At 44.3% G+C, this 57,671-nt stretch carries 56 protein-coding genes, 3 tRNA genes and 5 pseudogenes (2 of these 64 only partly in view); 14 read left to right on the top strand and 50 right to left on the bottom strand.

The features are described from left to right. From ACWGXJ_RS08960 to ACWGXJ_RS08945, 4 genes and pseudogenes are all read right to left on the bottom strand, one after another. Positions 1-1,251 (bottom strand): annotated as a pseudogene (locus ACWGXJ_RS08960) (ribulokinase) (it extends 446 nt beyond the left edge of the window). A gap of 112 nt (positions 1,252-1,363) precedes the next feature. Then, positions 1,364-1,492 (bottom strand): annotated as a pseudogene (locus ACWGXJ_RS08955) (class II aldolase/adducin family protein); the annotation flags it as partial. A 400-nt stretch (positions 1,493-1,892) separates the two neighbouring features. Beyond that, the gene (locus ACWGXJ_RS08950) at positions 1,893-2,999 is read right to left on the bottom strand and encodes a substrate-binding domain-containing protein (RefSeq protein ID WP_452566588.1); all 1,107 of its coding nucleotides are present in this window, start codon (positions 2,997-2,999) and stop codon (positions 1,893-1,895) included. A 198-nt stretch (positions 3,000-3,197) separates the two neighbouring features. Next, positions 3,198-4,349 (bottom strand): sn-glycerol-1-phosphate dehydrogenase, encoded by a 1,152-nt coding sequence (locus tag ACWGXJ_RS08945; RefSeq protein WP_452566587.1) that lies wholly within the window; start codon positions 4,347-4,349, stop codon positions 3,198-3,200. A gap of 168 nt (positions 4,350-4,517) precedes the next feature. Between ACWGXJ_RS08945 and ACWGXJ_RS08940 the strand changes: the two genes are divergently transcribed. Beyond that, positions 4,518-4,721, top strand: coding sequence for a hypothetical protein (locus tag ACWGXJ_RS08940; protein ID WP_061828633.1), 204 nt, complete (start codon positions 4,518-4,520; stop codon positions 4,719-4,721). Between the two features lie 131 nt (positions 4,722-4,852). Here the strand turns inward: ACWGXJ_RS08940 and fabV are convergent, their stop codons facing one another. Both fabV and ACWGXJ_RS08930 read right to left on the bottom strand, forming a co-directional pair. After that, positions 4,853-6,016, bottom strand: a complete 1,164-nt coding sequence (fabV, locus tag ACWGXJ_RS08935; RefSeq protein WP_254327818.1) for an enoyl-ACP reductase FabV — start codon at positions 6,014-6,016, stop codon at positions 4,853-4,855. A 168-nt stretch (positions 6,017-6,184) separates the two neighbouring features. Further along, positions 6,185-6,541: a winged helix-turn-helix transcriptional regulator gene (locus ACWGXJ_RS08930; RefSeq protein ID WP_307349401.1), complete on the bottom strand. Its 357-nt coding sequence runs from the start codon at positions 6,539-6,541 to the stop codon at positions 6,185-6,187. A 197-nt stretch (positions 6,542-6,738) separates the two neighbouring features. On the opposite strand from ACWGXJ_RS08930, the gene ACWGXJ_RS08925 reads away from it, so the two are divergent. Further along, positions 6,739-7,269, top strand: coding sequence for an NAD(P)H-dependent oxidoreductase (locus ACWGXJ_RS08925; RefSeq protein WP_165176719.1), 531 nt, complete (start codon positions 6,739-6,741; stop codon positions 7,267-7,269). Positions 7,270-7,362: 93 nt separating this feature from the next. Here the strand turns inward: ACWGXJ_RS08925 and ACWGXJ_RS08920 are convergent. Then, positions 7,363-7,447 (bottom strand) — tRNA-Leu (locus ACWGXJ_RS08920). 377 nt (positions 7,448-7,824) lie between these two features. Here ACWGXJ_RS08920 and ACWGXJ_RS08915 point away from each other — a divergent pair. Continuing rightward, positions 7,825-8,268, top strand: a complete 444-nt coding sequence (locus ACWGXJ_RS08915; protein WP_452566586.1) for an N-acetyltransferase — start codon at positions 7,825-7,827, stop codon at positions 8,266-8,268. A gap of 11 nt (positions 8,269-8,279) precedes the next feature. On the opposite strand, the gene ACWGXJ_RS08910 is transcribed toward ACWGXJ_RS08915, so the two are convergent. Continuing rightward, positions 8,280-8,798, bottom strand: coding sequence for a GNAT family N-acetyltransferase (locus ACWGXJ_RS08910; RefSeq protein ID WP_452566585.1), 519 nt, complete (start codon positions 8,796-8,798; stop codon positions 8,280-8,282). 70 nt (positions 8,799-8,868) lie between these two features. After that, complete coding sequence (locus tag ACWGXJ_RS08905; RefSeq protein WP_254349539.1) at positions 8,869-9,384, bottom strand: hypothetical protein; 516 nt, start codon at positions 9,382-9,384, stop codon at positions 8,869-8,871. A gap of 789 nt (positions 9,385-10,173) precedes the next feature. Between ACWGXJ_RS08905 and ACWGXJ_RS08900 the strand changes: the two genes are divergently transcribed. After that, positions 10,174-10,674, top strand: coding sequence for a hypothetical protein (locus ACWGXJ_RS08900; RefSeq protein WP_452566584.1), 501 nt, complete (start codon positions 10,174-10,176; stop codon positions 10,672-10,674). A 143-nt stretch (positions 10,675-10,817) separates the two neighbouring features. Here ACWGXJ_RS08900 and nspC read toward each other — a convergent pair whose 3' ends face one another. The 7 genes and pseudogenes from nspC to ACWGXJ_RS08865 all read right to left on the bottom strand — a co-directional run bounded on the left by nspC (position 10,818) and on the right by ACWGXJ_RS08865 (position 18,574). Further along, on the bottom strand, positions 10,818-11,957 hold the full coding sequence (gene nspC / locus ACWGXJ_RS08895; protein WP_023987969.1) for a carboxynorspermidine decarboxylase: 1,140 nt from the start codon (positions 11,955-11,957) through the stop codon (positions 10,818-10,820). Positions 11,958-11,965: 8 nt separating this feature from the next. Continuing rightward, complete coding sequence (locus ACWGXJ_RS08890; protein ID WP_013309649.1) at positions 11,966-13,165, bottom strand: saccharopine dehydrogenase family protein; 1,200 nt, start codon at positions 13,163-13,165, stop codon at positions 11,966-11,968. Between the two features lie 315 nt (positions 13,166-13,480). Next, positions 13,481-13,741, bottom strand: a complete 261-nt coding sequence (locus tag ACWGXJ_RS08885; RefSeq protein WP_250261824.1) for a bacteriocin immunity protein — start codon at positions 13,739-13,741, stop codon at positions 13,481-13,483. 157 nt (positions 13,742-13,898) lie between these two features. Further along, the gene (htpG, locus tag ACWGXJ_RS08880; protein WP_254349394.1) at positions 13,899-15,779 is read right to left on the bottom strand and encodes a molecular chaperone HtpG; all 1,881 of its coding nucleotides are present in this window, start codon (positions 15,777-15,779) and stop codon (positions 13,899-13,901) included. Positions 15,780-15,959: 180 nt separating this feature from the next. Continuing rightward, positions 15,960-16,583, bottom strand: coding sequence for an SMI1/KNR4 family protein (locus ACWGXJ_RS08875; protein WP_061828644.1), 624 nt, complete (start codon positions 16,581-16,583; stop codon positions 15,960-15,962). 155 nt (positions 16,584-16,738) lie between these two features. Beyond that, positions 16,739-18,049 (bottom strand): annotated as a pseudogene (locus ACWGXJ_RS08870) (hypothetical protein). A 51-nt stretch (positions 18,050-18,100) separates the two neighbouring features. Beyond that, positions 18,101-18,574: a DUF7716 domain-containing protein gene (locus tag ACWGXJ_RS08865; RefSeq protein WP_452566583.1), complete on the bottom strand. Its 474-nt coding sequence runs from the start codon at positions 18,572-18,574 to the stop codon at positions 18,101-18,103. 132 nt (positions 18,575-18,706) lie between these two features. Between ACWGXJ_RS08865 and ACWGXJ_RS08860 the strand changes: the two genes are divergently transcribed. Next, positions 18,707-19,837 carry a phosphodiester glycosidase family protein gene (locus tag ACWGXJ_RS08860; protein ID WP_254349392.1) on the top strand — a complete coding sequence of 377 codons (1,131 nt, stop codon included), beginning with the start codon at positions 18,707-18,709 and terminating at the stop codon, positions 19,835-19,837. Between the two features lie 129 nt (positions 19,838-19,966). Here the strand turns inward: ACWGXJ_RS08860 and ACWGXJ_RS08855 are convergent, their stop codons facing one another. The 3 genes from ACWGXJ_RS08855 to ACWGXJ_RS08845 form a co-directional block, all read right to left on the bottom strand. After that, the gene (locus ACWGXJ_RS08855) at positions 19,967-20,416 is read right to left on the bottom strand and encodes a DUF6386 family protein (protein WP_061828647.1); all 450 of its coding nucleotides are present in this window, start codon (positions 20,414-20,416) and stop codon (positions 19,967-19,969) included. 220 nt (positions 20,417-20,636) lie between these two features. Next, positions 20,637-20,735 (bottom strand): hypothetical protein, encoded by a 99-nt coding sequence (locus ACWGXJ_RS08850; RefSeq protein ID WP_014599622.1) that lies wholly within the window; start codon positions 20,733-20,735, stop codon positions 20,637-20,639. A 100-nt stretch (positions 20,736-20,835) separates the two neighbouring features. Further along, the gene (locus ACWGXJ_RS08845) at positions 20,836-21,123 is read right to left on the bottom strand and encodes a hypothetical protein (RefSeq protein WP_446674429.1); all 288 of its coding nucleotides are present in this window, start codon (positions 21,121-21,123) and stop codon (positions 20,836-20,838) included. Positions 21,124-21,454: 331 nt separating this feature from the next. Between ACWGXJ_RS08845 and ACWGXJ_RS08840 the strand changes: the two genes are divergently transcribed. Further along, positions 21,455-21,793 (top strand): helix-turn-helix domain-containing protein, encoded by a 339-nt coding sequence (locus ACWGXJ_RS08840; protein ID WP_452566582.1) that lies wholly within the window; start codon positions 21,455-21,457, stop codon positions 21,791-21,793. Positions 21,794-21,998: 205 nt separating this feature from the next. On the opposite strand, the gene ACWGXJ_RS08835 is transcribed toward ACWGXJ_RS08840, so the two are convergent. The 6 genes and pseudogenes from ACWGXJ_RS08835 to ACWGXJ_RS08810 all read right to left on the bottom strand — a co-directional run bounded on the left by ACWGXJ_RS08835 (position 21,999) and on the right by ACWGXJ_RS08810 (position 26,246). Next, on the bottom strand, positions 21,999-22,484 hold the full coding sequence (locus ACWGXJ_RS08835; protein ID WP_165145329.1) for a DUF1036 domain-containing protein: 486 nt from the start codon (positions 22,482-22,484) through the stop codon (positions 21,999-22,001). Positions 22,485-22,784: 300 nt separating this feature from the next. Then, on the bottom strand, positions 22,785-23,924 hold the full coding sequence (locus ACWGXJ_RS08830) for a 5-methyltetrahydropteroyltriglutamate--homocysteine S-methyltransferase (RefSeq protein ID WP_452566581.1): 1,140 nt from the start codon (positions 23,922-23,924) through the stop codon (positions 22,785-22,787). 123 nt (positions 23,925-24,047) lie between these two features. Further along, positions 24,048-24,950: a LysR family transcriptional regulator gene (locus ACWGXJ_RS08825; RefSeq protein ID WP_250261831.1), complete on the bottom strand. Its 903-nt coding sequence runs from the start codon at positions 24,948-24,950 to the stop codon at positions 24,048-24,050. Between the two features lie 178 nt (positions 24,951-25,128). Beyond that, positions 25,129-25,350: pseudogene (locus ACWGXJ_RS08820) on the bottom strand (family 1 glycosylhydrolase); the annotation flags it as partial. A 177-nt stretch (positions 25,351-25,527) separates the two neighbouring features. Beyond that, positions 25,528-25,863, bottom strand: a complete 336-nt coding sequence (locus ACWGXJ_RS08815; protein WP_061828652.1) for a carboxymuconolactone decarboxylase family protein — start codon at positions 25,861-25,863, stop codon at positions 25,528-25,530. Further along, entirely contained in the window at positions 25,860-26,246 is a 387-nt protein-coding gene (locus ACWGXJ_RS08810; protein WP_452566580.1) for a tautomerase family protein, read from the bottom strand. Before ACWGXJ_RS08810 ends, ACWGXJ_RS08815 begins: the two co-directional genes overlap by 4 nt. Before the next feature lie 111 nt (positions 26,247-26,357). Here ACWGXJ_RS08810 and ACWGXJ_RS08805 point away from each other — a divergent pair, with 111 nt between their 5' ends. Continuing rightward, positions 26,358-27,233 (top strand): LysR family transcriptional regulator, encoded by an 876-nt coding sequence (locus ACWGXJ_RS08805; protein ID WP_061828656.1) that lies wholly within the window; start codon positions 26,358-26,360, stop codon positions 27,231-27,233. 163 nt (positions 27,234-27,396) lie between these two features. On the opposite strand, the gene ACWGXJ_RS08800 is transcribed toward ACWGXJ_RS08805, so the two are convergent. From ACWGXJ_RS08800 to ACWGXJ_RS08785, 4 genes are all read right to left on the bottom strand, one after another. Beyond that, on the bottom strand, positions 27,397-29,325 hold the full coding sequence (locus ACWGXJ_RS08800; RefSeq protein WP_061828658.1) for a PTS fructose transporter subunit IIABC: 1,929 nt from the start codon (positions 29,323-29,325) through the stop codon (positions 27,397-27,399). Between the two features lie 67 nt (positions 29,326-29,392). Then, on the bottom strand, positions 29,393-30,304 hold the full coding sequence (gene pfkB, locus ACWGXJ_RS08795; protein ID WP_025719683.1) for a 1-phosphofructokinase: 912 nt from the start codon (positions 30,302-30,304) through the stop codon (positions 29,393-29,395). A 2-nt stretch (positions 30,305-30,306) separates the two neighbouring features. Next, on the bottom strand, positions 30,307-31,053 hold the full coding sequence (locus ACWGXJ_RS08790) for a DeoR/GlpR family DNA-binding transcription regulator (protein ID WP_061828662.1): 747 nt from the start codon (positions 31,051-31,053) through the stop codon (positions 30,307-30,309). A gap of 353 nt (positions 31,054-31,406) precedes the next feature. Next, positions 31,407-32,078, bottom strand: a complete 672-nt coding sequence (locus ACWGXJ_RS08785) for an O-methyltransferase (protein WP_250261836.1) — start codon at positions 32,076-32,078, stop codon at positions 31,407-31,409. Positions 32,079-32,204: 126 nt separating this feature from the next. On the opposite strand from ACWGXJ_RS08785, the gene ACWGXJ_RS08780 reads away from it, so the two are divergent. Then, complete coding sequence (locus tag ACWGXJ_RS08780) at positions 32,205-33,092, top strand: LysR family transcriptional regulator (protein WP_452566579.1); 888 nt, start codon at positions 32,205-32,207, stop codon at positions 33,090-33,092. 89 nt (positions 33,093-33,181) lie between these two features. On the opposite strand, the pseudogene ACWGXJ_RS08775 reads toward ACWGXJ_RS08780, so the two are convergent. Further along, positions 33,182-33,457 (bottom strand): annotated as a pseudogene (locus ACWGXJ_RS08775) (ankyrin repeat domain-containing protein); the annotation flags it as partial. On the opposite strand from ACWGXJ_RS08775, the gene ACWGXJ_RS08770 reads away from it, so the two are divergent. After that, positions 33,428-33,853 carry a DUF4183 domain-containing protein gene (locus ACWGXJ_RS08770; protein ID WP_452566578.1) on the top strand — a complete coding sequence of 142 codons (426 nt, stop codon included), beginning with the start codon at positions 33,428-33,430 and terminating at the stop codon, positions 33,851-33,853. The pseudogene ACWGXJ_RS08775 and the gene ACWGXJ_RS08770 overlap by 30 nt on opposite strands. Positions 33,854-33,944: 91 nt before the next feature. Further along, entirely contained in the window at positions 33,945-35,081 is a 1,137-nt protein-coding gene (locus ACWGXJ_RS08765) for a DcrB/PsbP domain-containing protein (RefSeq protein ID WP_322159208.1), read from the top strand. Positions 35,082-35,312: 231 nt separating this feature from the next. Here ACWGXJ_RS08765 and ACWGXJ_RS08760 read toward each other — a convergent pair whose 3' ends face one another. From ACWGXJ_RS08760 to ACWGXJ_RS08750, 3 genes are all read right to left on the bottom strand, one after another. Next, positions 35,313-35,861, bottom strand: coding sequence for an ABC transporter substrate-binding protein (locus ACWGXJ_RS08760; protein WP_452566577.1), 549 nt, complete (start codon positions 35,859-35,861; stop codon positions 35,313-35,315). A gap of 70 nt (positions 35,862-35,931) precedes the next feature. Next, positions 35,932-37,191: a helix-turn-helix domain-containing protein gene (locus ACWGXJ_RS08755; RefSeq protein ID WP_452566576.1), complete on the bottom strand. Its 1,260-nt coding sequence runs from the start codon at positions 37,189-37,191 to the stop codon at positions 35,932-35,934. A gap of 236 nt (positions 37,192-37,427) precedes the next feature. Then, positions 37,428-38,306: a radical SAM/SPASM domain-containing protein gene (locus ACWGXJ_RS08750; RefSeq protein ID WP_452566575.1), complete on the bottom strand. Its 879-nt coding sequence runs from the start codon at positions 38,304-38,306 to the stop codon at positions 37,428-37,430. A 223-nt stretch (positions 38,307-38,529) separates the two neighbouring features. Between ACWGXJ_RS08750 and ACWGXJ_RS08745 the strand changes: the two genes are divergently transcribed. From ACWGXJ_RS08745 to ACWGXJ_RS08735, 3 genes are read left to right on the top strand one after another with little or no spacing between them, the layout of a single operon-like run. Continuing rightward, complete coding sequence (locus ACWGXJ_RS08745) at positions 38,530-39,285, top strand: helix-turn-helix domain-containing protein (protein WP_165175957.1); 756 nt, start codon at positions 38,530-38,532, stop codon at positions 39,283-39,285. 17 nt (positions 39,286-39,302) lie between these two features. Further along, positions 39,303-39,953, top strand: coding sequence for a GNAT family N-acetyltransferase (locus ACWGXJ_RS08740; RefSeq protein ID WP_250261842.1), 651 nt, complete (start codon positions 39,303-39,305; stop codon positions 39,951-39,953). Continuing rightward, positions 39,950-40,975 carry an alpha/beta hydrolase family protein gene (locus ACWGXJ_RS08735; protein ID WP_452566574.1) on the top strand — a complete coding sequence of 342 codons (1,026 nt, stop codon included), beginning with the start codon at positions 39,950-39,952 and terminating at the stop codon, positions 40,973-40,975. Before ACWGXJ_RS08740 ends, ACWGXJ_RS08735 begins: the two co-directional genes overlap by 4 nt. Positions 40,976-41,034: 59 nt before the next feature. Here ACWGXJ_RS08735 and ACWGXJ_RS08730 read toward each other — a convergent pair. From ACWGXJ_RS08730 to nrdR, 3 genes are all read right to left on the bottom strand, one after another. Then, a tRNA-Lys gene (locus tag ACWGXJ_RS08730) sits at positions 41,035-41,107 on the bottom strand. 13 nt (positions 41,108-41,120) lie between these two features. Further along, positions 41,121-41,196: transfer RNA gene (locus ACWGXJ_RS08725), tRNA-Ala, on the bottom strand. A gap of 129 nt (positions 41,197-41,325) precedes the next feature. After that, complete coding sequence (nrdR, locus tag ACWGXJ_RS08720; protein ID WP_013309614.1) at positions 41,326-41,793, bottom strand: transcriptional regulator NrdR; 468 nt, start codon at positions 41,791-41,793, stop codon at positions 41,326-41,328. A 105-nt stretch (positions 41,794-41,898) separates the two neighbouring features. On the opposite strand from nrdR, the gene ACWGXJ_RS08715 reads away from it, so the two are divergent. Beyond that, positions 41,899-42,123 (top strand): alpha/beta-type small acid-soluble spore protein, encoded by a 225-nt coding sequence (locus ACWGXJ_RS08715; protein WP_013309613.1) that lies wholly within the window; start codon positions 41,899-41,901, stop codon positions 42,121-42,123. A 118-nt stretch (positions 42,124-42,241) separates the two neighbouring features. On the opposite strand, the gene ACWGXJ_RS08710 is transcribed toward ACWGXJ_RS08715, so the two are convergent. From ACWGXJ_RS08710 to icd, 14 genes are all read right to left on the bottom strand, one after another. Further along, positions 42,242-42,805 (bottom strand): lytic transglycosylase domain-containing protein, encoded by a 564-nt coding sequence (locus ACWGXJ_RS08710; protein ID WP_023987928.1) that lies wholly within the window; start codon positions 42,803-42,805, stop codon positions 42,242-42,244. Then, complete coding sequence (gene coaE / locus ACWGXJ_RS08705; protein ID WP_061828670.1) at positions 42,802-43,398, bottom strand: dephospho-CoA kinase; 597 nt, start codon at positions 43,396-43,398, stop codon at positions 42,802-42,804. The genes ACWGXJ_RS08710 and coaE overlap by 4 nt, the downstream gene beginning before the upstream one ends. Before the next feature lie 11 nt (positions 43,399-43,409). Continuing rightward, positions 43,410-44,201: an MntP/YtaF family protein gene (locus ACWGXJ_RS08700; protein WP_452566573.1), complete on the bottom strand. Its 792-nt coding sequence runs from the start codon at positions 44,199-44,201 to the stop codon at positions 43,410-43,412. 111 nt (positions 44,202-44,312) lie between these two features. Next, positions 44,313-45,143, bottom strand: coding sequence for a DNA-formamidopyrimidine glycosylase (gene mutM / locus ACWGXJ_RS08695; protein WP_452566572.1), 831 nt, complete (start codon positions 45,141-45,143; stop codon positions 44,313-44,315). Positions 45,144-45,214: 71 nt separating this feature from the next. Continuing rightward, positions 45,215-47,869 (bottom strand): DNA polymerase I, encoded by a 2,655-nt coding sequence (gene polA / locus ACWGXJ_RS08690; protein ID WP_452566571.1) that lies wholly within the window; start codon positions 47,867-47,869, stop codon positions 45,215-45,217. Positions 47,870-48,046: 177 nt separating this feature from the next. Then, positions 48,047-48,706 (bottom strand): phosphate signaling complex protein PhoU, encoded by a 660-nt coding sequence (gene phoU / locus ACWGXJ_RS08685; protein WP_025721993.1) that lies wholly within the window; start codon positions 48,704-48,706, stop codon positions 48,047-48,049. 39 nt (positions 48,707-48,745) lie between these two features. Continuing rightward, positions 48,746-49,504 (bottom strand): phosphate ABC transporter ATP-binding protein PstB, encoded by a 759-nt coding sequence (gene pstB, locus ACWGXJ_RS08680; protein ID WP_061828674.1) that lies wholly within the window; start codon positions 49,502-49,504, stop codon positions 48,746-48,748. Positions 49,505-49,631: 127 nt separating this feature from the next. Further along, on the bottom strand, positions 49,632-50,756 hold the full coding sequence (locus ACWGXJ_RS08675) for a methyl-accepting chemotaxis protein (RefSeq protein ID WP_446674411.1): 1,125 nt from the start codon (positions 50,754-50,756) through the stop codon (positions 49,632-49,634). Between the two features lie 159 nt (positions 50,757-50,915). After that, positions 50,916-51,647 (bottom strand): response regulator transcription factor, encoded by a 732-nt coding sequence (locus ACWGXJ_RS08670; RefSeq protein ID WP_013309604.1) that lies wholly within the window; start codon positions 51,645-51,647, stop codon positions 50,916-50,918. Positions 51,648-51,775: 128 nt separating this feature from the next. Next, positions 51,776-53,578, bottom strand: coding sequence for a two-component system histidine kinase PnpS (pnpS, locus tag ACWGXJ_RS08665; RefSeq protein WP_440722914.1), 1,803 nt, complete (start codon positions 53,576-53,578; stop codon positions 51,776-51,778). A 121-nt stretch (positions 53,579-53,699) separates the two neighbouring features. Beyond that, complete coding sequence (locus ACWGXJ_RS08660) at positions 53,700-54,569, bottom strand: SDR family oxidoreductase (RefSeq protein ID WP_165175973.1); 870 nt, start codon at positions 54,567-54,569, stop codon at positions 53,700-53,702. 217 nt (positions 54,570-54,786) lie between these two features. After that, the gene (locus ACWGXJ_RS08655) at positions 54,787-55,203 is read right to left on the bottom strand and encodes a hypothetical protein (RefSeq protein WP_250261849.1); all 417 of its coding nucleotides are present in this window, start codon (positions 55,201-55,203) and stop codon (positions 54,787-54,789) included. Positions 55,204-55,520: 317 nt separating this feature from the next. Continuing rightward, the gene (mdh, locus tag ACWGXJ_RS08650) at positions 55,521-56,462 is read right to left on the bottom strand and encodes a malate dehydrogenase (protein ID WP_061828678.1); all 942 of its coding nucleotides are present in this window, start codon (positions 56,460-56,462) and stop codon (positions 55,521-55,523) included. Between the two features lie 16 nt (positions 56,463-56,478). Beyond that, positions 56,479-57,671, bottom strand: the 3' portion of a protein-coding gene (gene icd / locus ACWGXJ_RS08645; RefSeq protein ID WP_069291602.1) for an NADP-dependent isocitrate dehydrogenase. Its footprint extends 103 nt past the window's final position; 1,193 of the gene's 1,296 nt are visible here — the last part of the coding sequence; its start codon lies off the right edge, out of view — the gene reads right to left on this strand; the stop codon is at positions 56,479-56,481.

Raw genomic sequence — 57,671 nt, 5'->3', positions numbered from 1 at the left:
CCAGCAATGTACGATACACTTCCTCTGGCTTCGTCAGCAACGTATACCCGACAATCAGCCCCGTCAGGTTGGTGTCAACCAACACAGAACGGTTACCGTTCCACCAGTCCAGCGCCAGCAACCCGGTTTCACCCGGTTTATATTCAGCCGCTTTACGCTCCAGCCATACATGGACGTTCACACCTTCCGCAGCTGCCTGCTCCTTCACTTCGCCAGGAACAGCATGATCCACAAACCATGCGAAAATGTCTCCTACCGCCGATTGTCCAGCCTCATACCCTTAATAGCCCGGAATAATTCCGTTCTCTACAACGCCACACATCCCCTCTACTTCTTTTTCTTCCTCACCGAGGAGCATATGGCAAATGGAAGTTCCCATCGCCATCACCAGCTTGCCTGGTGTGACGACGCCTACTGCCGGAACAGCCGCATGTGCATCCACATTGCCTACCGCTACTGCCGTTCCCGGATTCAGTCCGAGTTTTGCAGCCATATCCTCTGTTAATCCACCTGCACGGGCACCCAAATCATAAATCTCACCGCGCAGCTTTGTATCCGTTAAATTTTCTAAACGCGGATCGAGCGCTTTGAAAAATTCACGATCCGGATAACCCTCACGATGATGGTAAATAGACTTGTAGCCAGCTGTACACTGACTCCGTTTCAGTTCCCCACTAAGCTGGGAAATTACCCAGTCGGTCGCTTCTACAAGAGGTCTGTTTGATTATAAATGTCCGGTGCCTCGTTCAGAATTTGCCAAATTTTTGCGATCATCCATCCGGAAGAAATTTTCCCTCCATAGCGGGGCAGAAAGGCCTCTCCTCGCTGCGAGGCAATGGCATTTAAACGATCCGCTTCATCCTGTGCTGCATGATGCTTCCACAGTTTCACCCAACTATGCGGGTTATCTTTTAGGTTCTCGTCAAAGCACAACGGTTGTCCTTGCGCGTCGATCGGCAGCATCGTGCATGCTGTAAAATCAATTCCGATCCCGATGATATCGTCTTGAGAAATGCCAGTCTCCTTCATAACGGCAGGTATAGAAATAGTCAGCACTTCAATATAACCAGCCCGATGTTCCAGTGCCCAATCCATTTCCAATTTGCGTCCGCTACCAGGCAGCACTTCATCCATAACTCCATGACGGTAAGGTGTTACATGTGTAGCAATTTCAGCTCCGTCAGACAGGTCAACAATGACCGCACGGCCGGACTCCGTTCCATAATCGACACCAATTGTATACTTGCTCATTTGTGTGCCTCCTCCTTTTTCGTTTGACCATAATATGCGTTCGCCCATGCTTGCGCAGAAAATGCTTACCCAGCAGCACCAGATCCACTAAGGTGAATTCTGGATTCCGAACGAAAGAACGGTACAATGCCAGATGATGTGTAGGCGTATCTGACGAAGGCCGAAGGTCAACCTCGACAATATCGCCTTGTAGAATCAGTACAACCAGTTGCTCCGCTTTCAGTTCTTCATAGGCCACGCCTTGGAAGAGCCAAATTGGCCTCCCATACTTCCTTTTTCAATTGTTCTAATATGTATAAGACACACCTTTTACTATCATTTCTGAAATCTGCAATGGAGGAGGTGACTGAAACTAACTTCAAATGGAAAATTACAGGAAGGTCTTAACGACCCTTTATCCTTGGTTCCGCTTTCATTATATGATTGTACGTACAACTTAGCCAGTCTTTTTTTATGTATTTTCTCGATAGATTTATGTACTCATTTTCAGAAAAATATAACAAAAACAGCCTATTTCTGCAATCCAGAAAACAGACTGTTCGGTACGACGAGAAACATGCCATCAAATATTAAGCGTTAAAGCTATATACTTATTAACTTGTCCTTACATGTTAAGAAATAAAACCGACTGATCTTCCAGCCTAGTGTTCCCCAGGCATGACCTGAACAGGCCCCGTAGATTCACGAACGATGAGCTCAGGCGGTAGAATTAACTGACGATCTTCTTCATGGTACCCCTTCTCTTCAATCATCGACAGCATGGTATCGGCAGCACGTAATCCCAATTCTTCCTTTGGATGCCGAATTGTCGTTAGCTTGATTTCCGTTGCTGTCGCCAAAAATGAATCATCAAACCCAACCAACGATAGATCATTGGGAATCTTCAGGCCCACCGAACGTACAATATCCAGGAGTCGAACAGCCAGCTCATCATTGTAGGTCACCCATCCAGTAGGACGCTCTCCCGCCTCCATCGCCAATAGCCTCGACGCACGTTGTAGCGGAATCTCATTTTTTTCTTCTGTCCGGTAAGTCGTTACTGCGTTCGGGTGTAGTGTCACACCATATTTGCGGTGAGCGGCCACAAATCCCTTCATACGAAGAATCCCTTGCATATCATCGGTTTTGAAAAATCCGGCCAAACGTCGGTGCCCCAGCTTAATCAGATGCTCTGCCGCCAAAAAACCACCCTTTTCATCATCTACTCGCAGACATGGCGCATCCATTTCCTCATAACGCGCATTGATCATCAAATAAGGGATTTGGCGATTTTCCACGGTTAAATAATAGTTCAGATTGGGATTACGCTCTCCACTTTTGGTCGGTTCGATAATAATTCCGCTCAGCGGTTGACTCAACAGCATTTCCAGGCACTGACTTTCTTGCTCAGGGTCATTACCTGTGCTTGACAGCAGCATTTTATAGCCCTGACGACTCAATTTGGATTCGATTCCCTGTACAATGGATGGGAAAATATAATCCGATATATAGGTTGTAATGACTCCAATCGTCTTTGGATCTTCGGGCTGCTTGCTGTCCCGTGTAGCGACAAAAGTTCCCTTGCCCTGCATCCGAAACAGCCAGCCTTCCTGCACCAGCTCACCCAGCGCCTGACGCACCGTTTGCCGACTAACGGCAAATTGTTCAGACATTTCATGCTCAGATGGAAGCTGGCTTTGTGGTTCCAGTTTAGATGAATGAATCCAGGACAAAATTTCCTGTTTAACTTGTATATATTTGGGCGCCATAATTTCCTCCGTACTTGCAATATCGTGTACCTGTTCATATTCCACGATTATAGCATACCGTTCATTTGTACATACAAATGTTACAGGAACAGGATATCGTCGTATTGCTGCCGGAGGTGTAAACCCATTCGCTTATCCCTTCCTTGCCACACATGAGTGGCTGAATATCTAAAGGAGAATTTATGTAGAGGTTGCACATTACGAACGAAGCAATTGATGTTCATTCATATACTTAAGTCCAGTATAGCGATCACGCAAGGTATGAGCCGTGCGCAATGCACGAGCGAGCTGTTCCTCCGTAACCCCGAGCTCGGCAATGGTAGATGGGCCTCCGACCTGAGCCAGCCATGCACGCATCTGCTCCGACGTAGGCAATTCCCGATACACCTTAAATGCCTCTACATCCTGACTGGCTGCTAAATCCCTGTACAGGTCAGACAGCAATGCGGATGCTACGCCTACTTTGGCACCATGCAAAACTTGCTTGCGTCCCTCTGCAATAAAATCCATTTCAATTCGGTGGGAAATATGGTGCTCTCCCCCTGACGCTGGACGAGAATGATCTATCATCAGCATCGAAATACCGGATGCAATCAGCGCATTCATCAATACCTCAACCCCAGCCTTGCTGCCTGCCGCAATCTCATCGACATGCTCTACACAGTCACACAGAGCCTCCTCGGTGATGCAATTAGCCACAGGTGAATACGGCTCGTTTCCCAAATCTCTGGAAACATGCCAGTCCGCTAGTGAGGTGAACTTACCGAGCATATCGCCAAAACCGGCCGCAGTCATCGTCTGTGGCGCGTTTGCCAGCACGGACAAATCAGCAAAGATCGCCTCTGGCGGAACTGCTTGGAATGTCTGCTTGCTGCCGTCCACAATTAGTGGTGCGCCTGCGGAGGTAAAACCATCCACCGAAGCAGCCGTCGGTACTGACAAGAACGGACGATTCATTTTATAACATACGAAGCGAACCAGATCATGAATCGTGCCGGAGCCTACAGCAAGTACAGCCTGACTCTTATCCGCCACACCCAGCAGCACCTTCATAATGTAGGCTTCATCAGCAATCACATCCCCTACAGCATTCGGAGGTAAGCGGACTACATCAACTGTCAAACCTGCCTCACGGATCAGCTCAGCCACTTTTGTTCCTGCCGCCACCGAAGTATGCTCATCTTCTACCAGAGTTACATGACGATAATCCTGTTGGTTCAGATAAGGGGCAACAGAGTCCAGTGCTCCATCCCGTACCTCAATAAACAATTCAACCTTTCGGTGAGGATGATCAGCGTTACTAGCCTGCGCCTCTTCGTTCCACAGCTTGATCTGTTCATTCATATTCATTTCATCAGCCTCCTGAAAAAGGAATAATTTGCACAAGAATGCTCCATAATGATTAATAGATTCCGTTTGAAAACGATTACTATTTAATTGTACGCACAAGTATGTGTCCAAGTCCAGCGAAAAAGTACAAGTTGCTTTTTAATTTACACATTCGAAAGGAACATGTTTATGAAATTTGGAACGGATATTGCCTGCGCACTTGGGTTATTGGCAGGTACAACGTTTGGCAGTGGTATTGCTTTTTTGTTCGGCTGGCAAGCTTATCGGGCCCTGACTTCTGTTGCAGTCTTTGGCGTTGTGGGAATTGTCATTACCATTGCCGTTTTTCGCTTGCTGCACCGTAAGTCACTTTCCACATCTAATTCTCGATAAATCCCGTTAGTGAAACGAGTGCAACTTGTTTTTTTGCCAATATACATAAAAAACGGGCACTCTTAAGCAATTGCATCGCTTGAGAGTACCCGTTTTTGTTTTACAAATATCACTTATGAAAGTGTATCAACCTATGGATTAACGTCTAATTCATAATCAATTTCATCAAACCCGAATCCAAATAATTGGAGGAAATCCAGACGGTATTGTTCGAGATCACCCAATTCAGATACGTTTTCTGTAGTGATTTCGGACCAAGCTGCTTTGACAGCCTGCTGCACATCGTCTCTCATTTCCCAGTTATCCAGCCGAATGCGTCCTTCTTCATCCGTTTCCACAGTGGACCCACTGTATAGCGTTTCGAACAGACGTTGCGCCTGCTCAATACATCCCTCGTGCAGTCCCTTTTCCTTCATGACCTTAAACAGCAAAGAAATATACAAAGGTACGACTGGAATAGCCGAACTGGATTGTGTAACCAAAGCTTTATTCACAGAAACGTAAGCTTTTCCATGATGACGCTCCAGTTGCTTTGTTAAAGTATGTGCTGTAGCTTCCAAATCATTTTTAGCTTGGCCAATGGTTCCTTTACGATAGATAGCCTCCGTAATTTCGGGACCAATATACGAGTAAGCCAGTGTGGTTACCCCTTCAGCCAGCAGATCAGCTTCTTCCAACGCTTTTAGCCACAAGGACCAATCTTCGCCACCCATTACCGTGATGGTGTTCTCAATTTCCTCCTGCGTAGCCGGTTCTAGCGTAATTTCTGATACGACACCTGTATTCGTATTCACTGTTTTATTAGAAAAAGACTGTCCGATAGGCTTGAGAACGGAATTAAAGGTCTCACCTGTATCGGGATGTGTCCGTCGCGGTGAAGCGACACTATATACAATCAGGTCTACCTTGCCCAGCTTTTCCTTTACCAGCTTCAACGTCTCCTGCTTAATTTCATGAGAAAAAGCATCTCCATTAATGCTTTCTGCTATGTAGCCAGCTGCTCTGGCCGCTCTTTCAAAGGCTACCGTATTATACCAGCCTGCTGAAGCCGTGCGCCCCTCTGATGCGGGACGTTCATAGGATACCCCTATGGTGTCCGCTCCCAGACCGAAGCTCGCAGCAATACGAGAAGCCAGCCCGTATCCAGTAGATGCTCCGATCACAAGCACCTTTTTAGCTCCTTGTATTGATGTGCTGTCTTTGATGTAGTTGATCTGACGGTTAACATGAGCCGCGCATCCTGCAGGATGTGCAGTCGTACATATGAAACCACGGATTTTCGGTTTAATAATCATTGCAAGGGTCCCCCTACTTTAGCATTCATTTAATATGGATGGAATGGTTGTCCAGTCATAACTATATAGCAAATCAGCTTGCGGCTCAACATATAACCTAGCACTTGAAGGCAACCGAAGAAAACTACCGTAAACATCATAGTCTACAACGCTTTCTTACTCCACTATTCATTTTGAATCATTTTCTAACAACATCACATCTTCACCCTGCTGTTGTCTTATTTTGATATTAGCTCTCCCCCAAGAACACATTAAGTCAATAATTTCATTTGCTGTAATTCCATATTCCGTTATATAATACTCCACTTTTGGAGGCATTTGATTATACACATGTCTACCTATGATACCATCCTTTTCAAGTTCGCGAAGTTGCTGTATAAGAACCTTTTGAGAAATGCCTGAAATACTACGCTGTAATTCACTTGTCCTTTTTCTACCAGACATTAATAAACATATGATTAATGATTTCCATTTACCCCCGATGATCTCAAGTGTTGCTTCTATGCCTAAATTATATTGTTTCATAGTACCACCTCTTCAACGCTAAAAATAACAACGTTTATCTAATTAATTCTATAATCGCATATCTTCACTTTAAGTCCAATGCATACTTTCAAGTAACTATCTTACTTTATTGTGTGTATTTACTTTTTTTGAAGCATACAGAATAATAATAGAGCATCTACAAAGGCAAATATGTTACGTAAGAAAGGTGATTTATGATGAAAACTCTTGTGATTTTAGCTCATCCCAATATCGAAGATTCTAGAGTAAATAACAGATGGAAACGAGAATTACTTCAATATACCAATGAAATTACAATTCATGAGATCTATAAAGAGTATCCAAACTGGAGCATTGATGTTTTGAAAGAACAACAGCTACTTGAAGCATACGATAATGTCATATTTCAATTCCCTTTGTATTGGTATAGTTACCCTCCTTTATTAAAAAAGTGGTTCGATGATGTATTTACCCATGGATGGGCTTATGGTTCAAAGGGTGATAAGTTAAAAGGAAAGAAGCTAGGGATAGCCATGTCGATTGGCGATAAAAAAGAAAATTACTTACCTACTGGTTCCGTTTCTTTTACGGTAGATGAAGTTATAGCACCTTTTAAGGCAAGCGCAGTGCATGTTGGCGCCATAACATTACCCTATTTCGCTGTCTTCGGAGCCTCGTTTCAAGCAAGCGACGAAGACATTGATCAGAGTGCAAAAGACTATATTAAATATATATTTCAGTATAAATAAAATAGTTATAATGGTACGCGCATTTTAACCATATAAAAACAGGCTCTTGGTGGCATTCAGCCAATCCAAGAACCTGTAAATGTTAGGCTATGATGCGGTCGAGAGGACTCGAACCTCCACGGGGGGTTAGCCCACACGGACCTGAACCGTGCGCGTCTGCCAATTCCGCCACGACCGCATATTATGTATTCACACCGATGTTTTTCAATCACGGTAATTTAGATTATATCTTCCATAGAACATAAAATCAAGCTATTTTTATATTATATTTTCTATGAATCATTTCCGTAAATATAAGAAAATCACTGGATATCACAAACCAGATATGGTAAAATGGGTCCATCAGGAAAGGAGGTGCGTCAACATCAATAATCATATGTTGAGCGTATCCCTTACCCGGTCCGTTATTCTCTAATTTACAGAGTTGACGGAGGCGCGGGATACGGATCAAAGCTTTAAATAAGCGCCACGGGTAGAAAGACCGTCCTCGGACGGTCTTTTTTATTTCAGCATCATCTATAAGATTACATACTGCACTGTGAAAGAGGAGATACAATGTCGATTAGACCCGCAAGTGTGGAAGAGCTCAACGAGTTGGCAGCCATCTGGCTAGATGCTTCCATAGAAGCCCATCATTTTATTGCTCCGCAGTATTGGTCATCACAAGTTACCGAGATGGAAAACAGGTACCTTCCTCTCGCTCAAAACTACGTTATCATACAAGATGATCACAGCATTGGCGGCTTCGTTTCCATGTTGGATGGATACTTAGCAGCTCTGTTTATTCGTGTTGATTCTCAAAGAAAAGGCTATGGCAAGTTACTACTAGATTGGGTGAAGAAGCAACATAATGAGATTCAATTAAAGGTATACCAGTCGAACACGAAAGCATTTAACTTCTATACTAAAAATGGATTTACCATTCAAGCGGAATCTGTTGATACCGAAACTGACGAGAAAGAATTTGTAATGGTATGGACAAAACATGAACGATATTGAAGCACCATTAGCTATACAATCTTCTTATTTAACCCATAGACCTCGGTATATAAAATCTCTTTAAACGGAGCAAAATCCTGTTCAGCCAGCGTACCTGGATAGCTCATTATTTGAAGCCGCAGATCAGCCTGTCCTTCTCTTAAAGGAGGCTGTACATAGTCAAAATGGTTCAGATGAAATCCCAAACGTTCATAAAAACCAATTCTTCTCCGAGTCCACTCATCCACTGGTGGCTCAACCTCCAGTACTACCGGTTTACCGGACTGTGAAATAAACTTGCTCATAAGCTCTTTACCTAACCCGCCACCTCGTATAGCCGAATCTACGGCAATATGCTCTACAAACCGAAAATCTGTAAACTCCCATCCCGCCAAAAAAGCAATTGTTTGCCCTTGTTCGTCCTTTTGGGTAAGTAAACGATAACATGGATGATGAAGCAGAGCCCTCTGTGACTCAAATGTCCTGCATTCCGTTTCAGGAAAAGAAGCCTCCATAATCGCATATACTTGAGAGAATTCAAGTTCATTCATTTATACTTTCAACTCCTCTAACGTTAACTTGTTGGTCTACTAATGTCATTTACATTAGGGCTCTAACCCTTTAGACCTTGTTTAATTCCATAAGCGTCAGCAATATGTGTTCCAACAGCTCTGGAATGTCTTCCATCTGATCTTCGTTAATTTGTCTGGAAAATCGGAGTTCAATCCTGTTTTGGTATGTAGATGTCTTCTCTCCGTAAATCTGACTAAGCGTTTGTACCGGTCGAAGATCGGGCTTCCAAATTTCGGTCAGTATATTTTCAATCCGGCTGCATTGTGACTCAATTTCACGAATTTCCATGTAAAAACTCAGCAACAAGACACATCCCGGAATTTGATCTTTGATTTCCAAAATTTCCGCAGCCAAGTTGTTTAAATCTGCCTTCAGTTGAATCTCTGCTGTCACACTCGGGTGTTCTCTCAGTCTGAATTGGACAGCAAATTCACGTGACATCACAGACATTTCCAATCTGTCGATTCGCTGCGTAATGTCAATACGTGAATCTAGATTATCCAGATCGTATACTGTATTTTCCATGGCCACTTTTAAATTATCAAAAACCGTCGGATCGAACATTTTTTTCACCTCTACTTATCATCCATTCATTAAGTCCACATTTAAATATATTACCAATTTATTCATTATATCATACGTGTCTCGCTCTAAGAATTCAACGTATAAAAAGGAACCTCTAGTTTCTACTTCTGATGCATTGAAAAATATGCTCTGGCTACAAAATGTTCTATTACATTTATTTTTTGATAAATATTCCTTTTTTATATTCCATTTATCTGGCAAATAATATACAATAGTTCAGAAAATATTACTTTACTAATATATTCATATAAATGAATATAATCAAAAAAAGATCTGCTACAATTGGGCAATAAAATACGTTGCTTCTCATCTCAAATAAAGAGCCACGTCCCTGTCTCCAGGTGCGCGGCTCTTTTGTAGTTCAGATTATCCATTATCCATTCGTGACACTCAGTTCATCAAATTCTGTCTATTTTACGATAAACGCGAGCTAAATCCCGAGTAGGAGAACTTGTCGGATCACCTTGCCTTATCCACTTTTCTACCTCTTGTTCCATTTCACTCATCAAGTCTATATTTAATAGTTCTCAATTAAATAGGTATATCTACTTCATGTGTCTAACCCATAAAAAAACTCCTTAGGCTTTACTTAGAAAGGACAAAAAATGAAACTTTGTAACAAAATGTTCTAATATATTCATTTTATTGATAAATACCCCTTTTTATTATTCCAATTTCCTGGTAAATGATATACAATTAGTTCGGACATAATTACTAATATATTCATATAAATGAATATAAATCCCAAAAAAGAAAGGACTCTTATTCATGAAAAAAACGTTGTTAGCTTCATTAGGTCTTACACTTATGCTGAGTACTACTGCCAGTATCGCTTTAGCCGAAGAAGCAAATTCTGTACCCGCAGCAAAGGAATCAACACTTGCCTCTGCACTTGAATATAATGAACAGGAGCCAAATGATTGGTTTGAGCAAGCTAACTATTATTTTATTGGTGATGCTGTCATTGGAACCCTTGGTAAAGAGGGGGTGCCCGGAGTCTGGGAAGCCATTGACGTATTTAAATTTAAGGCTTTTGAAGCTCAAAAAGTTCATTTTACAATTCAGGGAGACAGATATTCTGATTCCTGGTTGGAAATGACTGTTTACGATAGTACTGGTAATAAAATTAAACGTTCAAGAGACGGTAACTATTTTTTAGATGTAGAACTTGAAAAAGGTAAGGAATACTACCTAATCGTCGATGCGCCAGGACTTCAACCTTACACAGGAAATACATTCTTTTATAAAGTTTCTTCTGAAGCTATTTAAAATTATGTAACTTACTTAGTAGTTTAAAAAATCAATAAAACATAACTACGCCAAAAAAGCCTCGACCCTTTCTTAAGGGGCGAGGCTTTTGTAGTTCAGTCATTCTATTCGGTGCACCCAGTTCTTTTACCCCTGTGTAAGTCTTACGACAAACGTGAGCTAAAGTCCTCGTAGGAGAACTGACGGATTACCTTGATGCCTTCTTCGTCGTTGTAGCTGGCGATGGCTGGCAGGTTGACTCCGTTGAACATGTGGTTTTTGACCATCGTGTAATGGGCCATGTCGCAGAATACAAGCTTGTCTCCCGGCTTCAGTGGCTCTTTAAAGGAATAGTCTCCAATCACATCTCCAGCCAAGCACGTAAGTCCACCAAGTCTGTAGGTGTAAGCATACTCGCCAGGCTGGCCTGCATCGATGATATTTGGGCGATATGGCATAGCCAGCACGTCAGGCATATGACATTCAGCCGAAGTATCCAGAATGGCAATATCCATTCCGTTTTTCATCGTATCCAATACGGTTGCCACCAGATATCCAGTATTCAAAGCAATAGCTTCGCCTGGCTCCAGATAAACCTGCACACCATATTTATCCTGAAAATATTGAATACAGCGTACCAGCGTGTCCAGATCATAGTCTTCTCTGGTAATATGGTGACCGCCGCCGAAATTGAGCCATTTCATGTTCTTAATGTATGGCCCGAATTTCTCATCCACGACTTTAATGGTGCGCTCTAGCGTATCTGAATTCTGTTCACACATCGTATGAAAATGAATACCGTCCACGCCATCCAGATCCTCAGGTCTAAAGTTAGCCAGGGTCACACCCATTCTGGAGTTGTTGTAGCAAGGATCATACAGCGGCGTTTCGATTTCCGAATATTCCGGATTAACCCGAATGCCAATGTCAATTTTTTTGGAAGTTACGCCTTGCACTCTGCTTTTGTAGCGTTTCAGTTGATCAAAGGAGTTGAAAACAATATGGTCAACATACTCCAATAGCTCATCAAATTCACTGTCAACATAAGCAGGTGCGTATACATGAACCTCTTTGTCCATTTTTTCGCGACCAAGTCGTGCTTCGAACAACGAACTGGAGGTTACGCCTTTTAAGTATTTGCCAACCAGAGGAAAGGTCGAAAACATCGAAAATCCCTTAAGAGCGAGCAAAATACTGCAGCCTGTCCGCTCTTGAACGGAATTTAAAACCTCAAGGTTTTTGACAAGAAGTCTTTCGTCAACAAGATAACAAGGTGATGGAAGTCCTGTAATATCAATATTCATCGCAGACCTCAATCAAGCAACGTTGGCGTAAAGTTCTCTTGCCATGGCAATCCGTGTTTATTTAGTGCTTCCATAAATGGATCTGGATCAAATTCCTCAACGTTGTAAACGCCTGGTTTTTTCCAGATACCTTTGATGATAAGCATTGCGCCGATCATGGCAGGAACACCAGTTGTGTAAGAAATGGCTTGGGAGCCAACCTCTGCATAACATTCCTCATGATCACAAACATTGTAAACATAATATGTTTTTGGTTTTCCATCTTTCACACCTTGGATGATGCAACCAATGTTTGTTTTGCCTTTTGTTCTTGGTCCCAGAGAAGCTGGGTCTGGCAAAATAGCTTTTAGGAATTGCAGTGGAATGATTTGTTGTCCTTCGTAATCAATAGGCTCGATCGAAGTCATGCCTACGTTTTGAAGTACATTCAAATGATTCAGATAATTGTCCGAGAACGTCATCCAGAAGCGGATTTTTTTCACGCCTTTAATATTCACTGCAAGAGATTCCAGTTCTTCATGGTACAAAAGATATATATTTTTCGGTCCAATTTCAGGAAGGTCGTATACCTTTTTCTCAGAAAGTGGCTCAGTTTCAATCCATTCTCCGTTTTCAAAGTAACGGCCTTTCGCCGTAATTTCACGAATATTGATTTCCGGATTAAAATTAGTTGCAAAAGGATATCCGTGATCCCCTGCATTCGCATCCACAATATCAATCGTATGAATTTCATCAAAGTAGTGCTTTTGAGCATAAGCCGTAAATACTCCAGTTACGCCTGGATCAAAACCGCTGCCCAGCAGAGCTGTAATTCCTGCTTTTTCGAATCTTTCTTTGTAGGCCCATTGCCAGCTGTATTCAAACTTCGGCGTATCCGGCGGTTCATAGTTCGCCGTATCAACGTAATGAACACCTGTCTCAAGGCAAGCATCCATTATCGTCAAATCCTGATAAGGGAGAGCCACATTGATAACTACATCCGGTTGAAAGCTTCGAATCAAGTCAATGACCATGTCGGTGTTGTCAGCATCAAGCTGAGCCGTTTGGATCTTCGTACGACCTCCACCCAGCTTCTCTTTAAGCGCATCGCATTTCTCAACAGTTCTGCTTGCGATACAAATTTCTTCAAATACATCTGGGTTTTGGCAACATTTATGCACCACAACGCTGGCCACGCCACCGGCGCCAATAATCAATGCTTTTCCCAAAATAAATAACCTCCTTATTCCATACGCTAATCGCTAATCATTCTTGCAAACAAAATGATTATAAAGACATCCCACCAAATAATCAAGAAAAACGACAATTTGCTGTGTCAAAATTCACAGGAACATGTCACAAAAACTTTACAAATCCCAAAATTAGGCATAAAAACTCCGTAAAGTGTGCAAAAAACAAACATTACCCCATACACTCTAGGGAAGTCAGCACGTATTTAACGGAAGTTTTTTTGAATCTAATGCTCATAGTCCTAAAGAGTTAATACTATCTTATTTCTAAACAAAAGACCACCCCTCCGCATCCTATGAAGAAGATTCATGGGGTGGTAAAATAATGGGCTGATAGCGTAATGCCTCATCTACGATCTCTGCTGCACTCAAGTCACGGTCATCCCAGTAGATCAAATTACTGATCCCCGGATGGGGCGTATTTTGCTTCACTATGGTCAGCATGCTGTCGATTTCCTCTTCTGTTCCCTCACCTCTGATGATTTTTTCCACTAACTCTATAAGCTCACTTCGATCCAAATTTTGGAGTTCCTTTCTATCTCTATCCAGACTCATATAATTGCCCTCCTTTGTATTGAGTATGATCGGCATTGTGTGGGCCCATCCCTTCTTCTGTAAGCGCTATATGACCTATTATGGAGATTTAAGAAGAGTTTATGATAAATAAAGCCGCCCCCAGTATGGGAACGGCTCTATACAGTAATAAAGCTTGTTAAACCATGATTTTGCAAATATCGTTCGTGAATTCAACCGGATCTTGCAGTGGCAAGCCTTCGATCAGCAAAGCCTGATTATACAGTAATGCCGTATAGAGGTTTACCTTCTCCTTATCCTTGTCAAAAGCTTCTTTCAAAGAGTTGAACACCGCATGGTTTACGTTGATTTCCAGCACTTTATTCGCTTTGACATCGGCGTTATTAGGCATGGCGTTCAAGATTTTTTCCATCTCAATCGTCACTTCACCGTCTGCGGACAGACATACCGGATGTGTCTTCAAGCGCTTGGAGGCTTTAACACTGGATACCTTGCCTTCCAGCAAGCCCTTCATGTACTCGAACAGCTCTTTGTTGTCGTTTTGTTCTGCTTCTGATTCTTTCTCGTTTTCGTCAGGCTCAATGCCCAGATCGCCGCTCGATACAGATTTAAATTCTTTTTCTTTGTAGCTTAAGAGCATTTTAATAGCGAACTCATCAATATCATCGGTGAAATACAGAATTTCGTAGCCTTTGTCAGCCACCATTTCGGTTTGCGGCAGTTTTTCAATACGCTCATTGGACTCCCCGGAAGCGTAATAAATATACTTCTGATCCTCTGGCATACGCGATACGTATTCGTCCAAAGTAACCTGCTTTTTCTCTGTAGAAGAGTAGAACATGAGCAGATCCTGGAGAGTTTCTTTATGTCTGCCGTAATCGTTGTAGACACCAAATTTTAATTGTCTGCCAAATGATTTGTAGAATTGATCATATTTCTCCCGGTCATTTTTGAGCAAGGTCAGCAATTGGCCTTTGATTTTGCTTTCGATATTTTTAGCAATCAGCTTCAGCTGACGGTCATGCTGCAGCATTTCTCTGGAAATGTTGAGCGACAGGCTTTCGGAGTCGACCATACCTTTGACAAAGCTAAAATAATCCGGCAGCAGGTCAGGAGATTTTTCCATAATCAGCACACCGTTAGCATACAACTCCAGCCCTTTTTCATATTCCTTGGAGTAGAAATCAAACGGAATATTTTCAGGAATAAACAGAATAGCTTGGTACACTACCGCGCCATCCGCACTGACGTGGATATGCTGGAGCGGCTTGTCGTAGCCATAGCGTTTTTCCGCGTAGAAATTTTGATAATCCTCGTCGGTCAGCTCGCTTTTGTTTTTTCTCCAGATAGGAACCATGCTGTTAATACGCTGTTCTTCTTCGTAATCCTCGAACTCGTTGTCGCTTCCCTCTTTCAGACGCTTGCCTGTAATATCCATTTTAATCGGATAGCGGATAAAGTCGGAGTATTTTTTAATCAGTGCTTTTAAACGGTACTCGTCCAAATATTCATCGTAGGACTCATCTTCGGTGTTTGCCTTGATTTTCAGAACTATCTCTGTTCCGACCTCGTCCTTCTCAGCTGCCTCAATGGTATACCCGTCTGCACCTGTGGATTCCCATTTATATGCAGTATCGCTTCCCAAAGCCTTGGTAGTCACTGTAACCACATCGGCCACCATGAAAGCTGAATAGAAACCAACGCCGAATTGACCGATGATGTCATGACCATCCTTGGATTCATTTTCATTTTTGAATGCCAATGAACCACTTTTAGCAATAACACCCAGGTTATTTTCTAGTTCTTCCTTGGTCATACCAATCCCGGTATCACGCAGGGTTAGCGTTCTGTTATCCTTATCGGCAGTTACTTTGATATAATAATTTTCTTTGTCAAAGACCAGTTGATCATCCGTCAATGCTTTGTAATAAATTTTGTCAATCGCATCACTTGCATTGGAGATCAGCTCTCTTAGGAAAATTTCCTTTTGCGTGTAAATCGAGTTAATCATCATTTCGAGCAGACGCTTGGACTCAGCCTGAAACTGTTTTTTCTCCATTCGGATATCTCCTTTCAAATATGAACCTATGTAAGGCCAGCGGATATGAGCTATGCAAACGATTCAACTTTGTTAGCACTCCCATCATTCGAGTGCTAGCCTACCTTTTTTATATCATTCCTCATTTTTTATGTCAATATCTCGGTCGACTAAACATTAAAATTACATTTCAGGAAATCGCTAGTGTCTAATGTGCTTAAACATCACGTTAAACATTTCGACAGAAGATGGAAACAGCCCCTGTACATGGGGAAGCAGATTACTCCTGATCCGCAGCTCATCCTCATTCAAATGCTGTAGGTCCTCATGAAAGAACCAAACAATAGGATAATCGCCGTCCTTATGTCTGCTGCCTGCATTTAAACAAACGGGACCCTGGTCGTCCTCTGCTATTGCAAAAGGAATGTAGCCTGCTGACAGAAGAGGTGACCATTGATCAAGCAAATCATAAAATGCCTTTAAGCCTTGACCTACAGGCAGACGTGGAAACTCAACAAACGTACAATCGCTCCAGTATACTCCCGGAATGGATTCATTATCGAATTGTAAAGATACATAATGGTAGGACATGATAAAACTCCTCAGCAGGGGCGGCAGCTCAAAATGGTATTTTTCCTCCATCTCCCGAACTTCCTGTTCAGTAATCTGTGAAAGGAGAGGCTTCCACTTGATCCATCCCTCCTCGTCGACATTCCCATCACGCATTTCCATCGGTACATTTTCTTCCACATCCATAAAAAAGGCTTCATCCATCTGAGCAAATAGTTCCTTCATGGATGTACGAATATCCGCTTTCTTGTCCATGTCTTCACACCTCTTTCCTCTCTATTCACATTTTGCATCATGGGTTAATGCCAAATGCCCTCTATCTGAAAATAGCATTGTAATCATGTGCTGCTACACTTTTTAAGTTCAGCTTATCAGAACTTGCTTTTATCACCATTTGCGGAATATTAGTATTACCAGCGCAAGGGCTCATAGTTCCGCCAGATCACCCAACGCGCTGTCTCGTGAATTGGCGCGGCCAATGCTATATTCGTCCTTCGTGCCGCTCTGCAAATCAATCAAATGAAGCATACCGCCATACGTTCCAACCGCCAACATACTTTCATCAGGTGTAGCTGCCAGCCCGGATATCGTACTGCCGACAAAATAGCGCCAAAGTTCACGGCCCTCCCTGTCAATCAGACGGAGATAACCGTAGGCATCACCCAAAATAGATCCTTGTGTCAGCGCTGTTGCAGCGTATACTCGCATTTCTTCATTCATCATCGGCCATTCTTCCTTATTCTGAGCAAGACCCTGCTCCACCTCAGCAATCGACACTTGAATGGTGGCACCGTTGTAGAAATGACAGGCATTGTACCAGACGTTCAGATCATCTTTGGCAAATAGAGCATAATGCGGATAACTAGAACTTGGCTCCAATGTATGCAACGTCTTATCAGACAGATCCATAAGCATATGCTCACTCATCTGGCTACCGTAAGCAATCCAACGTCCATCCCTCGACACAGCTCCATGGGCCATATCCACAATCGTGTCTTCCAACTCTAGTTTTCTTCGTTCAGACGCCTTGGGATGGATCAAATCCACCTGATCACCAGCCAGCAAATAAACGCCGTAACCGCAAACCAACAGAAGTCGCTGTCCATCGCCAAACGGAATCACTTCATCTAATATATCTTCAGGATGCTCCTCATCTCCCAAGCACTCCAGATCAGGAATGGATGCTTTTAAGCGGCCTTGTATATCCTTCCACTGAAAATGTGCTGTCGCTTCTCCTTGCAGATTTAAGTCCGGTTGACGAACAATCCGAATCCCCTGTCCATCCACCAACGCAAATTAAGTCCCGTCCGGCGAACAGCCTACTCGATGCAGTCCGGGGATTTGCAAGATTCTATCTTTTCCCGTCACATAGATCGTCCCACGTTCCCGAGGATTGCCCGCATGTAGAATGACTTCATTGCCTCCATTCACAAAAGCTATCGGCCTAACGGCTTGCAAAGCCTCCTCGAACGCTGGTGTAAGCGGCCAAGACGCGGCTGGAATCTCTCGACGTAACTGCTCCATTTCACCAGCCTGATTCGCCTCCTGAATCATACGAAAAATATCTTTGGCCATCTTGGGGCGTTCGTCCTGGTTTGGCTCTGATTGCTCCTGCTGCCATTCACTTTCCTGCCGACTCTGACAAATTCATTCACATCTGCGGCATACCTTTTTCCTTCCTGTCGCCACTTTGCTGCCATTTCATGATTCAACCAACTCATTTGCTTCTCCCATCCAGTGTATGTATGCCCTGTTTGTTCTACAGGCTTTGTTCATTCTGTTAGGTGGTTTCTCACCTTTGTCAGCACAGACCACAGGTCTGTCACTGCCTTCACCTCTTCATTGTCCAGAAAGGCATCTCGTTTGTCATAGTATTTTACCGCTATAGTCACCATCTGAAGCGTCACTGGCTGTCCAGCAGCCTTAAGGACTTCCACAATACTTTCGAAGGTCGCCAACTCAAACCAGGTTTGAACCTGACGATCCAGCACCCACTTGGGAATATACTCGTCCTGTTCGTTGGTTACGACTGCACCCTCCTCTGCACATTCCTCTAGCCAATGCTCATCCCAATAATAAATCGGTGTGTGAACAGGTTCTTGATCCCATTGATCCACATTCACATATAACCAGTTATTATGCAGTTGCCCCACGCTACGCACCAATTCCTGCAATCCTTCAAATACACGATAAGACGGGCGCTCTTTGCGACGGTAATCCTCAAGTCTTGTCTCATACCTGCTCATCTCCAACCTCCCGCTTCCTATATCAGCTAAACACTCAAAATTCGCATAACATACATTTACAACTTATAAAACCCGATATAATTACAAGCACCTCGTAAAGTGTCAAGACTACTTAAGGAGATTGATCTATTCATGAAAAGAATCACCGCACTTGTTATCCTGTCCTTGCTATTACTGGTATCCCCGATCTACGCTGCTGCCCCAGCACCTATGCTGGTCTATGTGGACCAGAGTAACCACTCCTTCATCCCGCTTCGTCTTCTGAACAGCTATGAAGGGATCACATTCAATTTAACGGCAGCGGACAAAAAAATAGAAATTGCGCAAGGCAATACTCGGATCACCCTATTTGCCGGGAAATCTACTGCCAAAGTGAATGATCAAACGGTCCATTTGCAAAATGCTCCTTTTACCGATAACGGTTCGACCTATGTCCCCTTGCAGTTCATCAGTCAATATCTAAACCTGCAAGTCTCATGGCAAAAGGAAACCTCAGCTGTACGCATTAAGCAAGGTGCAACGTCCGTCACGCTTCCGGTACATACTGGCAAGCTACCCGGAAACACTACACCCATTACGACAGCTCATAAAAGCTTCAAGGTCGGGTCTCGTACATTTTCCGCTAAGGTGGTCACCATCTCTATGCTCCATCCCAAGGTAAGCCTGGACGTGGCACTGGCAGGCGATTCCATTGGTAAAGTGGAAGACTTAAGTAGTCTCGCCAAACGTAACCAAGCGGTTGTAGCCATCAATGGTACATTCTTTGATGCCTATACCAAAAGCTCTTACAAAACGCCTTACGGCTATCTGGTCAGTCACGGAAAGATGTTGAAAAAAAGCTCTGGCGACCAACGAACGGTCTTCACCTACGATACTAATCATTTAGCTGAGCTGGTGTCGGGTTCTGCCTTTGAACAACGCTTAAGCCAAGGTAGCGTCGAAGGTGCCCTTCAAGCCGGGCCTCGTCTGGTCACGAACGGTCAGGTTTCCCTAAATGTCAAAGCCGAAGGCTTCAAGGACCCTAAAATATTAACAGGCGGCGGCGCCCGCAGCGCACTCGGGATGAGTCGGGATCATAAGCTGATCCTCCTGACCACAAGTGGAGCGACTATACCGCAGCTCGCCCAAATGATGAAGCAGGCTGGCGCTTATCAGGCCATGAATCTGGACGGCGGTGCTTCCAGCGGGCTGTATTACAACGGCTCCTACCTCACCACACCCGGCCGCCAAATCAGCAATGCCATTATTGTAAAGTATCAATAGACAGATAAAGGGCTGTCTTCACGGATGTGTAAGCCGTGGGGATAGCCTTTTTTCTATTTCCCCAGTTTAGGTTGTCCGGCCTCCACCTGTTCAGGCGGCTTGTATGGGCCGTTACGGGTTGCCTACAACCTACAATCGAATCAAACCTGTAAAGCTATTGCTGCCTTCGCTTCCTTTTTTTAAAGAAAGATAAATACGATTGTCTTCTCTGCTCGCCAAGCATTCATAAAATCCCGGTTGCACAGAAAGGAACGTCCCTCCCCATACGCATTCAGGCTCCAGTCCACCACTTGTGGCTTCCTCCCCTGCTCCAATAAATAGGTTGCCTGAGGGAACCTTCAAAAACAGCCGCACAGTAGGCTTGTCGATATGATCTGTCATCACAACCTCATAGGTCCCGTCGGCTCCCAGATTCAAAAAAGCTACATTTCCTTTGTTCAACTCGCCCAGCTCGTCCTCTTCGATGGACCACCAATCCGGATCATCGTCCAAACGATGTTTAAGTGCTTGCGTATCAAATAAGCAAAGAGTCGCCGTGTCTGTCGTAAATTGAAATGGACTGCTTGCCGTATTCATCATGCGATCCTCCTGATTTTGGTCAACGAATTTCTGTTTTTCCACGTCTTACGCTATCCGTATTGCCATATATTTGAGGGAAAATCTCCCTGTATGTAAAGTATAACAATGCTTGCAGGGCCAGACAACATGTTAGGCTAACACCCATTCTGCATAAAAAGCCCTCCCTCACGATGTCGTGAAAGAAGGCCGATTTGTGGATTTAAGCGATGCTAACCTGCTGTTAGATCAAAAAAGACTTAGTAATAATTACCAACAAAATGAACAATACCAAAATCGCTCCTGTGGATGTCCATGCTCCACCGTAACCTACTTCACCCATGTCTGAATCCCTCCTTGCGTTAAAGCTTACTCTTATCGTATGAAGAAAAGCGGATAACGACAGGGCGAATCGGCAAGTTTATTTGCCATGGAAGGACTACTCAGAAAATGGACTGATACGTTTGAGATAGATCGCTAATGACTCTGGATGACAACTGGCAGAGAATGTCGTCCGTTCTTCGCAGTAACCTGCTCACATCCCTGTGCTTCATCTTTTGAAGGAGCGGGGTTTCTAACTGGGATGAAAGAAATTGAGTGGTGCCTATAAATACAACAACATCCAATCCCGGGTTGGTTTCGGTATGTAATAAGTGCAGCAGATCAGTCATAGACAGGAATCCGGGAGGGAAACGGCTGTTGTTTTCTTTCATATATAGTGCTTTCAACATGGAGGTTAACGCCCAGTCACATAGGATTATGCAGCATTGGACTTGATTCTGCTTGTACAGGATTTGGGCTAGTTTCATGTGGTATTGGGATAGAGTGTGAAAATCCGTTATTGAATTATGTAGGTGTTGTGAGGGTCTGGACAGTTGAGTGGGACTTGGAATACAGGTAGAAGGAGCTTCTTTCATATCTATTCCTCCAGAGAATTTAAAGAATAGTCTTATTATACTCTAAAATAATACTTATAAATATTATTATTATTTATTGTATTCATTATTCAATGTTTTCATTTGGATATCTTGTCTACACTTTTAGAATAGTGAGGTGTAGACGATGGAAGATAAAGAAGTTCTAAAATTAGTGGGTGCCAGAATACGTGCTTTACGAAAAGAAAAAGGATTGTCTCAGGAGTCGCTTGGGGAAAAAGGCGGATTCCATTTTTCATACATAGGGCAGATTGAGCGTGGAGAAAAAAACGTATCTTTAATAAATATAGCTAAAATAGCTAATGCACTGGATGTTAATTTGATTCAGCTTTTTGCTTATGTAAATGAGGATATTAAGGTTACAAAACATGAAACTGATATACAAGAAATCATAAAAATACTCCAAAAGTCGAGTCCAGAGAAAGTACGCTTGGCGAGGAAGGTGATACGGGAGATTACAAATTAAAAGGATTTTTTAGCAAAAATAAAGGAGCCACCTTTAGTTAACAAGGCAGTTCCTATTGCACTATTGTTTTACGTAAGTTCAATACCCTATCGAAAATTAAAATAATATATATATATCCACTATTAACTTAATTTCAAGTTTCTTATATTAAAAGCGCGAACTGAATTGAATTCGAAATTACAAAGGATTCCCCTCCATTATGAAATTATTGGCTTCTAGGTAGTTTCTTGCGGTCATTCAATTTAGATTTTCTTTTTACCCTTTTTGTGGGCAATACCATACGAACATTTTTTAGCTTCGTTTTTCTTTGAGCACTATTTGTAATAAGGTTGACTGTAAAGTTCACGAAACCGCGTTGGATGTTAAGTGTTTTAAAACCAACTCTTCTGCAATTATTGCATAGATTACCATTAATATTCCAGATCCAACATCCACTGAAGTTATAATTAGGAACATGTATGGGGAAACTACCTGACCACACAAGATTTCTTGATACGCTCTCAGCGTAGTAATATATTGTTCTATCCCCTACGTTGCCAGTAACAACTTCCCTCGTTTGACCAGGCGCCAAACGGTACCAGGTAGACAATATACCAGTTTGTCCCACAAAGACAAACCCACACCTACTCGCGTGATAGAAAATGGCTACTTGTACGGTAGAATTGGTGCTGTTTCGAAAATAAAGACTCATTTTTTTGTCACTCCCTCTTAATGCCATTCTACAATCCATGGTATGCAAGAGTTGTAAAAAGGAAGTGGACAAACATAAAAGAGTCTTAACCTTTTTTTTAGGATATTCAGAGATTATGCTTTTTTAGAGTTTCCCGCCATCAGTTTGGCGAAACCATATAACCATATTGTTTATGTTATGGAATTCAATCCAAAGAATACTCCCACCTAATCTCGTAAAGATCAAAAAACACGTCCATATATGACGTGTTTTTTAATAAAATATCTTTAACTAATAGAACCTTTTAATTTCCCTAAACCCTTACTTCCAAATCTCGTCCGCAATCTCTTTAATGAAAGCAAGCTTTTTCCACTGCTGCTCTTCTGTCAGAATATTGCCTTCTTCTGTCGAAGCGAAGCCGCATTGTGGGCTGAGGCAGATATGGTTGATGTCGACGAATTGAGTCGCTTCCTTAATACGGTTAATGACCGTCTGCTTGTCTTCCAGTTCACCTGTTTTGGAGGAAACGAGGCCTAGTACGACCTGCTTTTGATCTTTCAGATGCTTAAGCGGTGTGAAATCACCTGCACGGTCGGTATCGAATTCGAGGTAGTAGCCGTCGATGTTGTCGATGCCGAACAGAGTTTCGGCTACAGGCTCATAGCCGCCAGAAGATGCCCAGGTGGAATGGTAGTTACCACGGCATACGTGGGTTGTAACGACCAAATCGGCTGGAAGATCCTTCACCGTTTCCTGATTCACGCGAGCGAACAGCTTTTTGGTATCTTCCACATTCTCACCCGCATGCTGTCTAGCTTCCCAATAGTTTTTATCACAGAGCATACCCCATGTGCAATCGTCCAATTGCAAGCTGCGGCAACCTTCATTGTACAACGCTTGGATCACGGATTTGTAAGCTTTGGCGATATCCGTCACCAGCTCATCCAGATTGCTGTAGTACGTATCGGTTGTTTCTTTATTTTCGCCACGCAACAGCTCGGCCAGGAATTGCGCAGGTGCCGGGATTGTTTGGCGCGCGATGGCATCCTCACCTGCTACTTGCTTCAGGAATTTGAAATCTTCAATGAAAGGATGACGGGAATGTCCGATTATACCGGACAAGCGTGCGGTTTCCGCTCTTGTTTCCACACCTTGGAATTGGTAGCCGTTCGAAAGCTGTACCTTTTCCACGCCATCCAGACCCCACATAAAATCAAGATGCCACCAGGAGCGTCTGAATTCACCGTCCGTCACGGCTTGAAGTCCTACGGATTTTTGCTTTTCCACTAGCTTGATAATTTCGTTATCTTCAATCTTTCTCAGCTCGTCCGCAGAGATTTCATTATTTTGAAATTGAATTCTGGCGTCTTTAATCGCTTGCGGGCGCAGAAAGCTGCCGACCATATCGTGTCTAAAAGGGGTCACTTTACGTTGGGATGCATTATCAAGGATGCTGCTCATTAGGGTTATCTCCTTTTTCGCTTCTATAGTGAAGTTCTTGTAAGAAAGATAACATACATATTCAGTTATAAAGTAACTCCAATAAACTATAGCTAGTTATAGCCTAAGGCTATACCCAACCTATTATCCCCCTATCGCCTCATGCAGCGCTTCTACATAGACGGTGGCCAGCTTGGAGAGCGCAGCGTTTTTATGGCAAATCCATCCCACATTAATAGACTCATCACATTCCAGAGGGACGGAAATAATATCGTTACCGTTCAGATCCGCACTGATCACCCCGGTAGAAATCGTATAGCCGTTCAAGCCAATGAGCAAATTAAAAAGGGTCGCCCGGTCATGGACACGAATGCTCTTGGGATGCGATAACGTACTGAGAATCTCCTCGGAAAAGTGAAAGGAATTGTACTCCCCTTGCTCAAAGGACAAATACGGATACGGATGAAGCTGGTCAATGGTCACGATGGACTGTCGGGATAGCGGATTATTGGCACTGATAAAAATATGCGGCTTGGCCGTAAACAGGCTGTTAAATTGCAGATTCGCATCTTTTAGCAGCTTGTTAATGACCTTAGCGTTAAATTCGTTCAGATACAGGATTCCGATCTCACTGCGCAGGCTTTTGACATCCTGTATGATTTCATGGGTTTTGGTCTCTCGCAAAGCTAATTCATACTCTTCTTGACCATATTGATTTACCAGATTTACGAATGCATTTACAGCAAAAGCGTAATGTTGCGTGGACACAGCAAAATGCTGCGGTGAAGGCTTGGCATCCAGATAGCGACTTTCCAGCAGCTCCGCCTGCTCAACAACCTGACGTGCATAACCAAGGAATTCCACGCCTTCCTTGGACAAAGAAATCCCCTTATTGGTACGCTCAAAAATGGTGATATGAATTTCTTCCTCCAGATCACGAATTGCGTTCGACAGACTGGGCTGGGAAATGAACAACCGCTTTGCCGCCTCATTCATGGAACCGCGATTGGCAACCTCAATGACATATTTTAATTGTTGTAAAGTCAATGCATGATGTCCTTTCCGTTTGTGTTTCTTCTATTATATAATACACGATCACACTTCTGGGAAAGGAGTAATTGGATGCTTGAATGAAATCAGACTCTCCCCCATGGCTACAATTACAAACACCCCCTCAAAATGGTAACATCCATTTCAAGGAGGTGCTTTTTCACGGCAGCTTTAATTAACGAATTTCACCGTTTGTGGAAATCAGCTTTTGATACCAATAGAAGCTTTGTTTACGAATACGACGCAGATCCTTGAGATCAAACTCCTCACGATCCACATAGATAAACCCGTAACGCTTGCTGGAGCCCTGATGGGTACTAACAAGATCAATTGCAGACCACGGACAGAAGCCGAATACTTCTACACCGTCTGTAATTGCCAGTTGAATCTGCTCGATTCAATTAGTCATTATTTGGGTATCGCCTGCTTACCAGTAACAATCCCGAAGGGCACTTCACCCCTCATTCAATTACTCTTACTATACCGCTTTCAATGCAGAATAACAATACAATCATGCCAAAAAACCGCCAAACACTCGCAATCCTTTGTGCTTAGCAGTTTTTTAGGTTCATGCTTAACTCTCTTTCTCTTTGCAAAACACCTCTTTGGCAACCTGAATGGCTGAGGCTGCCCGGGGCCATCCTACATAAAAGGCAAGCTGTGTAATGACCTCAACCAGTTCTTCCTCCGAAATCTCGTTCTCCTTGGCCAGCATCAGATGATAAGGGAGTTGATTTATATGCTCACCCGCTACCAGAGCGGCAACTGTAATGAGACTTCGTTCCCTTAGAGATAGCTCACTTCTTCTCCATACATCTCCAAAAAGGACATCCTCCGTATAACCTACAAAAGCGGGAGCAAAATCACCGATCGTTTCCCGAACACTCGATCTGATCAATTTATGCTTCATACAATCATCTGGGCAAGTCCGTTGCCAAAGGACCAATCCTCTAATTCAGTCTCTACCAGTGTCACAAATACATCTTCCGGTCTAATCTCACATTCAATAGATAAGAGTTCGGCTAATATTTGGTAAAATCTCTTTTTTTGTTCCGTGCTTCTACCCGATCCCATCGTAATTTGGATGTACAGTAGCTTGTCTGTTCTGGATACATTCAAATAATCTGGACTGAAATAAAACTCGCTCTGCTTATGGGCATGAAAAACCTGAAAGTAATCCTTGGGCGGGACCTGAAAATGTTCGATCAAAGCATTCATGATACAGCGGCTAATGCCAGGCAGCTCGTGCTCTGTGTATTGTTGCTCCATGTAGCCAACTCGTACAAATGGCATGTTCATCTCTCCTATCCGTTGGGATAAGATGATTGTACTCCCCTTACTTTCATCTGTATAATTGAAAATAATCATAAATATATTCAATTTTACCGATGGAGATGAACATGCGTGGATCTGAAAGAATTAACTACATTTCGTACAATAATCGAAGAAGGAACGTTTTCAAAAGCTGCTGCCAAATTAAACTACGCTCAGTCTACAGTCACGAACCAAATCCAGAGGCTAGAGAAAGAGCTGGGATTTCAGCTTTTTAAAAGGGGTTGGGATGCAGAGTTAACGTCCCCAGGCAAACTATATGCCGAGGAGATAAACGGGCTTATTCAGCATTGGAATTTTGTGATGGACCAGGCGAAGTCTCTGAAAAAGGAGGAGATTGGCACGCTCCATATCGGTGTGATTGAAACGGTGGCGGCTACCGTACTGCCCTTGGTTCTGCAGCAGTTTCGAGAGCATAAACCGAATATTACGTGCCATTTTACAGTTGGAAACACGGATGCACTCGCAAATGCTTTGGTGGACGGTAAGCTGGATTTTGCAATCTCCGGGGAACCTCACTCGATTCCTTCCTTACACTTTGAACCCGTATATCACGAACACATCGCCTTTATTGTGTCCCGTAATCACCCTTTTGCGGTAAAAAGTGAGCTTTATCTCGAAGATCTGTACGAGTACCCGCTTATCGTCGGAGGTAAGAACTGCTTGTACCATATACGACTGGAGAAAGAGCTTTCCCGCTTTCCGTCGATGCCGTTTTTTTATACTGTCAGTCAAATCTCGTCGATCGCCACATTTGTAAAAACGATTCCATCAGTTGGAGTGGTTCTATCGTCAATGCCTTTGCCGGAGGAACTGGTTACCGTCCCCCTCCAGTTAACAGACCCGAATATTCCTATTGGACTGCTACAAAACAACCATCACCAGCAGTATATGTCTTCGGCCCGAAAGCTGTTTATACAGCTGGTTAAGGGGCTTTATAGGCTATAGCTCCAATGCAATAACTACTAATTAAGCTATATAGGCAAAGCCGACACCTTTGCATAAAGAAAGCCGCTAAACACTCAGAAAACCTGATGTTTAGCGGCTTTACTATTTTGATGGCCTAAAGAAATATGGCCCTCTTTTAATTTTTATACTCTTGACATACCCGTTATTTCGCTTCGAGCGGTTTTTTCCACAGTCCCAGAATGAGCGCGGAAATCACGGAGCCGATCACGACTGCAAGCAAGAACAGCAAAGCATGATTGGCAAGAGCTGCTACAAAAATTCCGCCATGTGGAGCTGGAAGATTGATTTGCCAGAACTGCGTCAGACCACCAGCAATCGCTGAACCTACAATACAAGAGGTCAGGACACGCAGAGGATCGGCAGCTGCGAATGGAATGGCTCCTTCTGTAATGAAGGACAATCCAAGTACATAGTTCGTCAAGCCAGACTTGCGCTCTTGCTCAGTAAACTTATTTTTGAAGAACGTCGAAGCTAATGCGATCGCCAGCGGAGGTACCATACCAGCCGCCATAACAGCCGCCATCATGGCACCGTTCGTGTTACCGCTGGAAGTAAAGACACCGATCGAAAATGCGTAAGCTGCTTTGTTAAAAGGACCACCCATGTCGATCGACATCATTCCGCCCAGGATCAGACCCAAAATAACTGCATTACCTGTTCCCAAATTGTTCAGAACATTAACAAGCCACGTATTAATACCACCGAAAATTGGATCGAACAGGTAGAACATAATCGCGCCTGAAATTAGAAGTCCAAATACAGGGTATAACAAGATTGGTTTTAAACCATCCAGTGCTTTCGGCAGACCTGCAAAAGCTTTACGCAGGAAGATCACCACATAACCAGCCATGAAACCAGCTGCCAGACCGCCAAGGAAGCCTGCATTAGAGTTTACAGCCATCAGACCCCCAACCATACCTGGCATCAGTGCCGGGCGGTCTCCAATGCTCATCGCGATAAATCCGGCCAGTATCGGAATCAGGAAGTGGAACGCACCTGTTCCACCGCCAATTGTCTGCAACAGTTGGAACAATGCATTGTCTTCTCCTGCCACTTGTTCAATCAAGAAGGAAATTGCTAACAAAATCCCCCCGCCTACAACGAATGGCAGCATATGAGAAATACCGTTCATTAAATCCTTATAGATTTTACTGCCCACGCTGCTCTTCTCCGCTTTCGACTCTTCAGCGCTGCTTTTACCTTCACTACGATAAATTGGGGCATCGCCGTTCAGCGCTTTGCGGATCAGTTCCTCAGATTTACGGATACCGTCGCTTACCGGTCTTTGCAATACAGGTTTACCGTCAAATCTGGCCATTTCAACCTTTTTGTCAGCAGCAACGATTACACCTTTGGCACGGCGAATTTCATCCGCTGTCAGTACGTTTTGCGCACCTTCCGAGCCATTCGTTTCTACCCGGATGTTAACACCCATTTCTGTCGCTTTCTTAATGAGAGCGTCTTCAGCCATAAACGTATGCGCAATGCCTGTAGGGCAGGCAGTCACCGCAACCACAAACTCGTCTGAATTCGGGTTACCAACGATAACATCCGGCGTTTTCTGTGCTTTGGCAGCCTCTTTCTTTGCTTCTTTTGCTTTCTTGGCTGCTTCTTCTTCCGCCTGCTTGGTATCAAACAGCTCGGATACTTCATCCGGTGTTTGCGTATTCATCAGTTTGTCAATGAAATCGGTATCAATTAGAAGCCGGGAAAGAGCCGCTAGTGTGCGAAGATGCGTATTTGCTGCTCCCTCTGGAGCGGCAATCATAAAGAACACTTTTGCCGGCTCACCGTCCAACGATTCGAATTCTACGCCTTTACTGCTTTTGGCGAAAACGACAGTCGCTTCATTCACAGCTTTAGTCTTGGCATGCGGCATCGCAATGCCGCCGCCGATTCCAGTACTAGACTCTGCTTCACGTTTGTAAATCATTTCTTTAAACAAGGCACGGTCATTAATACGTCCACTTGCTTCGAGACTAGCGATAAGCTCCTCAATCGCCTCGTCTTTTGTCGTCGCCTGCAGGTCCATGATCATCGTTTCTTTAATCATCAGGTCTGTTATTCTCATTTTTCACACTCTCCTAAGTTCGATCAGCGTGTCGATACACGCATAATAAGCTCATGATGCAGCCGGATTACCGTTTTGAAATCGTGACTTGCGGCCGTAATTGTTCAATTTTCTCTCTAGTAGCCAGATCATCGGAAAACGCAGTTGCGCTTCCGGATGCCACTCCTGCACGGAATGCTTCGATCGGATCGCCATGAAGAGCCAGCGTACCCACGAATCCAGCAATCATTGAATCACCTGCGCCTACAGAATTTTTCACCGTACCTGCTGGTACATTTGCGTGATACACTTCATCTGCCGTAATGAACAAAGCCCCTTCTCCTGCCATGGAAATCAGTACATTTTTTGCACCTGCTTCCAGCAGCTTACGACCGTAAGTGACGATCTCCTCCTTTGAATGAATCGTTACGCCAAACAACTCAGCCAACTCGTGGTGATTCGGCTTGATGAGCAGCGGTTTATGAACCAGTGCCTTCATCAGCGCCTCACCTGTGGTGTCGATGACGAATTCAGCTCCAGTTTGCTGGCATACGCTAATCAGCCGATCATAGAAGTCTCCTCCAAGTGACGGTGGAATACTTCCCGACAAGACGACAATGTCATTTTTCTGGAGTCCCGCCAGCTTTTGCACCAACGCATCGGCCTCTTGCTCACGAATCGCAGGTCCCAGACCATTAATTTCCGTTTCATCGCCATGCTTGAGCTTAATGTTAATCCGTGTGTCATCTTCGATCATTACAAAATCAGTTTTAATGGATTCTTCCCGCAATGTATCGTCGATAAACCTTCCTGTGAATCCTCCGAGAAAACCAATCGCCGTGCTATCTGCTCCCAACTGGTTCAGTACACGTGATACATTAATTCCCTTACCACCTGGCAGTTTTAAATCACGTTTCATCCGGTTCAAATCACCAAGCTTCAAATCATCAACTTCCACGATATAATCAATGGAAGGGTTCAGCGTTACTGTATATATCATTGTTATCCCTCGATTATCTTAGTTTTCTGAGCGATGGATCGGCGTGACCGTTCTGGCATCGATTCAGTAATAAGTATAGCTTCCTTGAGCTCGAACAGTTTGGCGAAGGTTACTTCTCCAATTTTGCTGGAATCGGCTAACACATACGTTTTGCCAGACAGCTGGTGAGCACGTCGCTTGATCAGCGCCTCTTCGGGATCAGGAGTTGTATACCCCATTTCCATATCCACCCCGTTCGTTCCTAGAAAGCACTTGTCGAATCGAAAATTGTCCAAATTTTGTAGGGCAATACTCCCGATTACGGCTTTGGTATGAATTTTCATCATCCCTCCCAGTAGATAGCTTCTGATTCTTTTGCTTACCAGTGCTTCTACGTGGGATAGTCCATTCGTCACGACCGTCACGTCTTTAGCTTCAATGTAAGGAATCATCGCCATCGTTGTTGTTCCCGCATCCAGATAAATACATTCGCCATCCAAAATTTCTTTGGCTGCTATACGGGCCACTGCATTTTTTTCTTGAACGTTTTTGAATGTTTTTTCTTCCATGCCAGGTTCCTGACTTTTCTGATTCAGCAAGGTTGCCCCGCCATGAATCCGCTTGAGCAACTGACGGCTCTCAAGATCTATCAAATCACGCCGAATCGTTGACTCAGAAGCTCCCAACAGATCAGCCAATTCTTGCAACTTTACAACCCCACATTCTTGTAAGCGCTGTATTATTAACTTGTATCTTTCTTCCGTCAGCATCATCATTCCCCCAACTGTTCATATCGTACCACAAACTTGACAAAAAACAATCATTTTTCTTCAAAAAGATTCAAAAAAATTCATTCCGACTTCATTTTTTTACAAAATGGTGAATTCCTGCTCTAATCAGCATGATTGCGTTTACATTTCAAAGAAATTTCATCTGCTTTTATGTAAATTCATTCTTCTTACATAGGAATTCAGCAGTAAACGTTCAAAAACGTTCTAAAGCTTCCAGCAGTACTATTTTACCATTATGCGCACAATTCGTCCCCACCTTCTCTACTGCTCAGAAAAAGGCTAAACACGAGGACTGCTCCCCTTTGTGTTTAGCCAATCGAGACGCTTAGCGTTCAGCCTTTAACGATTCCAATGACGAAACCGTCATACCCCTTGCTCCCCACGGTTTGGATAGCTGTAGCTGTAATTCTTGATTCCTCAGCTAGCATATCATAAAACTTTCTTACTCCCTGCACACGAGGGTCTGTGCTATAAGCTTGAACCACTTCTCCTTCACGGATAACATTATCACCGATAATAACGGTGCCAGGATGTGAGAAGCGAAGTGCCCAATCCAGATAAAATGGATTATTGGGTTTATCCGCATCGATAAAAATAAGATCAAAGGGGTCAACTCTCTCCTCTTTCATCTGTGCTAACTGCTCTAAAGCGTCTCCCTCCCGAAGTTCCACTATTCCATCCAACTGAGCCAACGATATATTCGACCGGGCAATTTTAGCATGGATCGGATTGGCTTCCAGCGTAACTATTTCTCCATCCTCCGGCAACGCCCTTCCCAACCAGATTGTACTGTAGCCTCCCAAAGTACCGATCTCCAGCACACGTCGCGCTCCCTGCATTTGAGCAAGGATATTTAATAGCTTTCCCTGATTGGGGGATACATCATGCGGAGGTAGTCCCGCCTTTTGATTAGCGGCCAATACTTGTTCCAAGACAGCATCATGCGGAATGAGACACTCCGAGATATACTGGTCTACTTGATCCCACGTGTTCGTTTGATTCATTCGCTCCACTCTCCTTTGGATTAACTTACAATTTGATTGTAAATGAATTATTATTATAAAAATAATATATGTTTTTGCTTTATTCATAATCTGCATATATGAATCTGTCGGAAAGGGAGTATGGTCTTGAACCTGCATGCATTACGCTTATTTCACGTGGTCGCCTCTACAGGGAGTGTGACACGTGCCTCTGAACTTTTAAATATTAGCCAACCTGCGATTACCGCCCAGATTAAAAAATTTGAAAAAGAAATATCTCTCACACTGCTCATGCCGCTAGGAAGAGGGATTGCCTTAACGGATGCTGGTCAAAAACTTGCTGTACTCGCCAGACGGCTCTTTGCTGTCGAACAGCAAATCGAACAATTTTCACAAGATTATCGTGATGGAGCCCATGGTCATATCCGGCTAGCGGCTACTTATTTACCGGCTCATTTTCTCATTCCGGCCTGGATTGCAAAATTCAAACAACAATATGAGCATGTTGAAATGACGATTAACACTACAAATTCCAACGATGCTTTGCAGCAGCTATTAAATATAGAAGTGGATTTGGCTATCTACGGAGGACTGCCTGAGCAGTATCCCGATACGATTCAGACTGAAGAATTATTTCGTGATGAATTGTGGTTCGTGGTGGCTCCAGATCATCGGTATGCAAATCAGCAGGTTTCTTTATTGGAAATGATGCATGAACCCTTTGTTATGCGTGAAAAGGGGAGCTCAACACGGGAGAGATTATTTTCCTTATGTCGAACCTACAATGCCCCCGCCCCCCAGGTCACCCTAAACTTCACAGGGCTGCATGAGGCGATTACCGCAGTTATTGCCGGATATGGTGCCAACTTTGTGTCCTCACTGGTCGTGCGTGAATATGTAGAACGTGGCGAACTGTGCCGGGTATATGTAGAAGACATCCAGCTTCTCAATTCAATCGCCATCTGTACCCGTAAGAACGAACCCCTATCTACCGCTACTCTAAATCTCATTCAACTCATACGTAACCATTCCTAATGAGCATTAGGTACCTGTGTACACTAGCGCTGTATTTTAAAATAACAAGAGCCATGACTGCGTGCATACCGCATTCATGGCTCACCTTGTTATGATAGATATTCACCCTCAATAATCTTCTCCAGATAATCTTCCGGCTGTGCAAGAAACTCGGCAAAGCTGCACACATCCGCATGTTCCTGATGCTCCTCGTCATAATAACCCAGGCACTTCTGCTTCGGATTCCACACCAACATAATATCCGAGTAATTATCTACGTTTAGAGACAGACGCAACAGCATTTGCCGACCTATCTTCATCTCAACCGTATCTATGAATGAGAAGAACTCAACAAATTGAATATCAAGATCATTTTCTGGCAGGTTCTCTATCTGGAAGCAGACAGTATCGTATCTGGAAACATTGCTATCACAACAAGCATCAATGTCACTCCAGCGGTTAATCGTTACACAGCTATTGTCGTGCTGGGTGATATATTAGGAGGAGTGACCACCATCCCGACACAAAGTTTTACAAATGATAGTGGTACTTCAGTCGCGGCAAACAGTCTTGTTGTTCCGACTAGTAGCGAATACTACAATGTATTTGTAAATGGGACGTTGCAGCGAGGCGGCTTAACAACGCTTTCTGCTACAAACCTAATTATAAATACAGGCCTGATTGTTGGTGCAACAGTAGTCATTGAGGTTATTAATTTCAACTCTAGTGCTTCCTCAACCTCTGTCAACAATGTCACAGTAACGACTACCATAAGTGACTAAGCTACGTAAAACAGGACAAACGCCTCTTTTTTATAATTTTATAAAAGGGTAAAATTTCCTTTGTAAATATGAAACAGAGGGAGTTATTTCCATGCAATTCAATTTTGCGCATTTCCGATTTTATGTTATTGCACTGATCGCAGTGCTCATGCTTACCAGCTGCACCTCAAATAATGCTGCAACTACAGTCCAAACAAATTCTGATGTAGACAATGCGACTCATAGTACAACAGTGGTAGACAAAGAAAGTCAGCCTGTTTTACCCGTCACAGAGTCGCTGGCTCATACCGTTACCTCGGATAAGGATCTTGTGGCTCTTACCATTCCCGCTGGCTGGCGTAAATTTAAACAGGGACAACTGGATTCGGTGCTTAGTGTTTGTGACAAAGAAAAAAAGAACGTAGGTCTGGTTTTCCGTGTCCCCAAGTCAGCTTTTGCAAATAATATGACGCTCGACGAATTCGTACAGCAACGTGAAGAAATCTCCGCATTGGGCCTAGAAAACTTTAAGGTTGTGGATACTACCCCAATCCAGATTGATTCCACAACCGCCAGAACAGCCGATTATAGCGGGAAATACAATGGCCAACAGGTCTATTACTTCAGTGCCATGTTAGAGAGTAAGCAGCACTATCTTCAAGTATTAATCTATTCAAGGGGAGGCTCTGCAGTAGAACAACATCACGAATTTGCAACTATAGCCAGCTCCTTGAAAGTCTTAAGCGACTCACAAGTTAAGCCAGACCTTCGCTCAACAACTATTTTGAAAACATTTAAAAGTGAAGATGCCAAGCAACAAATTCGTCTCCCTTATATATGGAAGACTGGTTTAATTCTTAATCCAGATGCGCTAATTCAAGCCTGGTATGAAAAAAACGATGCATACATGACGATCATCAAGGATTGGAAATCCGAACTGCCGTATGAGAAATCCTCAATGATCACATTAAAAGATTACGCTGAGTTTTCAGCTCAATTAGTACTCAAAAGGTCTGGAAAAGGGATTATTTCGACGGGACCAGTAAAGGTCAATATAAACGGGAATCAAGGCTTGCAATACGAAGTATGGGTAGAGAGTGATAAAGTAAAAATTGTATATTTAATCACTTATTTGGAACATTCCGACTCATTCTCTCAAATTATTTTTTGGACGAGAGCTGATTATTACGATAATCAAAAATCTGAATTTCAAAGATACACCAAAACATACAGAGAAGAAGAAATATAGACATAATAAAATCCGCCAAACACTTAGGAATCTTTGTGTTAAGCGGATTTTGTCTATATGACTATCACAGCTTGAAATTCTAAAAGATTCCCCTTGTTTAGATAGGAGATGTTACTGTACATCCTTTTATTTTTTGTGGGCTAATAAGAGATTAACTATCGTATCCAATTGAAGTTCCAATGAATAAGGATCTTCCATCACAAACTCATCCTCTTTATCGCTGAATGAACCCTACATATAAACCTGTCCTTTTTTTACAGCGGGAAGGCCTTTCCATAGCTCACTATGCAGAATCTGATTAGCCCCTTCATCTTCTGAACCGTATACAAAGATGTGATCTCCCATATACTCGGGTAAAACCTCAAGTGAAATATTTTCAAAACCTTCTTTCATGTTCAATGCCTTTTTGGTAGGTGGCAGCTTTAGCATCTGATAAATGGTCGGACTTCCGTAATTGCCGCCTTTTGCTGCCAAAACATATATCGATTTATTGGCGACTTGTACAATTGACACCGTCTCTCCGTCTTTAACGATACCTTGAATTTTCGTTCTGGCCTCTGCAGCTTTCTTCTCATATTCAGTAATCCACTGCTCGGCTTCTTTCTGCTTGCCAAAGATTTCACTGATTCTGCGGAATTTATCCAGTGGCCCCGCTGTAGATTCGCCCTCCCAATACGGCAAGAACACAGTCGTTCCTACCTTTTGGTAGCTGTCGATGTTCTTTTCGATTGAACCGATAATTAAATCCGGTTGCAGAACGGTCAGTTCCTCTAAATCCATAGGAAAATCACCGAGATCCTTGATTCCGGCCAACTTCTCTTAGGGATATCCCGATTGATCAATCCAAGCCTCATTCAGCATATAGCTTCTGACCCCCACCGGAATAATCCCCAGTTTTAAAAGATGACCCATATACCTGATCCGATGCCACTCGTTTCGGGTTTGCAGGTACTTCCACATCGCCTTTTAATGTCTTAACCGTTCTTGTCTGTGCTTGCACTGCCGCTTGTCCATCGCTGTTGGATGATGTCGCTGTATGATTAGCCTTCGTTTGCGAGCTTCCATTTGTATTCGTCGGAGCCGAGCAAGCTCCCAGCATCAAAGATAAACACAACATAATCATCATGGCCGTTATTTTGACTCTTCCGTGCATGATTAAATCCCCTTCCGCATGATGCCGATATTGATAATCAATATCAGTATAACGTGTGAAAGATGTCCGCTGAAGGGCAGATTTAAGCATCGTTTGGGGCATATCCTGATCTTGCTTCTGAGCAGGATGCTCCCGCTCCTTTTTGAATCGTACGGGAGATAGTCCCTTATATTTCTTGAAGCTGCGACTTAACGAATGGGCATCTGGATATCCCACACGCTCTGCGATCTCCTGCAAAGTGGCGTCCGTCTGCATTAGCAGTTCTGCTGCTCGATCTGCTCTTACTTGGCCCAAGTAATGAATCGGACTGGTATGCATTTTACTTTTGAATAACCTTGATAAATGTCCAGTACTGCATTCTAGCTCCTCCGCAATGGACTCAAGTGTCATAGGCCGACTAAAATGCTCACGCATATAGGCTATAGCCTGCGATACAAGGTCGGGCTTAAGAGGTTCGATGTCCTGCCCATACAACTGCTGCAACAACTCATATACAAATTGATGAAATAAGGCTTTAACATGCAGTTTGCCAAGTCCAGAAGCTTCACGCCATTCTTGCTCCAACAGCTTCACTTTATCGTACAGGGGCAACGGGTAATGAGGTGCGAAAGCATACTGATTCTGAAAAGGATTTTCCTTTTCCAGCAATTGTGCAATCTCCTTGCGACCAGGCAGAGCCAACGTTGCCTTGTACAAAATGATGAAATATTCAAGTCCCTCTTCCGCCAGGATACTCAGGCACATTCCTTTTCCGCCATGCAGTACATGGAAACGCTCTACCCTGTGAATACTGTTATCCAACCGTACCCGTGCGCTTCCACGCACAGCATACAAGAACGCACTAACAGGAAGTCGATAGGTTCGTAGCTCCTCCCCTTTTTCCATCTTCTTATGACGAACATCCATCACCTGTATAAAAACATGATTCCACAGCAAAATGTGATCGCTCAACTTCATTACTACCGCTCAACCTCCATCCAAACCGTTCCTTCAGTTCTTATTCCGCCCTATCAGATTAAACTCATTATAATTGATAATCATTCTCACAAGCAATCGCTTGTATCTAACTTCCTCTGAACAGTTCAAAACCATTGATTATGTATGTATATATCGAAATATATGTAAAAAAGCCCTGCAAAAGGGCTATCTTTCTTGCAATTCATTCTACTGTTGATTAGAGCTCACCTGTATGATTATGTTCCAAATCGTTTGCGGTACCCGCATTTTCGGCATAACTCTTCTACCGCTTCTCTCTTGGAGAAACCGAAGTACAGACGGTTGGCACGCTCCCCTTCCACAATGTCGGAAAAAGATTGTTCATGCACGTTACCTAAATTAATGACACCTTCTCCATCCAGACAGCAAGGGACCACCGTTCCATCCACCAATACCGCCGCCTGGCTACGGAGTGCATGGCAAAAGCCTTCTCCGTCATCTTCCGGGGCACTGAGGCTCGGCCATTCAAATTCATGGTCTTGATTCAAATAAACGTTTGGTGCGATTTTGACCCCACTGCCTGGTATCACCTTTTCCTCAATCCGATAGTCCAGTCCAAACTCTTGCTCCAGTCGTTCAAGTGTTTCCCGGTTGCGCTGACGCTGCACATTAGTCAGATTATCCTGAGTCAGGTTCCAGAGACGGAACGAAATAATGACATTGTGTTTCACTGCTTCTCTTACAAACGTGAAAATATTACCCAAATATCCTTCTCGATCCACGGAGCCTTCGTGCCCGTCAAAGCTGTGAAGAGAGAAGTTCATCTGACGCAGCGCTGGTTGCCCAAGCAGCTTATGTCCGGTCTTCGGCAGCAAGGTACCATTGGTGGTAATATTGACCTTCAATCCTTTCTCATGAGCACTTTCCAGCAAAAGATCAATTTTCGGATGGAGCAACGGCTCTCCTTTTACATGCAAATAGATGTAATCCGTATGTGGTTTGACCTGATCAAGCACATTTCGAAAGACTTCCGGATCAATAAATTTTTTGACACGCTGTGTTTGAGGACAAAAGCTGCATGCAAGATTGCAAATGCTCGTTATCTCAATGTATACCTTTTTAAAAGTTTTCAACATGATTTCCCCATTCTAACCTTCATCCGGAGCATCTTGTTTATGCTCACTAATCTTATGATTATAACGGGTTATCACCGACAGGTAAACTCTCCAGCCTCCCCTTGGTGTGGGCATCAAATGCTCGACACCTATGCCTATCCAAGATTTGATATTTTCTATTGACCCTAGGTCTGACCTAAGGTTTATAGTGGAGTTATTCAACTATCAGTAAGGAGTCCTGTCATTGAAAGAACACATTACGATCAGTCAGCTTGCTCAGCTCATGAATGTATCTGTACATCAACTGCGATATTTTGAAGAAAAGGGAATCCTGTATCCATCACATACAGAAGAAAATCAATATCGGATGTACGGGATTCATGAGATTTATCAGCTTTCGCATATTTTATTATTACGCAAATTAAATGTCCCTGTCGGTCAGATTCAAGAATGTATGACTTCCTATGCTGCCGATGACTATAACCAGCTTTTAGAGCATTCGTTGCAGAAGGTACAAGCTGAAATAGCTAACTTGAAGATGCATGAACAGTTTATTCACAAAGTGCTAGAAGAACATGATAGCCTGACTCAGCGAAATGATGAATATCAGGTCAAACGATTAGGTCCCCGTCATTTAAAGCTATGGTTTGCATTGGAGAATGGTCAAGAGCTCACTGCCGGAAACTTATTTGAACACCACCCTGCCCCACCTCGATTATTTGAAAATGACCTGCATTACTTGTCTGATGCCGGACAGGTGAAGCTGTGTTATGAAACGGTGGATGTGGCTGACTATATTCTGGAAGAAGGAAACTATCTTTATAAGCATCTTTCCGTCATTGAAGAGCCTGAGATTGATTATGAAATTAAACAAATGGAACGATATGTAGCTCATCACCAATATAACTGCCAAAGCAAGATTGTCCTAGTAGAAAAATCTTATCTTTCGATGTTCGACAACAACAAGCTGCAATACGAAATTCAAGTTAAAGTAGAATAAATCTAGGAGGGCGTTACATGAGTGCAAAATCCTTTGACATTGTTGCATACCAGAAACAAGACCATGAAGCTGTTTGTAGTCTTTTAGTCGAATCGTTTAAAGCAAAATTCCAATCTCTTGTTACACTGGAGGATCAAGCTATACAGCAGTTGTTAATGCAGGTTTGGGTTCAAAATCCTTATTCTACATCTATGAAACAATTTGTAGCCAAAGAAAACGAAGAAGTTATCGGTGTTCTTTCTCTTAAATGGAAACCCTCCTCCTCTTCCCTTCCTGAAACACCCCCCATTTCTTTGGCTCCGCTCATAAAACAGTTTGGTTGCTTTAATATACTTAAATTTTTGACAGGTATGCATGTGCTGGAGTATACCCCCGTTGCAAATGAGTGTTACATTGATCATTTGGCGATTCGTTCAAGTCATCGTAACCAGGGAATAGGACGCCGTCTTCTAGCTTTCGCACAGCAATTTATGGTTGAATCTGGGTTTCATGCATTGACGCTTCATGTAGCGCATAAGAACCAAGGGGCTATCCATTTGTATCACAAACTGGCGTTTGAAGTAGAACAATCCAAATATAATGGGTTACGGCATTTTTGGTTCAAGGAGCCTGAATGGCATCTGATGAGTTGGAAAGAGAACCTGCATTCGAGGAGAGAACACCATTGAAAAAAACATTTAAGCTTACTTTGGGTATTGCGGCAGCTCTAGCTGTTGCCTTGATACTCATTGTTCTATATCAAAATTCCTACAAGATGACGGAAGAAAAAATACAAATTGCGACACCCAAAGGGCTCCTAACAGGCACGTTAGCTTTGCCTAAGGGTTACTCGGGAAAGGTTGGATTAATTGTTTTTGTGCATGGGGATGGTCCTATTAATGACACATATGATGATGGATACAAACCACTGTGGGAAAAGTTCGCCTCCAAGGGTTATGCCTCCCTGTCATTGAATAAGCCCGGTATTAATAGTGCCCCTGGAAATTGGCTGGATCAAAGCATGGAGGACCGCGCACAGGAGATCCGATATGCAATAGACTGGGCGAGAACCTTGCCGATGATTGATACGCAAAAAATCGGCCTATGGGGAGCCAGTCAAGCAGGATGGGTCATTCCGAAGATCGTTAAAGAGGAACATGATATTGCATTCAGCATCCTTGTATCGCCTGCCGTGAACTGGATTTCCCAAGGACAATTTAATACCAGAAAAGAAATGGAGCAAGAAGGAGCTACTCCGCAAGAAATTCAAAAGACATTGAACTACGATCAAGAGATTCTACAGTTACTGAAAAAACATGCTTCTTATGAAGAATACCTAAGCATAGCCGATCCTGAGGATATGATCTCCAAAGAAAGATGGAGCTTTATAGGCAAAAATTTTCGGTCTGATTCCACCGAAGAATTAAGTCACTTCCATTCTCCTGTACTCTTGGTTCTGGCTGGCAAAGATATTAATGTAGATGTAAAGGATACCGAGCGAGTCTACCGCCAGAAAATACCCGCAGAGCTGCTGTCCGTTATTCATTTACCTGAAGCCGACCATTCCATGATGGATGAAAAAATCGCGCGTTCAAAATCTCTAACTTTTTTAACAGCCGTATTCGCCCCAAGAAAATTGGTGAATGACGAGTATCTCAAAATCCTTGCCGATTATGTCAATCAACGGAAACCCCATGATGTTTTCAGCTAGACTGAGAATAGATCTATAAACAACAAAAAAACGGCATCTCTGCCGTTTTTTCTAAAGGATGGACTCTCAGGGACTCGAACCCTGGACCAATTGATTAAGAGTCAACTGCTCTACCAACTGAGCTAAGAGTCCATAATTAAAAGTTTGGTGGAGCCTAGGGGGATCGAACCCCTGACCTCATCGCTGCCAGCGATGCGCTCTCCCAGCTGAGCTAAGGCCCCATCATAAGTAAGTTTAATCAACGTTTCAAGCGACTTCTATATCATATAAAATTTTTATCCCTGTGTCAATACTTTTATAAAAAATATAATCATCTTCCCACTTTGTCCCAAGAAAGATACAGTCAGCGATCAGTCGCTGGCTGTATCTTTAGATAATAGTGTTTTCAGTTCCTTCATAAACATATTGATGTCTTTAAACTGACGATAGACGGACGCAAAACGGACGTAGGCGACTTCATCCACTGGGTAAAGCTGTTCCATGACCAGCTCACCGATCTGCTGGCTATCCACTTCTGTGGCTGCTGTGTTGCGGATAGCGTTCTCTACCTGGGATACGATCATATCCAGTTGCTCGACGGATACTGGACGCTTCTCGCAGGCCCGAATGAGGCCACGCAGCATTTTATCACGACTAAATTCTTCACGGCTGCCGTCTTTTTTGATGACCATGAGCGGGGTTTCCTCCACCATTTCAAAGGTGGTAAAACGCCTGGCACACTGCTCACATTCACGGCGGCGACGGATGGACTTGTTATCATTCGCAGGTCGCGAATCCAACACTTTCGTGCCGTTGTAGGCACAATACGGACATTTCATAATCTCACCACTTTCTTTTTCCAATAAATTCCCGAAGATTCTTAGTAATAATTTTGTCAAAACGGATCATAATATGTTTACCATATCGCGAGGAGGTGAACAACAATGGCACAAGGAAACAATGGCAACTCCAACAATCTGGTAGTCAGCAGATCCTCCGGCGCTCTGGAGCAAATGAAATATGAAATCGCTCAAGAGCTGGGTATCAGCATTCCTCAAGATGGATACCAAGGTAACATGACTTCCTATGAGAACGGTTCGATCGGGGGCTACATCACAAAACGCCTCGTAACGATCGCCGAACAACAATTGGCAGGTCAATACCAATAATCGCGGTAATAATGCAGAAATAACAAGATAAAGTGTATGGATGGGCTGCTAAAAACAGCCTGTCCTGCGCTTTTTTCATTTTAAAGCGAAAAGGCTCATCATGTCATTAACTTGCCATTTAAAAATCATTATAAATTTTCGTGTATTGCCTGTAGTAATAAATGACCCGCTGTACATAATGTCGTGTCTCACCAAAAGGGATTTGCTTAATGGACTCTTCTTTTCCATCCCACACTCCCTTATCCAGCCACTCCTGAACTTTCCCTGGCCCTGCATTGTAAGCAGCTACGATTGCTACAGGATTATCCTGAAACTTCATGGATAGGTTATGCAAATACCAGGTTCCCAGCTCAATATTGGTGCCAGGCTCGTGCTTGACACTGTCCAGCGGAACCTTTTGAATCTGGGCACTGTCCATAATCCAATTTGCCGTATTCGGCATAATCTGCATCAGGCCCAGTGCACCCTTATGCGACTGCTTGCTGGTTTTAAAATTGGTTTCTACACGGATAATAGACGCCACCAAAAATGGGTCCACTTCATACGTTTGTGAATACTGCCGAATCTCATCCTTATATTGAATTGGATAGAACCAGGACATCCAATTTGAATTAAGGAACAGGATCAGGACAAACCCGACAAACAAAGTGAGCAGGACTCTTTTCTTTCGCAAAATATTCATGCAAGTCCCTTCCGCTGCCAAAATTGATCAATTTGTCGTTTCGTCTCAGTCTGTGTTCCGCTATTATCGATAACGATATCGGCCAAGCTTTTCTTTTGTTCAATATCCATTTGTGCGGACAGCCTAAGTCCAGCTTGCTCCTCCGTCAGACCGTCTCTGAGCATCAGACGCTGGAGCTGAATATCACGTGGTACGTACACAACCATAATTTCCTCGTACAAGCTCTCCAGCCCGGACTCGTACAGTAACGGGATATCTGCCAAAACAAGCTTGTCCGGCTGTTCCCGTTCATATGCTTCCATGCGCATACGCATTTCCTCACGAATAGCAGGATGTGTAATATCGTTAAGTGCCTGCCGCTGGGCAGGGTCACCGAATACAATCTCACCCAGTTTTTTGCGGTGCAGGGTTCCGTCATTGTTCACTATAGCTTGTCCAAAATGCTGTATGACCGCCGCCAGCACCGGATGCCCCGGAAGCATGACTTCCCGGGCAATGGCATCTGCGTCGATCAGCAGCGCACCTTTGGCGACCAAAAGAGCCGACACGGTGCTTTTTCCGGTAGCAATACCTCCGGTTAATCCGATATTCATGCTCTTTCACCTCATAACAGCTTCAATATGCCCATCATAATCAGTAATAATGCCGGCAATACACCCAGCGCCTTCATAAATCGAAATGCTGATAGAAAGAAGCCTGCCTTCATCCCTGCAATCAAAAATGTTCCACTGAATAACGTAATAGCCAGCGCAGTAGACAGTGGCTGAAAACCAAGCATAGCTGCCCCGAGTCCCGCTCCGAACGCATCGACCGATAATGCAATGCCCAGCCAAACCGCTTCGGTAGCAGATATACTGCCGGAACGGTCCATATCCGCAGCAGACGGACTTCGAAGAATCCGAATAACAAGTCCCCATTCGCGGAACTCCAGAGAAAATAGCGTTCGCTCCTGCTGCTCCACAGAAGCTTCTGCCGACAGATCTTTTCTTGAGCTAAGGAAAGACTCTGTATCATCACCCTCTATACACTTCTTCTCTCCAAGAACAGATCTGCTCACTGGATCAGTCTGTTCTGTAAGAAGCAGCCGCCGAGAGGCTTCCGCTGAATCCTCTGGCGAATCCTCTTTGCGGTGCAGAGCTTGAATCAAAGAGTAACAGCCGATACAGATCAGGATGACAGCGCCGAAAACGGTCGTATATACAGGAGACAGAACATGAGATAGTAATGCGCCCAATTGCATGGATATGCCGATCACCAAACCTGAACATATGGAGATGATAGCAATCGACAACAGTGGAATTTTCATTTTGCGCAGTCCATATGTAACACCGACTCCGAAACTGTCCAAACTTAGCGCAAATGCCAGTAACAGCAGGGCTCCCCAATGATTAGCCACTCCAATTCCCTCCCATTGCGAAGGCAGGGCCTTATAACAACCGAAACCCTCCGCAGTATTGGTACTTGGAACAATATATGAGAGGGATGGGCTTGGGGTGACTGTGCCTGTTTAGCGCAGAGGCTGGCAGACCGGACAATGATGTGTGCCACGTCCGGCTACGACAGATTTTTCGATCAATGTGCCACAGTTAACGCAAGGCTTCGCGTTACGTCCATAGATTTGCAATTGATGCTGGAAGTCGCCCGTTTTACCCTGTCCATTAACGAACGATTTAATGGACGAGCCTCCAACGTGAATCGACGCACCCAGCGTGGAGACAATAGCTTCATGCAAGACATGAAATTGGCTATCCGTTAGGCTTTTGGCTGGCTGTGTTGGATGAATCCCCGCCTTAAACATCGATTCATCTACATAAATATTCCCGATGCCCACCACATATGACTGGTTTAACAGCGCTGCCTTGATCGAAGTCGAACGAGTTCCAACAGCAACACGCAGCATTTCGGGTGTAAAGGCCTCGTCCATCGGTTCCAAACCGAGCTTGTTCAGCGGCTTTTCCAGCAAATCCTGTCCTGCCGGAAATAAGTGCATTGTGCCAAACTGGCGCACATCCTGATAACGCAGCTCCGTACCATCTTTAAAATGAAAGATGACATGGGTATGCTTTTCCACAGGATCATGTTGCGAATACAATCCATATCGCCCTTCCATTCGAAGATGGGAGACCAGCACCAGCCCGTCCAGCAAAATCCGCAGAAACTTTCCGCGTCTCTCAACCCCTGTAATCCGGTGATCGGCCAATTCCATCGCAAAAGCGTGGATATCATCGGGCCGTTGAATGATCCGCGGCAAATTAACGGTGACATGATCTATATGTTTATCAACGATAAGCTCGTTTAGCGTTCGTTTAATTGTTTCTACTTCCGGTAATTCCGGCATGATGTCTTCACCTCACCCTATATTATAACGGAAGCAGCGTCAAATTGGGACTATCTACTCATTGAAATATATTACTTGGCCTCATACCAATTGCTGCCATAGCTTACTTCGGCTTTGAGCGGCACAGCCAGCTTTAATGCGGCTTCCATGGTAGCCGGGACAAGCTCTTTCATCGTTTCCATTTCCTCAGGCGGAACCTCGAACACAAGCTCATCATGTACTTGGAGCAGCATTCTGCTGCGAAGTTTACGTTCACGTAAGGCCTCATCCATCTGTACCATCGCCAACTTGATAATGTCGGCTGCGGTACCTTGAATCGGCGTATTCATCGCTGTACGCTCAGCGAATGAACGCAGGTTGAAATTGCTGGCGTTAATCTCCGGCAAATAGCGTCTGCGTTCCAACAGCGTTTTTACGTAGCCGTCCCGCTTCGCATCCTTCACAATATCATCCATGTAACGGCGAACGCCTTGGAACACATCAAAATACTGGTCGATAAAACGAGCCGCTTCCTTCCGCGTAATATTCAAATTTTGTGACAGACCATAATCACTGATCCCATAGACAATCCCAAAGTTGACTGCCTTCGCAGAACGCCGCATATTGGAGTCCACATCTTCCGCTGCTACCCCAAACACATCGGATGCGGTCTTGGTATGGATGTCCATATCGTGGACAAAGGCCTCCTTCAAACGTTCATCATCCGAAATATCAGCCAGCACCCGCAGCTCTATCTGTGAGTAGTCTGCCGCCAAAATAGACCAGCCCGGTTCGGACGGAACAAATACTTTGCGAATTTTGCGACCCTCTTCAAGACGAATCGGAATGTTTTGCAAATTCGGAAATTGACTGCTCAAGCGTCCAGTTGCTGCAACCGTCTGCCGGAAATACGTATGCACCTTACCCGTTTTCTCCGAAATTTCTTTCAGCAATCCTTCGACATACGTCGATTGGAGTTTGGCAATGGTGCGGTACTGCAAAATATTTTGCACAATATCATGATAGGGGGCCAGCTTTTCCAATACCTCCGCATCAGTCGAGTACCCCGTTTTCGTCTTTTTAATGACAGGTAAACCCAGTTTATCAAACAAAATCTCACCCAACTGCTTGGGCGAATTCAGATTAAACTCTACTCCAGCAATGCTGTAGATTTCACCCACCAAGGTTGCAATCTGGGCTTCAAATTCTTTCCCCAAAGCGCGCAGTTCTTCTACGTTCACCAAAATGCCCTGCTTCTCCATATCCGCCAAAATGCGGGACAACGGCATCTCCAGCTCATGAAACAGCTTGTGCATTTCCGTTTTTTCCAGCTCCGCCTGCTGTACAGGCACCAAAGCTTCAATCACCGCTGCCTTACGCGCCACATGATCGGACAGTACAGCCACGTCAGGAACTTTATATTTAGCTCCTTTACCGAACACTTCTTCGTCTGGACGGATCGAAGACAAACCATATTTGGCTGCCAATCCGCTCAATGTCTGGTTTGCATCGGTCGGGTCCAGCAAGTACCCTGCCAGTTGCACATCAAACTCGGCCCCTGCAAACTCAATTCCATGCCAGTGTAAAGCCAAATCCGTACGATGTAGATCATGACCACGTTTTTTGCGTTCAGGGTCAGCAAGCCATTCGCGAATAGATGAAGCTGCATCGCTTTGCAGTACATCCAGTGTCATAAAAAACTGCTGTCCCGTTGCGGCAAATATCAGACCTACGATGTCAGCATGATGCGGATTATCACCATGCGTCTCTACATGCAGCACATCCACATGATCCAACACTTCTACCAATTCGCTAATCCGCTGCTCATCCAGCACTGTTACGTCAGCCGCGGCTTCCTCTACGTCTACCCCAGTACTGCCAACCTCACTTGAAAAGGATAAACGCTCCAGCAAGGACTTGAACTCTAGCTTCGCCAGAGCTGGCCCGGCCGTTTCTGCTTGCAGCCCGCCAAAAGCCACATCTTCCAGCTGCTTGTCCAACGTTACATCCCGATAAATGGTCGCCAAATCTTTGCTCATTCGCGCATCATCAGCATGTGTCTCTACGCGTTCTTTCATTTTGCCCTTCAGCTCATTCGTGTGCGCCAGCACTTCTTCGACTGAACCGTATTGATGCAGCAGCTTGAGCGCTGTTTTTTCACCCACACCGGGAATACCAGGAATATTGTCCGACGTATCGCCCATCAGACCCTTAAGGTCAATAATTTGCAGCGGCTTCAGGCCATATCGTTCCTCAATTTGCTCAGGTCCATATGTCTCCACCTCAGTAACCCCTTTGCGGGTCAAGCCAACTGTGACATGGTCTGAAGCCAATTGAAGCATATCCTTGTCCCCGGTCACGACCAGCACATTAAAACCGGCTTCGTCCGCTGTCTTGGAGAGGGTGCCTATAATATCGTCTGCCTCATAGCCATCCAGTTCAAACTGAGCAATGCCGAAAGCGGTCAATAGCTCTTTCAGCAACGGAAATTGCTGGGACAGCTCTGGCGGTGTTTTCTCCCGTCCACCTTTGTAATCCTCGTATCCTTTATGGCGAAACGTTATTTTACCGGCATCGAAGGCAACCAGAATATGTGTTGGTTTGTGCTCCTCCAAGAGCCGCAATAACATCGTCGTAAATCCGTACACCGCGTTCGTCTGCTGCCCGCTCGAATTCGTTAACGGTGGCATAGCAAAAAACGCCCGGTAAATGATACTGTTGCCATCTATAAGCATGAGTTTATCCATTTAGCACCTCGCAAGTTCATCAATGCATTCGTAACGTTCTTACGTTTTACGCATTCCTCCTCCTATCTTAACATACAAGACTGCTTTTTCAGAAAAAAACGGCTGCTTCCTAACCAAAATTGCCTTTTGCTCAAAGACAAGTCTGGGTCAGAAACAACCGCTATATACCTGAAAGCTCTACTGGTTCAAATCTGGTCTCTCCCCTGTCACGAGATATACAGTGCTTTCACCGATATTCGTAGCATGGTCACCAATTCGTTCAATGTATCGTCCTACAAGCAGTTGCAGCATGGCTTGTGAAGCCTCTGCCGGCTTTTCTACCATAAAGGCGTACAGATCGCTGATCATGTGGCTATACATGGAATCCACACGATCATCCTCTTTGGCCATTTTGTAGGCCAGATCTGTATTTTCATCCAAATAGGATTTGATCGCATCATCTATCATTTCTTTAACAATGGAAGCCATGTGCGGAATATCCACCAGCGGCTTAATGATCTGCTGCCCTTCCAAGCGAAGTGTCACCTTGGCAATATCAAGCGCCAAATCGCCCATTCGTTCCAGATCACTGGAAATTTTAAATGCAACAATGATCCGGCGCAAATCCTTCGCTACCGGCTGCTGGGTAATAATGAGCTTGGAACCCATATCGAGAATATTCTCTTCCAGCGTATTAAGGGATGCATCATTTTTGACCACCTGCTGAGCCAATTCTGTATTTTTGGTCTGCAAACATTCAATGGCCTGATCGAGCGCCTTCGAAACGTGTGCACCCATTTCGCGCAGTACGGCTCTCAGTTCATCTAACCCTTCATCAAAACCTTTTCTACGTATCATTTCGAAGTCACCCCTTCTGGCATATTCATCTGGTAGGCTTTAGCCAAATCGCCCTGAAATATAATCTTCTGTACGTGAATCTTGCGGCGTGGAAAACATCGTCTGTGTATCCGCTGCTTCCACCACAACACCATTCAAAAAGAACGCAGTTCGACCGGACACACGGGCTGCCTGATGCATGTTATGCGTCACCATGACAATGGTATACGTGTCTCGCAATTCCTGAACCAGTTCTTCAATTTTCATCGTGGAGATCGGATCCAGCGCAGATGTCGCCTCGTCCATTAGCAAAATATCTGGCTGTACAGCAAGCGCCCGGGCAATGCACAACCGTTGCTGTTGTCCACCGGATAAACTCAGAGCAGAACGCTTCAGAAAATCCTTGACCTCTTCCCAGAGTGCCGCCTGCCGCAGGCTTTGCTCAACCAATTCGTCCAACTTGTCCTTTTGCCGAATTCCATGCAGACGCGGACCGTAGGCCACGTTATCATAAATCGATTTGGGAAATGGGTTAGGCTGTTGAAAAACCATTCCCACCTGCTTACGCAGAGTTTCTACTTCCATAGTATCGCCGTATATATCCTGACCTGCGATACTCACAGTGCCTTCAATACGCGTTCCCGGTATCATGTCATTCATCCGGTTCAGCGTACGCAGCAGGGTTGATTTGCCGCAGCCGGACGGGCCGATGAAGGCAGTTACCGTTTTTTCAGGAATATCGAGGTTTATATGTTTCAGCGCGTGAAATTTCTCATAATATAAATTCAGCTTATCGATCCGGATTACGGAATCATTCATGGATTTATGATCTCCTTCGTGTTGCAGTTATGATCCTCAAGCATTGCACCTGATTTGCACAATATGAAGATTATATAAGCTGTGTGTAAATTTAGTGTGGTGGATTTGTTAACGGTATGTAAAATGATCAAGAACTTAGCATGAGCTCAAGCTCCTGCGCAATTTCGGCTGCATTCAAAGCCGCTTCCTCTGCGGAACGGGACATTTCGCTGTTTTTGGCTTCAATTTCGTTGACAGCCTGCAGTAGTTTGGCAAAAGTTTGTGTTCCGGCAGAAATATATTGAGAGCCTGTATGAATCTGCTGCATACTCGTATCCGTCAGTTCAGCGGTGTCACGCAGCATTTGCTCGATATGGGTGAGTAAGCCTGTAATCTGCGTGGAAAAGGCTTTCGTCTGGAGTGACATATTCCGCACCTCCTGAGACACAATCTGGAAGCCTCGTCCGTGTTCGCCAGCATGCGCCGCTTCAATGGACGCGTTGATCGCCAGCAGTCCGCTATGATCTGCCAGTGCACGAATGGATGAGGCCATGCGCGCAATGTCATTCAGCGATTGGGTCAACGCCGTCATCTGCTCATGCTGGCGCTTCATTTGCTCCGTGACTGCACGATAGGAGAGCAAAACATCCTCCAGTTCTACTTTGCCACGACGGGATAATTCACTCATTGAGCGGGTTAGCCGCACACTGTCGTCGGCCTCTTTAGCTGCATCCAGCACAGTCAGCTGAATACGCTGGACTCCGTCATAGCTATGCCGAATCACATCGCCCCGCTCTTCGTCTGCTTCTCTTTGCATTCGCTGCACGACGGACAGGATATCACGAATCGTGAGTACGCCGAGTAACCGTGTTCCTTCCTTAATCAACACACAATCGTAAAAACGCTGATCTTCGCGCAGCATCGCCAGTTCCACAATGTCCGATGCCTGGCTTTTCAGATCCACAATTAATGTATCGGGGTCGGCAAATATGGCCGCAGGCTTATCATAGAACAACGCCGCAGCAAATCTGCCCGTAAAATGGCGATTGTACGCATCTCTCATAATAATGCCCAATGGAAGATCATTTTTATCCACAACAATGACACAAGGAATATCCTCCTGTGTTTTCATAAGCGCTAACAGTTCTTTACAAGTCATATCCGTACCAATGATCGGAACCTCCCGGCATGGCACATAGGTAGTAATCGGCTTGTATGCTTCACGTTCAATCACGGCAGTGGAACTCGGCTGGGTCTTTGGTTCCGTTATCATCGTTCTGAAGTCCCCTTTTTTTAACTACTTGGAGTGACGGGAACATCATATCGGTCATTTGTTGATTCTAGCGTCTATTTTTGTTAATGAAATGTAAAATCACGAAATGGACACAAAAGTCGTCAGACACTTCCCTGGATAAAGAAAAACGCTCCTCATTTATAATAAATGAGAAGCGCTTCTTTTTTTATTTACAACCAGCTTGTACCCCACTCCACGGATCGAATCGATATGAACCGAGTCGGGATCCAGCTCCAGCTTTTTACGTAAGGAACTGACGTGCACATCCACGGTTCGTTGACCGCCAATGTAGTCAAAACCCCAGACAGCATTCATCAGATCATCCCGAGTCAATACCACACCCGGCTTGCGGGACAAATAAAGAAGTACCTCAAATTCCTTTGGTCTGAGGCTGATGGACTGACCTCCAAGAATGACCTCATATTTCTCAGGGTAAATCTCCAGCTCGCCCAGTTGAATTTTGGAGCTATCTTTCTGATCAGACAGCACTCCTTCATCCCCGCCGGAAGTTCTTCGCAGCACAGCCGTTACACGGGCCAACAGCTCAGAAACGCCAAAAGGCTTCGTGATGTAATCATCTGCACCCGACTTCAGCCCTTGGACAACCTCGGCCTCGCCGTTTTTGGCCGTTAAAATAATGATAGGCGTTGTCAGCCCCTGATGGCGAAGTCTGCTCAGAATGTCCAGTCCGTTCATTCCCGGCAGCATCAAATCCAGCAGGATCAAATCGTAGGACTCTCTGGAGGCTTTTTCAAACCCTGCACTGCCATGATCCTCCGTGTCCACTTCGAAGCCTTCTTGTATCAAATTGTAGGATAGCAATCTGGCAAGCGTTGGCTCATCCTCAATAACCAGCAAGCGTTGTCCCATAAATAACTTCATCTCCTGTTTACCTGTGAAAGGCGCATTGGTCAAAATCCTGAAACCTTTTCCATACTCATGCAACACCCGTTTATTTTATCACGGCATTGTTAACAGAATGTAAAAAAGGTTATAGTTCATTCTTCCTGTTGCAATAGCGGTAATTCAACTGTAAATGTGGTACCCAATCCAAGCTCACTTTCCACCGAAAGGGTGCCATGATGCAAATCGATCAAGTGTTTGACGATCGACAGTCCCAGTCCCGTTCCTCCAGAGTTGCGCGAGCGTCCTTTGTCCACCCGATAAAAGCGTTCAAAGATACGTGGCAGGTCCTTCTTTGGAATTCCAATACCTGTATCACTGACTGTAAATACGACCTTTTCCGTGTCATTCTCCCGCTGGATCGTTAAAACCTTAATCTTTACCTTGCCACCATCAAGTGTATAGTTGATACCATTAGACAAAAGGTTCAAGAAAATCTGCTGAAGCTTATCTTCATCTGCCTCCATAAACAGCTCATCCGGGATATCCATGTGCAGCGTAATTCTTTTTTTGGCAGCTACATTGTTCAGTTTTTCCAGCAATGATTCTATGAACGACGAAACGTGCACTGGCGAGCAATCCAGCGGAGAACGCTTGGATTCAATTTTGGATAGCTCCAAAATGTCACCGATCAGCCGATTCAATCGTTCGCTTTCATCATATATAATTTGCAAAAATGAACGGGCCGTCTCCTCATCTTTAACCCCGCCACCGAGTAACGTCTCGGCAAAACCCTTGACTGCGGCAATTGGTGTTTTTAGCTCATGAGAAACGTTTGCCACAAATTCGCTCCGCATATTTTCCAACCGTCGAATAGCCGTAATATCCTGTAAAAGGAACAGCATCCCCCGGTATCCGCCTTCATCCTCATACATCGGAACACCATCCAGCAACACGAGTCTTTCCTCGGGATTGTACAAATGAACCTCACCATGCAGCCTTTCTCGGCTTTGTATGCTGCCCTCAATTAGCTTTGTGAGCTCATAGTGCTTCTTCAGCTCATGATACGGCTTGTCCGTCACCCGTTTGCCCACGACACCGAGCATTCGCTCAGACTCACGGTTTACAAGCGCAATACTTTCACTTGCATCAATCATTAGAATCCCGCCTGTCATATTACTCATGACGCTCTGGAGTAGATCCTCATTGTCACGTATCGTTTTCATTTGGTTTTGGAGACTGTCAGCCATACGATTAATGGCTTCCCCCAGTTGCCCTACTTCGTCCCGGCGCTGCACACCAACCCTTGCGTCATAATCCAGTCCTGAAATGCGGTTGGCTACCCCTGTAATATGCTCAATAGGCGAGGTCAGACTGCGGGCAATACGATAGCTCACCAATCCAGCAGCAAGAAATAGCAACACGAGTCCAATCCCGATAGCCGTCCAGCCGCGGCGTACTCCCTCCTCCACCGCTTTCAGACTCATGGACAAACGGATATATCCGTCAAAGCCCTTGTCCGATACAACAGGCTCTGCAACGTATAGCATGTTCCGCTGCAAGGTTTCGCTGTAACGAATCGTGCGTCCGATTCTCTCTGTTGAGGCTTGCTGAATTTCTTCACGAGATGCGTGGTTTTCCATCTTACGCGGATCGCTTAACGAATCGCCAACCACCGTCCCGTCCTTGCGAATGAAGGTCACCCGCGATTCCGTCAGACGGGCAATTTCCTTCGCCTTTTGAGAATAATAAGAGACATAATCCGTACTGGACAGGGCATCTGCATTCACAAAAGGGAATGTAGCACGAAGCAGGTCTATCTCCCGTCCCATGTTCTCCTCTAGCACCTTCATATTCGAATTTTTAAAGATTTGTCCCATCGTGATTCCAGCAGCAAGGACAGATACGCCAATCAAAACCAGCATGATCAGGGTAAGCCTGAAACGAAACGATTTCATAGAAATTTGCCCATCCTTTTATGTAAGTTAATCTCATTCTACAGGCTGCCTACATTATGTTCCACTGTGAAAAGAAAAAAAGGCCGGAGCATAAGACTGCCCCAACCTTTTCCTTATCCTCTTATCCGTTTACAACTTCACCGCCATTGATATGAATAACCTGCCCGCTTACATATGAAGAATCATCAGAAGCAAGGTACACATAGGCTGGCGCCAATTCTTCCGGCTGACCCGGACGCTTCATTGGCTGTGCTCCTCCAAACTCGCTGACCGTCTTGGCATCAAATGTAGACGGGATTAGCGGCGTCCAGATTGGCCCTGGTGCTACAGCGTTCACCCGAATACCTTGATCCGCCAAATTGAGTGAAAGGGAACGAGTAAAGGATGTGATTGCCCCTTTGGTCGAAGAATAGTCAATGAGTGTCTTGTTCCCAGCGTACGCGGTAATCGATGTTGTATTGACGATTGTGCTCCCTTTCTTCAAATGCGGCAATGCTGCTTGCGTCAGGAAGAACATACCGAAAATATTCGTACGGAACGTGCGCTCCAACTGTTCCTTGGTAATATCCTCCAGCTTTTGTTGTGGATGCTGCTCTGCCGCATTGTTCACGACAATGTCGAGCTTGCCCAACTCATTAACCGTCTGTTGAACCGCTTTTTTGGCAAATTGATCATCTCCGATATCACCAGGAATCAATACGCATTTGCGCCCCTCCTGCTCTACCTGACGTTTTGTTTCTTCCGCATCCTTATGCTCATTCAAGTAGATGATAGCTACGTCCGCACCTTCTTTGGCATATGTGACAGCTACAGCCCGTCCAATTCCACTGTCCCCACCAGTAATAAGTGCAACTTTACCTGTTAGCTTGCCAGCGGCTTTATAAGTTGGTTTTTCAAACTGAGGTGCAGGCGACATTTTGGACTCAATCCCCGGTTGTTGGTCTTGATGCTGTGGGGGCAAAGTTTGCTGAGGTTGATTACTTTTAGGCATTGTACATTCTCCCTTCAAAATTAGATATTTTTTAGGATGCAACATTTGCATCCACTCTACTCCTGATTTACCACACAAAGTTATTCGTTAAACGAAAAAAGAAAAATGTAGTTATTTGAGCACACAAAAAAAACGGCCTATGCTTATTCAGCACAGACCGTTTTTTTCAATTTAGCATTTATCATCATTGGATTATAGGCTCTCACCAAATGCATAATTAAATAATATGGCTGTATACCATTAAAAACGTAATTAAAATCAGGAATACGGCAAGCAGCGTACTGAACATGCGCATTTTGCCAGCGTATTGCGTAATAGGCTGTTGGCTACGGATCGCTTCCAGCGACAGCCGTAACGGCTTACCCATGGCTCCCGCAATACCAGAAATGGCGAGAAACAACAATAAAACGACCACGATCCAAGCTACGGAATATGGCCCCCAGGCAAAAATCATATAGATACCGCTAACAAGCACAAGGATCAGCGCAAATTGGGCTAAACGATTCAATAGCTGAACAGCCGATATCGTTCCTTCCTGCACGCTAGGAGCCAATTTGTCGATTTTGCCCACAACGAAGGGGAGCAATAAATAAAAACCCATCGCCAGTGATCCAATAATGTGAATAAAAAACATTTTTCACAACCTCCATTTCTTTGTTTTCTTACAAACTCTTATTCCATAGAACGATCATATTCCAACGAATGACTACCATCTTTTCAGTGTTTTGGGACATGCTTTTCTATGTCAGGATTTTTGCAAAATCCTCATGTAACTATCCATGCATATGAACTCTATTATACCGGGGAAGTGGTCCAAAGCAAAGGAATAAGGAAGAAAACGAGTAGATTCCTTATTTCCGTTTAAAAGTAAAAGAGGTGTCCGATGGCCATGACTATGGCTTGGGAACACCTCTTCAAGTAAAAGTATACCGATTTAGTAGAAAATTGAATCTATACGGTAACTATTTTAATCACACTGCGGACCGATTCGGCGGATTGATCGAGCGCTGCTTTTTCTTCGGCTGTCAATTCCAACTCGAACACTTTTTCGATACCATTACCGCCAAGAAGTGTCGGTACGCCAAGGAACAAATCCTGATAGCCGTACTCTCCCTCCAGATAGGCAATGACCGGGATAATCCGTTTTTTATCTTTTACAATCGCTTCTGTCATCTGTGCAAGCGAAGCTGCCGGTGCATAATATGCGCTACCGTTACCCAACAGGTTGACGATCTCACCGCCACCACCGCGTGTCCGTTGCACGATTGCTTCGATACGTTCCTGCGAAATCAGGGTTTCGATAGGTATACCTCCAACGCTGGAATAGCGTACCAGGGGCACCATATCATCACCGTGACCACCCATAACGAAGCCGCGTACGTCTTCGACGGAAACGTTCAGTTCTTGTGCAATAAATGTACAATATCGCGCTGTATCCAGCACACCTGATTGGCCAATAACCCGATTTTTCGGGAACCCAAGCGTTTGATAAGCAGTATAGGTCATAGCATCTACCGGATTACTCAGAATAATGACGATAGAATCCGGCGCATACTTCTTCACGTTCTCACAAACGGATTTTACAATTCCTGCGTTCGTATTTACCAAATCATCACGGCTCATACCCGGCTTGCGTGCAATCCCGGCAGTAATAATGACGATATCCGAGTTAGCTGCATCCTCGTAACTGGAAGTGCCCGTGATCTGGCTGTCAAATCCCTGTACCGGACCGGCCTCCAAAATATCAAGCGCCTTGCCTTTGGTCGGATTCTCTAGTTGCGGAATATCGATCAGTACGATATCACCTAGCTCCTTTTGAGCCAGCAGCAATGCGGTAGTGGCACCGGTAAAACCGGCGCCAACAATGGATATTTTTTTACGTTGAATGGACAAGTGGTATTCCCCTTCCTTACAGGTTACTAATAATGGTATCTGCGAACTCGGAGCATTTCACTTGTGTAGCACCATCCATCAGACGAGCAAAGTCATAAGTTACAATCTTCTTATTAATGGACGTCTCCAGCCCTTTGTAAATCAGGTCAGCCGCTTCTTTCCAACCCAAGTGTTCAAGCAACATTACGCCCGACAGAATTACGGAACCAGGGTTCACTACGTCTTTGTCGGCGTATTTTGGAGCTGTACCATGTGTAGCTTCAAAGATAGCATGCCCTGTTACATAGTTAATGTTTGCACCTGGCGCAATACCAATTCCACCAACTTGGGCAGCAAGAGCATCGGACAGATAGTCCCCGTTCAGGTTGAGCGTAGCAATTACATCAAATTCAGAAGGACGAGTCAGGACTTGCTGAAGTGCAATATCAGCAATCGCATCCTTGATAATGATTTTGCCTGCATCTTCAGCTGCTTTTTGAGCTGCATTGGCCGCATCCTCACCGTCTTTTTCCTTGATTACATCATATTGGGCCCAAGTAAATACTTTATCTGCAAATTCTTCCTCAGCCACTTCATAACCCCAGTTTTTGAAGGCACCCTCGGTAAATTTCATAATGTTACCTTTGTGTACGAGCGTTACACTCTTGCGTCCGTGGTCAACAGCATACTGAATGGCTGCCCGTACCAGACGCTTTGAACCCTCGGAAGAAACTGGCTTAATGCCAATACCAGAGGTTTCAGGGAAACGAATTTTGTTCACACCCAGCTCTTGTTGGAGGAACTGAATAACCTTTTTCACGTCTTCGGACCCTTCAGCATACTCGATCCCCGCGTAAATATCTTCTGTGTTCTCACGGAAAATAACCATGTCTACCAATTCAGGACGTTTCACTGGAGAAGGAACACCGTTAAAATAACGAACAGGACGCAGACATACGTATAAATCCAGTTCTTGCCGCAATGCCACATTCAACGAACGGATACCACCGCCAATAGGTGTCGTAAGTGGACCTTTGATGGCTACAATATACTCACGGATGGCTTCCAAAGTATCGTTAGGGAGCCATTCGCCGTATGTATTGAAAGCTTTCTCACCAGCGAATACTTCATACCAGGCAATCTTTTTGCTGCCGTTATATGCTTTTTCTACAGCTGCGTCCAGTACGCGCTTGGAAGCTTTCCAGATATCGCGACCCGTGCCGTCACCTT

The organism is Paenibacillus sp. S33 (assembly GCF_053615415.1).
The sequence above is the reverse complement of the archived record's forward strand: the minus strand, read 5'-3'. Positions and strand labels throughout refer to the sequence as shown.

Excerpts from the sequence above, each read along its gene's own strand:
- ACWGXJ_RS08950 (WP_452566588.1), bottom strand. The coding sequence starts at position 2,999 with ATGGCGCCCAAATATATACAAGTTAAACAGGAAATTTTGTCCTGGATT.
- ACWGXJ_RS08945 (WP_452566587.1), bottom strand. The coding sequence starts at position 4,349 with ATGAATATGAATGAACAGATCAAGCTGTGGAACGAAGAGGCGCAGGCT.
- ACWGXJ_RS08940 (WP_061828633.1), top strand. The coding sequence starts at position 4,518 with ATGAAATTTGGAACGGATATTGCCTGCGCACTTGGGTTATTGGCAGGT.
- fabV (WP_254327818.1), bottom strand. The coding sequence starts at position 6,016 with ATGATTATTAAACCGAAAATCCGTGGTTTCATATGTACGACTGCACAT.
- ACWGXJ_RS08930 (WP_307349401.1), bottom strand. The coding sequence starts at position 6,541 with ATGAAACAATATAATTTAGGCATAGAAGCAACACTTGAGATCATCGGG.
- ACWGXJ_RS08925 (WP_165176719.1), top strand. The coding sequence starts at position 6,739 with ATGAAAACTCTTGTGATTTTAGCTCATCCCAATATCGAAGATTCTAGA.
- ACWGXJ_RS08915 (WP_452566586.1), top strand. The coding sequence starts at position 7,825 with ATGTCGATTAGACCCGCAAGTGTGGAAGAGCTCAACGAGTTGGCAGCC.
- ACWGXJ_RS08910 (WP_452566585.1), bottom strand. The coding sequence starts at position 8,798 with ATGAATGAACTTGAATTCTCTCAAGTATATGCGATTATGGAGGCTTCT.
- ACWGXJ_RS08905 (WP_254349539.1), bottom strand. The coding sequence starts at position 9,384 with ATGTTCGATCCGACGGTTTTTGATAATTTAAAAGTGGCCATGGAAAAT.
- ACWGXJ_RS08900 (WP_452566584.1), top strand. The coding sequence starts at position 10,174 with ATGAAAAAAACGTTGTTAGCTTCATTAGGTCTTACACTTATGCTGAGT.
- nspC (WP_023987969.1), bottom strand. The coding sequence starts at position 11,957 with ATGAATATTGATATTACAGGACTTCCATCACCTTGTTATCTTGTTGAC.
- ACWGXJ_RS08885 (WP_250261824.1), bottom strand. The coding sequence starts at position 13,741 with ATGAGTCTGGATAGAGATAGAAAGGAACTCCAAAATTTGGATCGAAGT.
- htpG (WP_254349394.1), bottom strand. The coding sequence starts at position 15,779 with ATGGAGAAAAAACAGTTTCAGGCTGAGTCCAAGCGTCTGCTCGAAATG.
- ACWGXJ_RS08875 (WP_061828644.1), bottom strand. The coding sequence starts at position 16,583 with ATGGACAAGAAAGCGGATATTCGTACATCCATGAAGGAACTATTTGCT.
- ACWGXJ_RS08865 (WP_452566583.1), bottom strand. The coding sequence starts at position 18,574 with ATGAGCAGGTATGAGACAAGACTTGAGGATTACCGTCGCAAAGAGCGC.
- ACWGXJ_RS08860 (WP_254349392.1), top strand. The coding sequence starts at position 18,707 with ATGAAAAGAATCACCGCACTTGTTATCCTGTCCTTGCTATTACTGGTA.
- ACWGXJ_RS08855 (WP_061828647.1), bottom strand. The coding sequence starts at position 20,416 with ATGATGAATACGGCAAGCAGTCCATTTCAATTTACGACAGACACGGCG.
- ACWGXJ_RS08850 (WP_014599622.1), bottom strand. The coding sequence starts at position 20,735 with ATGGGTGAAGTAGGTTACGGTGGAGCATGGACATCCACAGGAGCGATT.
- ACWGXJ_RS08845 (WP_446674429.1), bottom strand. The coding sequence starts at position 21,123 with ATGTTGAAAGCACTATATATGAAAGAAAACAACAGCCGTTTCCCTCCC.
- ACWGXJ_RS08840 (WP_452566582.1), top strand. The coding sequence starts at position 21,455 with ATGGAAGATAAAGAAGTTCTAAAATTAGTGGGTGCCAGAATACGTGCT.
- ACWGXJ_RS08835 (WP_165145329.1), bottom strand. The coding sequence starts at position 22,484 with ATGAGTCTTTATTTTCGAAACAGCACCAATTCTACCGTACAAGTAGCC.
- ACWGXJ_RS08830 (WP_452566581.1), bottom strand. The coding sequence starts at position 23,924 with ATGAGCAGCATCCTTGATAATGCATCCCAACGTAAAGTGACCCCTTTT.
- ACWGXJ_RS08815 (WP_061828652.1), bottom strand. The coding sequence starts at position 25,863 with ATGAAGCATAAATTGATCAGATCGAGTGTTCGGGAAACGATCGGTGAT.
- ACWGXJ_RS08810 (WP_452566580.1), bottom strand. The coding sequence starts at position 26,246 with ATGCCATTTGTACGAGTTGGCTACATGGAGCAACAATACACAGAGCAC.
- ACWGXJ_RS08800 (WP_061828658.1), bottom strand. The coding sequence starts at position 29,325 with ATGAGAATAACAGACCTGATGATTAAAGAAACGATGATCATGGACCTG.
- pfkB (WP_025719683.1), bottom strand. The coding sequence starts at position 30,304 with ATGATATATACAGTAACGCTGAACCCTTCCATTGATTATATCGTGGAA.
- ACWGXJ_RS08790 (WP_061828662.1), bottom strand. The coding sequence starts at position 31,053 with ATGCTGACGGAAGAAAGATACAAGTTAATAATACAGCGCTTACAAGAA.
- ACWGXJ_RS08785 (WP_250261836.1), bottom strand. The coding sequence starts at position 32,078 with ATGAATCAAACGAACACGTGGGATCAAGTAGACCAGTATATCTCGGAG.
- ACWGXJ_RS08765 (WP_322159208.1), top strand. The coding sequence starts at position 33,945 with ATGCAATTCAATTTTGCGCATTTCCGATTTTATGTTATTGCACTGATC.
- ACWGXJ_RS08760 (WP_452566577.1), bottom strand. The coding sequence starts at position 35,861 with ATGGATTTAGAGGAACTGACCGTTCTGCAACCGGATTTAATTATCGGT.
- ACWGXJ_RS08755 (WP_452566576.1), bottom strand. The coding sequence starts at position 37,191 with ATGAAGTTGAGCGATCACATTTTGCTGTGGAATCATGTTTTTATACAG.
- ACWGXJ_RS08750 (WP_452566575.1), bottom strand. The coding sequence starts at position 38,306 with ATGTTGAAAACTTTTAAAAAGGTATACATTGAGATAACGAGCATTTGC.
- ACWGXJ_RS08740 (WP_250261842.1), top strand. The coding sequence starts at position 39,303 with ATGAGTGCAAAATCCTTTGACATTGTTGCATACCAGAAACAAGACCAT.
- nrdR (WP_013309614.1), bottom strand. The coding sequence starts at position 41,793 with ATGAAATGTCCGTATTGTGCCTACAACGGCACGAAAGTGTTGGATTCG.
- ACWGXJ_RS08715 (WP_013309613.1), top strand. The coding sequence starts at position 41,899 with ATGGCACAAGGAAACAATGGCAACTCCAACAATCTGGTAGTCAGCAGA.
- ACWGXJ_RS08710 (WP_023987928.1), bottom strand. The coding sequence starts at position 42,805 with ATGAATATTTTGCGAAAGAAAAGAGTCCTGCTCACTTTGTTTGTCGGG.
- coaE (WP_061828670.1), bottom strand. The coding sequence starts at position 43,398 with ATGAATATCGGATTAACCGGAGGTATTGCTACCGGAAAAAGCACCGTG.
- mutM (WP_452566572.1), bottom strand. The coding sequence starts at position 45,143 with ATGCCGGAATTACCGGAAGTAGAAACAATTAAACGAACGCTAAACGAG.
- polA (WP_452566571.1), bottom strand. The coding sequence starts at position 47,869 with ATGGATAAACTCATGCTTATAGATGGCAACAGTATCATTTACCGGGCG.
- phoU (WP_025721993.1), bottom strand. The coding sequence starts at position 48,706 with ATGATACGTAGAAAAGGTTTTGATGAAGGGTTAGATGAACTGAGAGCC.
- pstB (WP_061828674.1), bottom strand. The coding sequence starts at position 49,504 with ATGAATGATTCCGTAATCCGGATCGATAAGCTGAATTTATATTATGAG.
- ACWGXJ_RS08675 (WP_446674411.1), bottom strand. The coding sequence starts at position 50,756 with ATGATAACGGAACCAAAGACCCAGCCGAGTTCCACTGCCGTGATTGAA.
- ACWGXJ_RS08670 (WP_013309604.1), bottom strand. The coding sequence starts at position 51,647 with ATGGGACAACGCTTGCTGGTTATTGAGGATGAGCCAACGCTTGCCAGA.
- pnpS (WP_440722914.1), bottom strand. The coding sequence starts at position 53,578 with ATGAAATCGTTTCGTTTCAGGCTTACCCTGATCATGCTGGTTTTGATT.
- ACWGXJ_RS08660 (WP_165175973.1), bottom strand. The coding sequence starts at position 54,569 with ATGCCTAAAAGTAATCAACCTCAGCAAACTTTGCCCCCACAGCATCAA.
- ACWGXJ_RS08655 (WP_250261849.1), bottom strand. The coding sequence starts at position 55,203 with ATGTTTTTTATTCACATTATTGGATCACTGGCGATGGGTTTTTATTTA.